The 55,477-nt window shown below is 73.7% G+C and carries 58 protein-coding genes (2 of these 58 cut by a window edge); 35 read left to right on the top strand and 23 right to left on the bottom strand.

Features of this window, described 5'->3' with window-relative positions:
* On the top strand, positions 1–1,178 hold the 3' portion of the coding sequence (locus BUE41_RS12710) for an acetoacetate--CoA ligase (protein ID WP_200803877.1). The gene continues 817 nt to the left of window position 1, outside the view; the window shows 1,178 of its 1,995 coding nt (coding positions 818–1,995); its start codon lies beyond the left edge, outside the window; it ends in the stop codon at positions 1,176–1,178.
* On the top strand, positions 1,175–2,650 hold the full coding sequence (locus BUE41_RS12705; protein WP_073457266.1) for an aldehyde dehydrogenase family protein: 1,476 nt from the start codon (positions 1,175–1,177) through the stop codon (positions 2,648–2,650). The genes BUE41_RS12710 and BUE41_RS12705 overlap by 4 nt, the downstream gene beginning before the upstream one ends.
* 41 nt (positions 2,651–2,691) lie before the next feature.
* On the opposite strand, the gene BUE41_RS12700 is transcribed toward BUE41_RS12705, so the two are convergent.
* The 7 genes from BUE41_RS12700 to BUE41_RS12670 all read right to left on the bottom strand — a co-directional run bounded on the left by BUE41_RS12700 (position 2,692) and on the right by BUE41_RS12670 (position 9,283).
* Positions 2,692–4,464 carry an acetyl/propionyl/methylcrotonyl-CoA carboxylase subunit alpha gene (locus BUE41_RS12700; protein WP_143172116.1) on the bottom strand — a complete coding sequence of 591 codons (1,773 nt, stop codon included), beginning with the start codon at positions 4,462–4,464 and terminating at the stop codon, positions 2,692–2,694.
* A gap of 69 nt (positions 4,465–4,533) precedes the next feature.
* A complete protein-coding gene (locus tag BUE41_RS12695) occupies positions 4,534–4,977 on the bottom strand; it encodes an SCO6045 C-terminal-like domain-containing protein (RefSeq protein WP_073457264.1) in 444 nt (147 codons plus the stop codon).
* Positions 4,974–5,828 carry an MbnB/TglH/ChrH family RiPP precursor modification enzyme gene (locus BUE41_RS12690; protein ID WP_084754883.1) on the bottom strand — a complete coding sequence of 285 codons (855 nt, stop codon included), beginning with the start codon at positions 5,826–5,828 and terminating at the stop codon, positions 4,974–4,976. Before BUE41_RS12690 ends, BUE41_RS12695 begins: the two co-directional genes overlap by 4 nt.
* Complete coding sequence (locus BUE41_RS12685; RefSeq protein ID WP_073457263.1) at positions 5,825–6,706, bottom strand: TIGR04222 domain-containing membrane protein; 882 nt, start codon at positions 6,704–6,706, stop codon at positions 5,825–5,827. The genes BUE41_RS12690 and BUE41_RS12685 overlap by 4 nt, the downstream gene beginning before the upstream one ends.
* 91 nt (positions 6,707–6,797) lie before the next feature.
* Positions 6,798–7,250 carry a SufE family protein gene (locus tag BUE41_RS12680; protein WP_073457262.1) on the bottom strand — a complete coding sequence of 151 codons (453 nt, stop codon included), beginning with the start codon at positions 7,248–7,250 and terminating at the stop codon, positions 6,798–6,800.
* Positions 7,247–8,122, bottom strand: a complete 876-nt coding sequence (locus BUE41_RS12675) for a sulfurtransferase (RefSeq protein WP_073457261.1) — start codon at positions 8,120–8,122, stop codon at positions 7,247–7,249. Before BUE41_RS12675 ends, BUE41_RS12680 begins: the two co-directional genes overlap by 4 nt.
* 9 nt (positions 8,123–8,131) lie before the next feature.
* The gene (locus BUE41_RS12670; RefSeq protein WP_073457325.1) at positions 8,132–9,283 is read right to left on the bottom strand and encodes an acyl-CoA dehydrogenase family protein; all 1,152 of its coding nucleotides are present in this window, start codon (positions 9,281–9,283) and stop codon (positions 8,132–8,134) included.
* Positions 9,284–9,355: 72 nt separating this feature from the next.
* Here BUE41_RS12670 and BUE41_RS12665 point away from each other — a divergent pair, with 72 nt between their 5' ends.
* The gene (locus BUE41_RS12665; RefSeq protein WP_073457260.1) at positions 9,356–10,039 is read left to right on the top strand and encodes a winged helix-turn-helix transcriptional regulator; all 684 of its coding nucleotides are present in this window, start codon (positions 9,356–9,358) and stop codon (positions 10,037–10,039) included.
* Here BUE41_RS12665 and BUE41_RS12660 read toward each other — a convergent pair.
* The 3 genes from BUE41_RS12660 to BUE41_RS12650 form a co-directional block, all read right to left on the bottom strand.
* A complete protein-coding gene (locus BUE41_RS12660) occupies positions 10,002–10,637 on the bottom strand; it encodes a Maf family protein (RefSeq protein ID WP_073457259.1) in 636 nt (211 codons plus the stop codon). The genes BUE41_RS12665 and BUE41_RS12660 overlap by 38 nt on opposite strands.
* Positions 10,638–10,747: 110 nt before the next feature.
* A complete protein-coding gene (locus BUE41_RS12655) occupies positions 10,748–10,981 on the bottom strand; it encodes an acyl-CoA carboxylase subunit epsilon (protein WP_073457258.1) in 234 nt (77 codons plus the stop codon).
* Entirely contained in the window at positions 10,978–12,621 is a 1,644-nt protein-coding gene (locus BUE41_RS12650) for an acyl-CoA carboxylase subunit beta (protein WP_073457324.1), read from the bottom strand. Before BUE41_RS12650 ends, BUE41_RS12655 begins: the two co-directional genes overlap by 4 nt.
* A gap of 128 nt (positions 12,622–12,749) precedes the next feature.
* Between BUE41_RS12650 and BUE41_RS12645 the strand changes: the two genes are divergently transcribed.
* The 4 genes from BUE41_RS12645 to BUE41_RS30750 all read left to right on the top strand — a co-directional run bounded on the left by BUE41_RS12645 (position 12,750) and on the right by BUE41_RS30750 (position 17,127).
* Positions 12,750–14,564 (top strand): glycogen debranching N-terminal domain-containing protein, encoded by a 1,815-nt coding sequence (locus tag BUE41_RS12645; RefSeq protein WP_073457257.1) that lies wholly within the window; start codon positions 12,750–12,752, stop codon positions 14,562–14,564.
* 135 nt (positions 14,565–14,699) lie between these two features.
* The gene (locus BUE41_RS12640; RefSeq protein WP_073457256.1) at positions 14,700–15,494 is read left to right on the top strand and encodes a biotin--[acetyl-CoA-carboxylase] ligase; all 795 of its coding nucleotides are present in this window, start codon (positions 14,700–14,702) and stop codon (positions 15,492–15,494) included.
* 64 nt (positions 15,495–15,558) lie between these two features.
* Positions 15,559–16,503 carry a hydroxymethylglutaryl-CoA lyase gene (locus BUE41_RS12635; protein WP_073457255.1) on the top strand — a complete coding sequence of 315 codons (945 nt, stop codon included), beginning with the start codon at positions 15,559–15,561 and terminating at the stop codon, positions 16,501–16,503.
* Between the two features lie 468 nt (positions 16,504–16,971).
* Entirely contained in the window at positions 16,972–17,127 is a 156-nt protein-coding gene (locus BUE41_RS30750; protein ID WP_159444901.1) for a hypothetical protein, read from the top strand.
* Here the strand turns inward: BUE41_RS30750 and hisN are convergent.
* Positions 17,096–17,902 (bottom strand): histidinol-phosphatase, encoded by an 807-nt coding sequence (hisN, locus tag BUE41_RS12625; RefSeq protein ID WP_073457253.1) that lies wholly within the window; start codon positions 17,900–17,902, stop codon positions 17,096–17,098. The genes BUE41_RS30750 and hisN overlap by 32 nt on opposite strands.
* A 24-nt stretch (positions 17,903–17,926) precedes the next feature.
* On the opposite strand from hisN, the gene BUE41_RS12620 reads away from it, so the two are divergent.
* Together BUE41_RS12620 and BUE41_RS12615 are read left to right on the top strand one after the other, a co-directional pair.
* On the top strand, positions 17,927–18,583 hold the full coding sequence (locus BUE41_RS12620; protein WP_073457252.1) for a response regulator transcription factor: 657 nt from the start codon (positions 17,927–17,929) through the stop codon (positions 18,581–18,583).
* 9 nt (positions 18,584–18,592) lie between these two features.
* The gene (locus tag BUE41_RS12615) at positions 18,593–19,864 is read left to right on the top strand and encodes an ATP-binding protein (RefSeq protein WP_073457251.1); all 1,272 of its coding nucleotides are present in this window, start codon (positions 18,593–18,595) and stop codon (positions 19,862–19,864) included.
* A gap of 237 nt (positions 19,865–20,101) precedes the next feature.
* On the opposite strand, the gene BUE41_RS12610 is transcribed toward BUE41_RS12615, so the two are convergent.
* Positions 20,102–20,620 carry a GtrA family protein gene (locus BUE41_RS12610; protein ID WP_073457323.1) on the bottom strand — a complete coding sequence of 173 codons (519 nt, stop codon included), beginning with the start codon at positions 20,618–20,620 and terminating at the stop codon, positions 20,102–20,104.
* A 76-nt stretch (positions 20,621–20,696) separates the two neighbouring features.
* Between BUE41_RS12610 and BUE41_RS12605 the strand changes: the two genes are divergently transcribed.
* Entirely contained in the window at positions 20,697–21,929 is a 1,233-nt protein-coding gene (locus BUE41_RS12605; protein WP_268794474.1) for a 5-(carboxyamino)imidazole ribonucleotide synthase, read from the top strand.
* Entirely contained in the window at positions 21,919–22,428 is a 510-nt protein-coding gene (gene purE / locus BUE41_RS12600; protein WP_073457250.1) for a 5-(carboxyamino)imidazole ribonucleotide mutase, read from the top strand. Before BUE41_RS12605 ends, purE begins: the two co-directional genes overlap by 11 nt.
* A 282-nt stretch (positions 22,429–22,710) precedes the next feature.
* On the opposite strand, the gene BUE41_RS12595 is transcribed toward purE, so the two are convergent.
* Both BUE41_RS12595 and BUE41_RS12590 read right to left on the bottom strand, forming a co-directional pair.
* Positions 22,711–23,451: an ankyrin repeat domain-containing protein gene (locus BUE41_RS12595; RefSeq protein ID WP_073457249.1), complete on the bottom strand. Its 741-nt coding sequence runs from the start codon at positions 23,449–23,451 to the stop codon at positions 22,711–22,713.
* Positions 23,448–24,077, bottom strand: a complete 630-nt coding sequence (locus BUE41_RS12590) for a TetR/AcrR family transcriptional regulator (RefSeq protein ID WP_073457248.1) — start codon at positions 24,075–24,077, stop codon at positions 23,448–23,450. Before BUE41_RS12590 ends, BUE41_RS12595 begins: the two co-directional genes overlap by 4 nt.
* A 53-nt stretch (positions 24,078–24,130) precedes the next feature.
* On the opposite strand from BUE41_RS12590, the gene BUE41_RS12585 reads away from it, so the two are divergent.
* Positions 24,131–24,832, top strand: coding sequence for an SDR family NAD(P)-dependent oxidoreductase (locus BUE41_RS12585; RefSeq protein WP_073457247.1), 702 nt, complete (start codon positions 24,131–24,133; stop codon positions 24,830–24,832).
* Here the strand turns inward: BUE41_RS12585 and BUE41_RS12580 are convergent, their stop codons facing one another.
* On the bottom strand, positions 24,833–25,507 hold the full coding sequence (locus tag BUE41_RS12580) for a TetR family transcriptional regulator (RefSeq protein ID WP_073457246.1): 675 nt from the start codon (positions 25,505–25,507) through the stop codon (positions 24,833–24,835).
* Between the two features lie 59 nt (positions 25,508–25,566).
* Between BUE41_RS12580 and BUE41_RS12575 the strand changes: the two genes are divergently transcribed.
* On the top strand, positions 25,567–26,721 hold the full coding sequence (locus tag BUE41_RS12575; RefSeq protein WP_073457245.1) for an acyl-CoA dehydrogenase: 1,155 nt from the start codon (positions 25,567–25,569) through the stop codon (positions 26,719–26,721).
* Between the two features lie 62 nt (positions 26,722–26,783).
* Here BUE41_RS12575 and BUE41_RS12570 read toward each other — a convergent pair whose 3' ends face one another.
* Both BUE41_RS12570 and BUE41_RS12565 read right to left on the bottom strand, forming a co-directional pair.
* Positions 26,784–27,503 carry a TIGR03089 family protein gene (locus BUE41_RS12570; RefSeq protein WP_073457244.1) on the bottom strand — a complete coding sequence of 240 codons (720 nt, stop codon included), beginning with the start codon at positions 27,501–27,503 and terminating at the stop codon, positions 26,784–26,786.
* A 48-nt stretch (positions 27,504–27,551) separates the two neighbouring features.
* The gene (locus BUE41_RS12565; RefSeq protein ID WP_084754851.1) at positions 27,552–29,072 is read right to left on the bottom strand and encodes an LCP family protein; all 1,521 of its coding nucleotides are present in this window, start codon (positions 29,070–29,072) and stop codon (positions 27,552–27,554) included.
* 89 nt (positions 29,073–29,161) lie between these two features.
* Between BUE41_RS12565 and BUE41_RS12560 the strand changes: the two genes are divergently transcribed.
* The 5 genes from BUE41_RS12560 to BUE41_RS12540 all read left to right on the top strand — a co-directional run bounded on the left by BUE41_RS12560 (position 29,162) and on the right by BUE41_RS12540 (position 34,131).
* The gene (locus tag BUE41_RS12560) at positions 29,162–29,986 is read left to right on the top strand and encodes a glycosyltransferase (protein WP_234997209.1); all 825 of its coding nucleotides are present in this window, start codon (positions 29,162–29,164) and stop codon (positions 29,984–29,986) included.
* A gap of 2 nt (positions 29,987–29,988) precedes the next feature.
* Positions 29,989–30,813, top strand: coding sequence for a tetratricopeptide repeat protein (locus tag BUE41_RS12555; RefSeq protein WP_073457243.1), 825 nt, complete (start codon positions 29,989–29,991; stop codon positions 30,811–30,813).
* A 166-nt stretch (positions 30,814–30,979) separates the two neighbouring features.
* Positions 30,980–32,089 (top strand): tryptophan 2,3-dioxygenase family protein, encoded by a 1,110-nt coding sequence (locus tag BUE41_RS12550; protein WP_143172114.1) that lies wholly within the window; start codon positions 30,980–30,982, stop codon positions 32,087–32,089.
* Between the two features lie 38 nt (positions 32,090–32,127).
* Positions 32,128–33,198 carry a mannose-1-phosphate guanylyltransferase gene (gene manB / locus BUE41_RS12545; RefSeq protein ID WP_084754877.1) on the top strand — a complete coding sequence of 357 codons (1,071 nt, stop codon included), beginning with the start codon at positions 32,128–32,130 and terminating at the stop codon, positions 33,196–33,198.
* Between the two features lie 12 nt (positions 33,199–33,210).
* On the top strand, positions 33,211–34,131 hold the full coding sequence (locus BUE41_RS12540) for a DNA-3-methyladenine glycosylase family protein (protein ID WP_234997207.1): 921 nt from the start codon (positions 33,211–33,213) through the stop codon (positions 34,129–34,131).
* A gap of 7 nt (positions 34,132–34,138) precedes the next feature.
* On the opposite strand, the gene BUE41_RS32670 is transcribed toward BUE41_RS12540, so the two are convergent.
* A complete protein-coding gene (locus BUE41_RS32670) occupies positions 34,139–34,720 on the bottom strand; it encodes a TetR/AcrR family transcriptional regulator (RefSeq protein ID WP_281689004.1) in 582 nt (193 codons plus the stop codon).
* A gap of 72 nt (positions 34,721–34,792) precedes the next feature.
* On the opposite strand from BUE41_RS32670, the gene BUE41_RS12530 reads away from it, so the two are divergent.
* The 4 genes from BUE41_RS12530 to BUE41_RS12515 are packed head-to-tail and all read left to right on the top strand — an operon-like array spanning position 34,793 to position 38,422.
* Positions 34,793–35,533, top strand: coding sequence for an SDR family NAD(P)-dependent oxidoreductase (locus BUE41_RS12530; protein ID WP_073457240.1), 741 nt, complete (start codon positions 34,793–34,795; stop codon positions 35,531–35,533).
* Between the two features lie 41 nt (positions 35,534–35,574).
* On the top strand, positions 35,575–36,540 hold the full coding sequence (gene cofD / locus BUE41_RS12525) for a 2-phospho-L-lactate transferase (protein WP_073457239.1): 966 nt from the start codon (positions 35,575–35,577) through the stop codon (positions 36,538–36,540).
* Positions 36,537–37,871 carry a coenzyme F420-0:L-glutamate ligase gene (locus BUE41_RS12520; protein ID WP_073457238.1) on the top strand — a complete coding sequence of 445 codons (1,335 nt, stop codon included), beginning with the start codon at positions 36,537–36,539 and terminating at the stop codon, positions 37,869–37,871. The genes cofD and BUE41_RS12520 overlap by 4 nt, the downstream gene beginning before the upstream one ends.
* On the top strand, positions 37,865–38,422 hold the full coding sequence (locus tag BUE41_RS12515) for an NUDIX hydrolase (RefSeq protein ID WP_073457237.1): 558 nt from the start codon (positions 37,865–37,867) through the stop codon (positions 38,420–38,422). The genes BUE41_RS12520 and BUE41_RS12515 overlap by 7 nt, the downstream gene beginning before the upstream one ends.
* On the opposite strand, the gene BUE41_RS12510 is transcribed toward BUE41_RS12515, so the two are convergent.
* A complete protein-coding gene (locus tag BUE41_RS12510) occupies positions 38,383–39,153 on the bottom strand; it encodes a site-2 protease family protein (protein WP_073457236.1) in 771 nt (256 codons plus the stop codon). The two genes, BUE41_RS12515 and BUE41_RS12510, sit on opposite strands and share 40 nt — an antisense overlap.
* A gap of 261 nt (positions 39,154–39,414) precedes the next feature.
* On the opposite strand from BUE41_RS12510, the gene BUE41_RS12505 reads away from it, so the two are divergent.
* Entirely contained in the window at positions 39,415–39,672 is a 258-nt protein-coding gene (locus BUE41_RS12505; RefSeq protein ID WP_143172125.1) for a WhiB family transcriptional regulator, read from the top strand.
* A gap of 130 nt (positions 39,673–39,802) precedes the next feature.
* Here the strand turns inward: BUE41_RS12505 and BUE41_RS12500 are convergent, their stop codons facing one another.
* Positions 39,803–40,279 (bottom strand): metallopeptidase family protein, encoded by a 477-nt coding sequence (locus BUE41_RS12500; RefSeq protein WP_073457235.1) that lies wholly within the window; start codon positions 40,277–40,279, stop codon positions 39,803–39,805.
* An 86-nt stretch (positions 40,280–40,365) separates the two neighbouring features.
* On the opposite strand from BUE41_RS12500, the gene BUE41_RS12495 reads away from it, so the two are divergent.
* From BUE41_RS12495 to BUE41_RS12455, 9 genes are all read left to right on the top strand, one after another.
* A complete protein-coding gene (locus BUE41_RS12495) occupies positions 40,366–40,740 on the top strand; it encodes a DUF3499 domain-containing protein (RefSeq protein WP_073457234.1) in 375 nt (124 codons plus the stop codon).
* Positions 40,741–40,808: 68 nt separating this feature from the next.
* The gene (locus tag BUE41_RS12490; protein ID WP_073457233.1) at positions 40,809–42,167 is read left to right on the top strand and encodes a phosphomannomutase/phosphoglucomutase; all 1,359 of its coding nucleotides are present in this window, start codon (positions 40,809–40,811) and stop codon (positions 42,165–42,167) included.
* Between the two features lie 87 nt (positions 42,168–42,254).
* Entirely contained in the window at positions 42,255–42,467 is a 213-nt protein-coding gene (locus tag BUE41_RS12485) for a Trm112 family protein (protein ID WP_073457232.1), read from the top strand.
* Between the two features lie 11 nt (positions 42,468–42,478).
* Positions 42,479–43,567 (top strand): SIS domain-containing protein, encoded by a 1,089-nt coding sequence (locus tag BUE41_RS12480; protein ID WP_073457231.1) that lies wholly within the window; start codon positions 42,479–42,481, stop codon positions 43,565–43,567.
* A gap of 35 nt (positions 43,568–43,602) precedes the next feature.
* Positions 43,603–44,805, top strand: coding sequence for a mannose-6-phosphate isomerase, class I (gene manA, locus BUE41_RS12475; protein ID WP_073457230.1), 1,203 nt, complete (start codon positions 43,603–43,605; stop codon positions 44,803–44,805).
* 49 nt (positions 44,806–44,854) lie between these two features.
* Positions 44,855–45,775 carry a cation diffusion facilitator family transporter gene (locus BUE41_RS12470; RefSeq protein ID WP_073457229.1) on the top strand — a complete coding sequence of 307 codons (921 nt, stop codon included), beginning with the start codon at positions 44,855–44,857 and terminating at the stop codon, positions 45,773–45,775.
* A gap of 68 nt (positions 45,776–45,843) precedes the next feature.
* Entirely contained in the window at positions 45,844–47,349 is a 1,506-nt protein-coding gene (locus BUE41_RS12465; protein WP_073457228.1) for an amino acid permease, read from the top strand.
* A 43-nt stretch (positions 47,350–47,392) separates the two neighbouring features.
* Positions 47,393–47,713 carry an ArsR/SmtB family transcription factor gene (locus BUE41_RS12460; RefSeq protein WP_073457227.1) on the top strand — a complete coding sequence of 107 codons (321 nt, stop codon included), beginning with the start codon at positions 47,393–47,395 and terminating at the stop codon, positions 47,711–47,713.
* On the top strand, positions 47,700–48,404 hold the full coding sequence (locus BUE41_RS12455; RefSeq protein ID WP_073457226.1) for an SRPBCC family protein: 705 nt from the start codon (positions 47,700–47,702) through the stop codon (positions 48,402–48,404). The genes BUE41_RS12460 and BUE41_RS12455 overlap by 14 nt, the downstream gene beginning before the upstream one ends.
* A gap of 12 nt (positions 48,405–48,416) precedes the next feature.
* Here BUE41_RS12455 and BUE41_RS12450 read toward each other — a convergent pair whose 3' ends face one another.
* Together BUE41_RS12450 and BUE41_RS12445 are read right to left on the bottom strand one after the other, a co-directional pair.
* Positions 48,417–49,022 carry a uridine kinase family protein gene (locus tag BUE41_RS12450; RefSeq protein ID WP_143172112.1) on the bottom strand — a complete coding sequence of 202 codons (606 nt, stop codon included), beginning with the start codon at positions 49,020–49,022 and terminating at the stop codon, positions 48,417–48,419.
* A gap of 118 nt (positions 49,023–49,140) precedes the next feature.
* Positions 49,141–50,259, bottom strand: a complete 1,119-nt coding sequence (locus BUE41_RS12445; protein WP_073457224.1) for a class I SAM-dependent methyltransferase — start codon at positions 50,257–50,259, stop codon at positions 49,141–49,143.
* Positions 50,260–50,483: 224 nt separating this feature from the next.
* Between BUE41_RS12445 and BUE41_RS32425 the strand changes: the two genes are divergently transcribed.
* Entirely contained in the window at positions 50,484–52,712 is a 2,229-nt protein-coding gene (locus BUE41_RS32425; protein WP_073457223.1) for an AfsR/SARP family transcriptional regulator, read from the top strand.
* On the top strand, positions 52,633–53,409 hold the full coding sequence (locus BUE41_RS12435; RefSeq protein ID WP_073457222.1) for a hypothetical protein: 777 nt from the start codon (positions 52,633–52,635) through the stop codon (positions 53,407–53,409). Before BUE41_RS32425 ends, BUE41_RS12435 begins: the two co-directional genes overlap by 80 nt.
* Before the next feature lie 61 nt (positions 53,410–53,470).
* On the opposite strand, the gene BUE41_RS12430 is transcribed toward BUE41_RS12435, so the two are convergent.
* Positions 53,471–55,108: a long-chain fatty acid--CoA ligase gene (locus BUE41_RS12430; RefSeq protein ID WP_073457221.1), complete on the bottom strand. Its 1,638-nt coding sequence runs from the start codon at positions 55,106–55,108 to the stop codon at positions 53,471–53,473.
* A gap of 134 nt (positions 55,109–55,242) precedes the next feature.
* Here BUE41_RS12430 and BUE41_RS12425 point away from each other — a divergent pair, with 134 nt between their 5' ends.
* Positions 55,243–55,477, top strand: the 5' portion of a protein-coding gene (locus tag BUE41_RS12425) for a glutamate mutase L (protein WP_073457220.1). 1,055 nt of this gene lie beyond the right edge of the window; 235 of the gene's 1,290 nt are visible here — the first part of the coding sequence; the start codon lies at positions 55,243–55,245; its stop codon lies off the right edge, out of view.

Here is a 55,477-nt window from a genome sequence, read left to right as displayed (position 1 = left end):
ACTCCTCCGGCACGACCGGGCTGCCCAAGCCGATCGTGCACTCCCACGTCGGGATGCTCGTCGACCAGCTGAAGGCCTCGGCGTTCCACCTCGACGCCCATCGCGGCGACCGGATGTTCTGGTTCACCACCACGGGCTGGGTGATGTGGAACGTGATGGTCGGGGTGCTGCTCACCGAGGCGTCGATCATCATCTACGACGGCAGTCCCGGCCACCCGGACCTCGGCGTCCTGTGGGACCTCGCCGAGGACACCGGCATGACGATGTTCGGCACCAGCGCGAGCTACATCCAGTCGTGCATGAAGGCCGGCATCCGCCCGCGGGAGGGCCGGGAGCTGGCGGCCCTCACCGCGCTCGGCTCGACCGGATCGGCGCTCTCACCGGAAGGGTTCGACTGGGTCTACGGCGAGCTGGGACCGGACATCTGGCTCGGTTCGATCAGCGGCGGCACCGACGTCGCCGGGCCGTTCCTCGGGCCGGTGCCGTGGCTGCCGGTGTACCGCTCGGAGCTGCAGGCCCCGATCCTCGGCGTCGCGGTCGAGGCGTGGGACCCGCAGGGCCGCCCGCTGGTCGGCGAGACCGGCGAGCTGGTGATCACCGAGCCGATGCCGTCGATGCCGGTGTCGTTCTGGGGTGATCCCGACCGCAGCCGCTACCGCGAGGCGTACTTCACGACGTACCCGGGCGTGTGGCGGCACGGCGACTGGCTGGAGATCACCGAGCACGGCGGCGGCGTGCTCTACGGCCGCAGCGACGCGACGATCAACCGCGGCGGGGTGCGGATCGGCTCGGCCGAGCTGTACCGCGCGGTGCTGACCCTGCCCGAGGTGACCGAGGCGCTGGTGGTCGACCTGCCCGAGGAGAACGGGCCGGGGCAGGTGCCGATGTTCGTCACGCTCGCTGACGGCGTCGAGCTGGACGACGAGCTGGTCGCGCGGATCAAGGACGTGGTCCGGCGCGAGTGCTCGCCGCGGCACGTCCCCGACCGGGTGTTCGCCGTGGCCGAGCTGCCGCGCACGCTCACCGGCAAGATCCTGGAGGTCCCGGTGAAGCGGTTGCTCATGGGCGCCGACCCGGACACCGTCGCGAGCCGCGACAGCCTGGCGAACCCGGCGGCGCTGGACGCGTTCCAGCAGGCCCGCACGAAGATCCTCGACGCCCTCGGGCTGCGGGCGTGAGGCTGCCGGCGCTCAGCGGTCCCTGGTCGGGTGGCCCGGAGCACGCGTTCGCCGTGCACGACCCGGCGACCGGGGCGGAGATCGCGGTGGTGCGCGGCGGCGGCGCGGCGCAGGTCGACGCCGCCGTCCGGCGTGCCCGGGCCGCCTACGACGAGCTGTGGCGGCACGTCGGTGCCCGGGAGCGCGGCGCGCTGCTGGCCGAGTGCTCGCGGGTGATCGCTGCGCACGCCGACGAGCTGGCCGAGCTGGAGACCCGGGAGATGGGCAAGCCACTGCACATCTCCCGGGACTTCGACGTGGCGTTCGCGGTGTCGTCGTTCGCGTTCTTCGGCGGGCTCGCCGACAAGGTGCACGGGGACGCGATCGACCTCGGCCCGGTCACCGCGCACACGGTGCGCGAGCCGTACGGGGTGGTCGCCGGGATCATCCCGTTCAACTGGCCGCCGATCCACACCGCCGGCAAGGCCGCGCCCGCGCTCGCCGCCGGCAACTGCGTGCTGCTCAAGCCGCCGGAGCAGGACCCGCTCACGATCCTGCGGATGGTCGAGCTGCTGCAGACCGTGCTGCCGGACGGCGTGCTGCAGGTCGTGCCCGGGCCGGGCCCCGAGACCGGTGCGGCGCTGGCCGGGCACCCGCTCGTCGAGCACCTGTCGTTCACCGGCTCCACGGCGACCGGGCGCGCGGTGCTCAAGCTCGCCGCCGACGCGCTGACCCCCGCGGTGCTGGAGCTGGGCGGCAAGAACCCGCTGATCGTGTTCGACGACGCCGATCTCGGCGCGGCCGTGCGCGGCGCCGTCGAAGGGGCGTTCTTCAACGGCGGCGAGGCCTGCACGGCCGCGTCGCGGCTGCTGGTGCACGAGCGGGTGCACGACGCGTTCGTCGAACAGGTGGCCGGGGCGGTGCGGCGGCTGCGCGTCGGACCCGGGATGGCCGCGGGCACGCACGTGGGACCGATGGTCACCGCCGCGCACCGCGACCGGGTGCAGGCCCACGTGGACGCGGCGGTCGCCGCCGGGGCGAACGTGGCGGCGACCGCGTCGGTGCCCGAGGATCCCGCGCTCGCCGGCGGCTACTGGGTGGCGCCGACGCTGCTCACCGACGTCACCCCGGACATGGCGATCGCCCGCGACGAGGTGTTCGGACCGGTCACCGCCGTGCTTGCGTTCGCGGACGAGGACGAGGCTGTCGCGCTGGCCAACGACACCCCGTACGGCCTGCTCGCCGCCGTCTACACCGCTGACCATCCGCGCGCCCGCCGCGTCGCCCGGCGGATCGAGGCCGGCGTCGTGCTGATCAACAACTTCAACCGGGCCCTGCTCGGCACGCCCTTCGGCGGGTTCAAGGACTCCGGCTACGGGCGCGAGCACGCGGTGGAGAGCCTGCTGGAGTTCACGCGGACGAAGAACGTGCGGGAGCCGTCGGGGATGGGCCGGATCCCGGAGTGGGGTGTGCTCGACGAGGTCCTGGCCTGATCTGCGCCCGACTCCGCCGTCGCGGAGCCGGGCGCGGTCGATCAGTCCTTGATCTCGCAGAACACCGTGCCCTGCGACACGGATGCGCCCTGCTCCACCGACAGCCCGGTGACGGTGCCCGCCTTGTGCGCGGTGACCGGGTTCTCCATCTTCATCGCCTCGAGCACGACGATGAGCTGGCCCGGCTCGACCACGTCGCCGTCGGAGACGGCGACCTTGATGACGGTGCCCTGCATGGGCGCGGTGACCGCGTCACCCGAGACGGCGGCCGCGGCCCGGCCGCCGGAGCGCTTGCGCGGCTTCTTCGCGGCGAGCGCTGCACCGCCGCCGGTGCCGATGGCGAAGTCGCCCGGCAGCGACACCTCCAGGCGCCGTCCGCCCACCTCGACGACGACGTTCTGCCGGGGCGCCTGCTCGTCCTCGGCCTCCGCGCCGCCGGTGAACGGCTCGACCGTGTTGTTCCACTCGGTCTCGATCCAGCGGGTGTGCACGGCGAACGACTCGGCGCTGGTCGCGGTGAACGCCGGGTCGTCCACGATCAGCCGGTGGAACGGCAGCACGGTGGCCATGCCCTCCACCTGGAACTCGGCCAGCGCACGGCGGGCGCGCTCCAGCGCCTGCGTGCGGTCCGAGCCGGTGACGATCAGCTTGGCCAGCAGCGAGTCGAACTGCCCGCCGATCACCGAGCCGGTCTCCACACCGGAGTCGACGCGCACACCGGGGCCGGACGGGAGCGTGAGCGAGGTGACCGTGCCGGGGGCGGGCAGGAAGCCGCGACCGGCGTCCTCGCCGTTGATGCGGAACTCGATCGAGTGCCCGCGCGGCTGCGGGTCCTCCAGGATCGACAGCGGCTCGCCCTGGGCGATGCGGAACATCTCGCGCACCAGGTCGATGCCGCTGGTCTCCTCCGAGACCGGGTGCTCGACCTGCAGGCGGGTGTTCACCTCGAGGAACGTGATGAGCCCGTCCTGGCCGATGAGGAACTCGACGGTGCCGGCGCCGTAGTAGCCGGCCTCCTTCACGATCGCCTTGGAGGCCTCGTAGAGGGTGGTGCGCTGCTCCTCGGTCAGGAACGGTGCGGGTGCCTCCTCGACGAGCTTCTGGAACCGCCGCTGCAGCGAGCAGTCGCGCGTGCCGACGACGATCACGTTGCCGTGCTGGTCGGCGAGCACCTGGGTCTCGACGTGGCGCGGCTTGTCGAGGTAGCGCTCCACGAAGCACTCGCCGCGGCCGAAGGCCGCGGTGGCCTCGCGCACCGCCGACTCGTAGAGCTCGACGATCTCCTTCTCCTCGCGCGCGACCTTCATGCCGCGCCCGCCGCCGCCGAACGCCGCCTTGATCGCGACCGGCAGGCCGTGCTCCTCGGCGAAGGCGACCACCTCGTCGGCGCCCGAGACGGGGTCGGCGGTGCCGGGCACCAGCGGGGCGCCGGCGCGCATGGCGATGTGCCGGGCGGTGACCTTGTCACCGAGGTCACGGATCGACTGCGGCGACGGGCCGATCCAGGTGATGCCGGCGTCGATCACGGCCTGGGCGAAGTCGGCGTTCTCCGACAGGAAGCCGTAGCCGGGGTGGATGCCGTCGGCGCCCGCCTTCTCCGCCGCGTCGATCACCTTCGCGATGTCGAGGTACGACTCGGCGGCGGTGGTCCCGCCGAGGGCGAAGGCCTCGTCGGCGAGCCGGACGAACGGCGCGTCCCGGTCGGGGTCAGCGTAGACCGCGACGCTGGCCAACCCCGCGTCCCGGCAGGCCCGGATGACCCGGACGGCGATCTCTCCCCGGTTCGCCACCAGGACCTTGGTCAAGCGCCCCACAGCTGTCGGCCTCCCGTGATCAGCCAGCCGGCCGGGGCCCGATGCCCCGGCGCACAGTCCCCGCGGAGTTTATGCACGACGGAGGCCGAAGAACCGGCGGCGTAACCGACGCCACCGCCGCGGGGTGGGGGCGGAGGTGCCGTCGTAGTGCAGCGCGGCCTCCCGCTCGGCCAGCTCTGTGACGGCCGCCTCTGGCAGCCGGCCGCCCGCGCGCAGGGCGCGGGCGACGTCCCAGCCGTCGCGCAGCGGCCCCGCGGGCGGGCGTCCGGCGCAGTGCTCGGCGAACACCGCGGGCCACGCCGCACCGTGTGCGGCGGCGAGCAGGGGCCACGCCTTCGCCGCCTCCCCGGCCCGCTTGCGCAGCAGAGCCCGGCGGGTGGCGGCGAGCCGGGCCGGGTCGAACCCCGCCGGGCTGGCGCCGCCCGCGACGAGCGCGGCCACCAGCTCGGCCTGGCGGATGGCCAGTTCCTCGACGTCGGCGCGGCCGTCGTGGTCGGAGCGAGGACCGGTCATCGGGCGGGCGTGGCCAGCCCGGCCGTCTCGGCGATGCGGTCGAGCTCGGCGGACAGCACCTCCGCGGGCGGGTAGCGCCCGTCGCGCTCCAGCATCACCGGCGGCGCTCCGCCGATCCGGTCCACCAGCTCGCCGAGCAGTGCGAACACCGGCTCGGGCACGGGATCGGCGTGCGTGTCGTGGTAGATGCCGGGATCGTCGGGATGCTCGGCGCCGCCGGCGATGTGCACGTAGGCGATGCGGGAGAGCGGCATCCGGTCCAGCGCCGTGCGCGGGTCGCGGCCGCGGTTGACGGCGTTGGCGTAGACGTTGGCGACGTCGAGCAGCAGCAGCGCGCCCGTCCGCTCCAGCAGCTCGGTGAGGAAGTCGGCCTCGGTGAACTCGTCCTCCGGCCAGTCGAGGAACGACGCGATCGGCTCCAGCGCGACCGGCACGTCCAGCTCGGCCTGCAAGCGGCGCACGTTGGCGGCCAGCACGTCCAGCGCCGCCCGGGTGCGGGGCAGCGGGAGGAGGTGCCCCGCCGTGAGCCCCCCAGCACCGCAGAACGCGACGTGCTCACTCACGACGGGGCTACCCAGCGCGGCCGCGCAGGCCGCGAGATGGGTGACCTTCCCGGGATCGAGCGGATCGGTGCCGCCCAGGGACAGCCGGATCCCGTGCGGCACCACCTCGACCCCCCGCTCCCGCAGTTCCACCACCCCTCGAGGTGGAACCGCGGGAGCGATCGATTCGGCGATCACCTCGCCGAACCGCAACCCGGGCCGGTCGGCGACCCACCCGGAGATCTCGGGGCGCCAGCCGACGCCCACCCCGGCCAGCTCGGGGACGGCGCCGGCGCTCGGGACGGTCACCCGCCGCACCCGCTGCTGCTCCCGCACCCGCTGTCGCCGCCGGACCACGACGAGTCGCCCGAGCCGGATGACCCGCTGCCCGACAGCCGCTGCAGCGCGAGCGCGTCCGCCATCGCGGGATCGGACGCCCACAGCGCCTGCGCGCCGAACAGGCCCACGCCGAGCGCGGCGGCCTGGGCGCCGTAGAGCGCCCAGTCGGGCCGGTTGTGCGGTGCGTAGCGGTCGAGCTGCTCGCGCATCGTGGCCAGCACCCGGTCGCCGGTCCGGGTGCGCCGCGGGGCCTGCAGGAGCTGGACCGCCGCGACGACGGCGACGATGAGCAGCGCCACGACGAGGAACCCGACCGGCCGCGCGTCGGCGATGCCGGCGAGCAGCCGCAGCAGGCCGAAGCCGGCCACCGCGGTCATCCACAGCCCGACGAGGCGGATGCGGTGGCGCTGCTCGGGCGAGAGCAGCAGACCCTCGGCGACGAGCCGGCGGTCGATGCCGTCGAGGGCCGTCCGCACCGGGCGCAGCCACGTCAGCCGCGCCCGCGGGGTCGGGGAGGCGGTGGCGAACGCGATCGCGCGCTCCAGCTCGTCGCTGTCGGGGCCCGGCCGCCCGGTCGCGGTGATCGTGCCCTTGTGGGCCGCGACCAGGCCTTGCACCCGCATCCTGGCCAGCGCGGAGCAGACCGCGAGATCGGCGCCGCCGTTGAGGTACGCGACGTCGTTGTGCCGCCCGGTGAGGTCGGGCACGACGTGCTTCTGGCCGGGATCGGCCAGCGCCCGCCGGGCGCGCACGGAGGCGATGAACACCCCGACCGCCAGGACGCCGTACCCCAACAGGAAGGTCGTCCCGTCGATGCCCCAGGTGTCGCCGGCCGCCGCGAGCGCCATGCCATCCACCTCCCGTACCCCGATGAGGTGGTTCACAGTGTTCGCGCCGGCGGGTCCGGACGGAACGTTCTTCACACAGACTTGAGGTTCGCTACGCCGGGCTCTGCTGGCCTGCGACGGCCCTGCGGACCTGGTTCTTGATCCGCGCGAGCATGGCCGCCATGCCGCGCAGCCGCAGCGGACTCACGGCCTGGCCCAGGCCGAGGGCGGTGTAGAAGGCGTCCGGCACCTCCAGCACGGTCTGGGCAGGCTGGCCGTCCAGCCCGATGTGCATGATCGCGGCGAACCCGCGGGTCGTGGGCGCCTCCGGCGGCGCGGAGAAGAACAGGTGCACCAGCTGGTCGCCGGCCGGCTCCACCTCGACGGCGAGGAAGAGCGGCGACTGGCACTCGTGCACCTGCTCCATCGTCTCCGCGGCGTCGGCGTAGCGCTCCGGCAGCTCGGGCAGCTCCTGGGACAGCTCCAGCAGCAGCTGCAGCCGGTCCTTCGGGCCGACACCGGAGAAGTCGTCCACCAGCTCCTGCAGGGCTTCGGGCAGGCTCATGAGACCGAGCCCCGTTCGGGGCCCTGCACGATCGGCACCCGCACCGAGTTGCCCCACTCCGTCCAGCTTCCGTCGTAGTTGCGGACCTTCGGGAAGCCGAGCAGGTGAGTGAGCACGAACCAGGTGTGGCTGGAGCGTTCCCCGATCCGGCAGTAGGCGATCACCTCGTCGTCCGGCTCGAGGCCCTGCTCCTCGAGGTAGATGGCCTCCAGCTCGGCCCGCGGCTTGAACGTGCCGTCCTCGGCGGCCGCGCGGGCCCACGGCACGCTCGCCGCGCCCGGGATGTGGCCGCCGCGGACGGCGCCCTCCTGCGGGTAGTCAGGCATGTGCAGCAGCTCGCCGGAGTACTCGCCGGGCGATCGCACGTCGACCAACGGCTTGCCCAGGTGGGCGAGCACGTCGTCCTTGAACGCACGGATCGTGGAGTCGTCGCGCTCGACCACCGGGTACTCCACCGGCGCGGGCTCGGGCACCTCGGTGGTGAGCTCGCGGCCCTCGGCGATCCACTTGGCGCGGCCGCCGTCGAGGATCCGCACGTCCGGGTGCCCGAAGAGGCTGAACACCCACAGCGCGTAGCAGGCCCACCAGTTGTTCTTGTCGCCGTAGAAGACCACGGTGGTGTCCCGGGCGATGCCGCGCTCGCCGCAGATCTGCGCGAACCGCTCCCCGTCGACGTAGTCGCGGGTGACCGGGTCGTTCAGGTCGGTGTGCCAGTCGACCTTGACCGCACCCGGGATGTGCCCGGTGTCGTAGAGGAGCACGTCCTCGTCCGACTCGACCACGACCAGGTTCGCGTCGCCCAGGTGCTCGGCGAGCCAGTCCGTGTCGACCAGTGCCTCGGGATGGGCGTACTCGGCGAACTTCGGATCCATACGCCCAGACTAGGCCTGCGCGCCTTCCGTCAGCAGTGCGAACGCGCGGCGGCCGACCAGTTCCAGCGTGGCCTCCGGGGTGAGCGGGTGGAACGGCCCGCCGCGCACGTCGCGGTAGGCGCGCTCGAGCGGCGACGAGCGGTGGAACGCCGGCCCGCCGGCCAGTTCCAGCGCCAGGTCGGTCACGGCCCGGGCTTCCGTGACGGCGTGCCGCTTGGCCGTCATCACGGTCTCCAGCGCGGCCTCGTCGGCCGCGGGATCATCGCCCACCTCGGCGAGGGCCGCCTGCAGCGCCCAGCGCGCCACCCGCAGCCGCGCGAACATCTCGCCGGCCTGCCGGACGGCGCCGTAGCGGCCGCGGCGGTTCGCGATCCGGACCGCCTCCTCGGCCGCGCCGCGGGCCACCCCGAGGTAGGCAGCACCCGCGATCGGCGCGAAGTGGATGGCGGCCACCAGCAGTGGCCCGGCCAGCTCGCCGTACGGGCGGGTGCCCATGATCTTCTCGGCGGGCACGAACACGCCGTCGAACACGACGTCGTGACTGGCGGTGCCGCGCATGCCGAGCGTGTCCCAGGTCTCCTCGATGCGCACACCGGGGGCGGAGAGCGGGACGCCGGCGTGCAGGACGACCGCGTCGGGACCGGGCGCGCCGAGGACTGCGGAGGTGGAGATGACCGAGGCGACCGGCGCCTGGCTGCAGAACGACTTGCGGCCGTCGAAGAGGTAGCCCCCGTCCACCGGGGTGGCGATCGTCGTGGGACAGACCCAGTCCGAGCCGCCGCTCGTGGCCATGATCAGGCCGTCCTCGGCGACGCGGCGCAGCACCCCCTCGGCGTCCGGGGCGCCGCGGCGGCGCCGCCAGACCTGCACCAGCGTCAGGTAGTGGTGCATCGTCGTGGCCAGCGCGGCCGCGCCGGACCAGGAGCCCAGCTCCTCCTGCGCGATCAGCAGCTGGCGGGGTGTCGCGCCGAGGCCGCCGAGGTCGGCGGGTACCGCGAGGCGCAGGTAGCCGCGCTCGGTCATCGCCGTGTACGCCTCGGACACGAACGTCGCGTCCCGGTCGTGCTCGGCCTCGTAGGGGGCGGCCACCCGGCCCATGTCCGCGGCCAGTGCGCGGACGTCCTCGTCGGTGAGCGGCTCGGTGATCTGCATCGTCGTCATGCCGACGACGGTGACGGATCGGGCGAGCGTTGAGTAGTTCACAAAATGCACCGCCGCGACGAGCATTCGGGCATGTCGCGCTACGGCCAGTACTGCCCGATCACCCGCTCCCTCGAACTGCTCGGTGACCGGTGGACATTGCTGGTGATCCGGGACGTGCTGAACGGCGCGAACCGGTTCAACGAGCTGGCGCGCGGGCTGCCGGGAATGTCCCGCGGACTGCTGTCGAAGCGGCTGGACCAGCTCGAACGCAACGGGCTGATCGTCCACGAGGACGAGCAGTACCTGCCCACGGACGCCGGGGAGGCGCTGCGGCCGATCATCTTCGGGCTCGCCGAGTGGGGCGCTCGGTACGCGTTCGGCGAGCCGCGCCCCGACGAGCTGGACCCGACCGTGCTCATGTGGTGGATCCGCGGCGGCATCGACCCGGGGCCGTTCCGGCGCAGACGGACCGTGCTGCACGTGCGGTTGCCGGACGCGCGCAAGTCCCGGTTCTGGTTCGTGGTGCAGCCGGACGACGTGTCGCTGTGCTTCACCGACCCCGGCTACGAGGTCGACCTGACGATCGAGTCGTCGCTGTCGGTGCTCTACCAGGTGTGGGAGGGCGTGATCGACCTGGCCGCCGCCGTCCGCGACGGCTTGGTCGTGCTGTACGGACAGCGCGACGTGCTGCTGCGGCTGCCGGAGGCGCTGAAGTTCTCGCCGGTGGCGCCGTACGTCAGGCGGGCGCGCGCCGGGCTGCCCACAGGTCGGTGACCGTCACCCCGACGCGGGCCAGCAGCTTGCGGGTGAGCGGGAGCGACAGGCCCACCACGTTCGACGGATCGCCGTCGAGGCCCTCGACGAACCACCCGCCGAGCCCGTCGATCGTGAACGCACCAGCGACGGCGAGCGGCTCGCCGGAGGCCAGGTAGGCGTCGAGCTCGGCCGGGGTGGGCTCGGCGAAGCGCACCTCGGTGACGGCGTGCCCGTCGGCCCGGCAGGCCACCGCGCCGTCGATCAGCCGCAGCACGGCGTGGCCGGTGAACAGCTCGCCGGTGCGGCCGGCCATCGCTGCCCAGCGCTCCCGCGCCACCTCGGCCGTGCGCGGCTTGCCCACGAGCCGGCCGTCGAGCATGAGCATCGAGTCGCAGCCGATCACGACCGCGTGCGGGTGGCGGGCGGCGACCCGCTCGGTGACCGCGGCCGCCTTGGCCGCCGCCAGCGCGGTCACCTTCTCCGCGGGCCCGGCGCCCGGCATGCCGGCCAGCAGCGCGTCCTCGTCGAGGTCGGCGACCTCGACCACGGGGTCGATGCCGGCGGCGCGCAGCACACCGAGGCGGGCGGGGGAGGCGGAGGCGAGCACGACGAGCACCCGTCGACCCTACGGAAGGGCTCGGCGGCGAGGCGGTGCCCCCGTCGAGAACGAAGCTGTGGTGATCGATCCGGCTCTTCGATCACCACGACTTCGTTCTCGACGCGCGCTCACCGGGGCCAGAACGCGGTTCGCCAGGCGTCCGGGCCGACCTGGATCGGGCGGCGGAACTGCGCCGTGGGGTCGGACCACCGGTCGCGCACCGGCTGCTCCTTAGCGCCCCCGGCGGATGCCGCGGCCGCGAGCACCACGGTCAGCGCCGCCAGCTCCTCGTCGGTCGGCTCGCCCCGCACCACCCGGAAGAGCGCGCGGCGCTCCTGCGGGGTCAGCTCCTCGACGCTCACAGCGGGATGTTCCCGTGCTTGCGCGGCGGCGCCGACTCGCGCTTGGTCTGCAGCAGACGCAGCGCGCGGCCCACGTAGCCGCGGGTGTGCGAGGGTGGGATGACCGCGTCGATGTAACCGCGGTCGGCCGCGATGTACGGGTTGCAGAGCGTGTCCTCGTACTCCTGCTGGAGCTGGGCGCGCCGGGCGGCGAGCTCGTCGCCCTCCAGGCCCCTGAGCTCCTTGCGGTAGAGGATGTTCACCGCGCCCGCGGCACCTGTGACGGCGATCTGCGCCGTCGGCCACGCCACGTTGATGTCGGCGCCGAGGTGCTTCGACCCCATCACGTCGTACGCGCCGCCGTAGGCCTTGCGGGTGATCACCGTGACCTTCGGGACGGTCGCCTCGGCGTAGGCGTAGATCAGTTTGGCGCCGCGGCGGATGATGCCGTTCCACTCCTGCTCCGTGCCGGGCAGGAAACCGGGCACGTCGACGAACGTCAGGATCGGGATGTTGAAGGCGTCGCAGGTGCGCACGAACCGCGCCGCCTTCTCCGACGCGTCGATGTCGAGGCAGCCGGCGAACTGGGTCGGCTGGTTGGCCACGACCCCGACCGAGCGGCCCTCCACCCGCGCGTAGCCCACGACGATGTTCGGCGCGAACAGCTCGTGGACCTCGAGGAACTCGCCGTCGTCGACGACCCGGGTGATCACCTCGCGGATGTCGTACGGCGTGTTGGGCGAGTCCGGGATGATCGTGTCGAGCTCCAGGTCGGACTCGGTGAGGTCGTCGACGATGCTGCCCTCGGTCGGCTGCGGTGCCGGGAAGACCGGCGGCTCCGACATGTTGTTCGACGGCAGGTAGCTCAGCAGCTCCTTGACGTAGGCGAACGCGTCGGCCTCGTCGGAGGCGAGGTAGTGCGCCACGCCGGACTTGGTGTTGTGCGTCCGGCCGCCGCCGAGGTCCTCGAAGTCCACGTCCTCGCCGGTGACCGTCTTGATGATGTCCGGCCCGGTGATGAACATGTTGCTGGTCTGGTCGACCATCACCGTGAAGTCGGTGATCGCGGGCGAGTACACCGCGCCGCCCGCGCACGCACCCATGATCAGCGAGATCTGCGGGATCACGCCGGAGCTGCGCACGTTGCGCATGAAGATCTCGCCGTAGAGGCCGAGCGCGACGACACCCTCCTGGATGCGCGCGCCGCCGCCGTCGTTGATGCCGATGACGGGGCAGCCGATCTTCATGGCGAGGTCCATGACCTTGACGATCTTCTCGCCGTAGACCTCGCCGAGCGCGCCGCCGAACACCGTGGCGTCCTGGCTGAACACCGCGACCGGGCGGCCGTCGATGGTGCCGGTGCCGGTCACGACACCGTCGCCGAACGGGCGCTTGGCGTCCATGCCGAAGTTCGTGGACCGGTGCCGGGTCAGCGCGTCGAGCTCCACGAACGAGCCCGGGTCCAGCAGCTGGTCGATCCGCTCGCGGGCGGTCTGGCGGCCCTTGGCGTGCTGGCGCTCGATGGCCTCGGGGCTGCTGACGTGGATCGCGCCGTCGAGGCGCCGGTACAGGTCGGCGAGCTTGCCCGCCGTGGTGTGGACGTCGGGTTCGGCAGCGGCGGCACCGGACACGTCGGCGGCCGGCTCCAAGGCGGAACTCATGCGCCGGACCATAACCCGACGGTTCCGCTGCTGCGGCGCGGTCTGCGTCACGTCTGGCCCTGGTCGCGGCGTGGCCGGCGACACCGACCCGCGGTGGCGACGACCGGGGGCCCGTAGCGTCGGGCGGCATGGCCACCCCGCACCTGCAGGATCTCGCCGTCGCCGTCGCTGCCCCGACCGTCTGCCTCACCGGTCCGGACGGGCAGCTGCGCGGTACCGGTGCGCAGGGTGTGATCTGCGGCGACGTGCGCGTCCTCACGCGCGCGGTCGTCACCCTGGACGGAGCGGAGCCGGTGCCGGCGGGGCCGGAGGCCGGGTTCGTGCGCGGGGCCCGCCGCGACCCGGACGTGCTGGTGCACCGCAGCCGGGACGTCCGACCGGACGGGCTCGCGGAGACGTTGACGGTGCACAACGCCTCGGCGGCGGAGGTGGCCGTGGTCGTCGGGCTGGCCGTCGGCAGCGATCTCGCCCCGGTGGCGGACGTGCGTGCCGGTCGGGAGCGCGACCTCGTGGTGCCGGCCGTCGACGACGGCGCGCTGGTGTGGCGGGCCGGCGCCGTGGAGGCCCGGCTGGCTGCGCCCGGCGCGCAGATCACCGTGGCCCGGGACGGTGCGGAGCTGGCGTGGCCGGTCACCGTGGCGGCGGGGCAGCGGGCGGCGGTGCGGTGGACGCTCGCCGTCACCGACCCGGACGCGGTCGTGGTCGGGGCCCCGACCCGGGTGCGCCGCGGTGGCCGGCCGCGCGATCGGGCCGTCGCCGCCCTCCTCGACCGGTCCTACGCGGACCTCGACGGGCTGATCGCGACCGAGCCGCGATCCGCGGACCTGTTCGCCACCGCGGGTGCGCCGTGGTACCTGACCCTGTTCGGGCGCGACGCGCTGTGGGCGGCGACGATGCTGCTGCCGGTCGATCCGCGGATCGCGTCCGGCACCCTGCGCGTGCTGGCCCGGTTGCAGGGCACGAGGCACGATCCCGGCTCCGGTGAGCAGCCCGGCAAGATCCTGCACGAACGCCGCCGCGGCACCGCCGAGCACGGCAGCGGGCTGGTGCTGCCGCCCGTCTACTACGGCACGATCGACGCCACCCCGCTGTGGATCACGCTGCTGCGCGACGCGTGGCGGCACGGCATGCCGGACGCGGACGTGGCCGCGCTGCGGCCGAACCTCGACGCGGCGCTCGGCTGGCTGCGCGACCACGCCGACCGCGACGGCGACGGCTTCGCGGAGTACCTCGACGAGAGCGGCCACGGCCTGGTCAACCAGGGGTGGAAGGACTCCGCCGCCTCGGTGCAGTTCCCGGACGGGCGGATCGCCGAGGGCCCCGTCGCACTGTGTGAGGTGCAGGGCTACGCGCACGAGGCCGCGCTCGCCGGGGCCGAGCTGCTCGACGCGCTCGGCGGGGACGGGACGGCGTGGCGGGAGTGGGCGGCAGCGCTGGCGCGGCGGTTCCGGGAGGCGTTCTGGGTGACCGACGAGCGCGGCCGGTTCCCCGCGCTCGCGCTCGACGGTGCCAAGCGCCCGGTCGACACCGCGACCAGCAACATCGGCCACCTCCTCGGCACCGGCCTGCTCGACGACGCCGAGACCGCCGCCGTCGCCGACCGGCTCGTGCAGCCGGACCTGGCGAGCGGCTACGGGTTGCGCACCATGTCCGCGGCCGCCCGCGGGTACGCGCCGCTGTCGTACCACTGCGGATCGGTGTGGCCGCACGACACCGCGATCGCGATCCGCGGCCTGCTGCGCACCGGGCACCGCGACCACGCCGCGCTGCTGGCCGGGCAACTGCTGGACGCGGCCGCGGCACTGGGGTGGCGGCTGCCGGAGCTGTTCGGCGGGTTCGGGTCGGACGAGGTCACCGCGCCCGTGCCGTACCCGACCTCGTGCCGCCCGCAGGCGTGGTCCGCAGCAGCAGCCGTGGTGGTGGCGGAGGCGCTCGCCGGCTGACCGCGCGCGACGGGCGTGGCGGTGCGATCGCCGAACGGCACGAGCGTGCAGCCCGGCGCGGATCGTCGGCCGCCCGGCGGAGATGCACCGTCCGCGGGTCGGCGATCCGCTCCCCGCGCAGGTAGCGTCCGCGGCATGAACCGGACAGCCGCGCACCTCGACGCGGACGCGGTTCGTTCGACGCTCGCGGGAGCCTGGTCGCACATCGAGATCGTCGAGCGGACCGGGTCGACCAACGCTGATCTGCTCGCCGCCGCCGAGCGCGGCGCACCGGACCGCAGCGTCCTGATCGCTGAGCACCAGGAGGCCGGCCGGGGCCGGCTGGCCCGCACGTGGCTCTCGCCGCCCGGCACCGGGCTCACCGTGAGCGTGCTGCTGCGGCCGACCACCGTATCGCCGTCCCGCTACGGCTGGCTGCCGCTGCTGGCCGGCCTGGCCCTGCTCGACACGATCCGCGAACTCGACGACGACGTGCCCGCCGGCCTGAAGTGGCCCAACGACCTGCTGATGGGCACCGAGCCGCGCAAGGCCGCCGGCATCCTCGCCGAGGTGACCGGCGACGCGGTCGTCGTCGGGATCGGTCTGAACGTCGGCGCCGTACCCGAGGGGCAGCCCAACGCGACCTCGCTCGCTGCGGAGGGGATCGACGCCGACCGCAGCACGGTCCTGATCGCCCTGCTGCGCAACCTCGCCGAGCGGGAGCAGGTCTGGCGGGAGCGGCGCGGTGATCCCGAGGTGCTGCGCGGCGACTACCGAGCGGGCTGTCTGAGCCTCGGCTCCGCCGTGCGGGTGGAGCTCCCCGGCGGCGCCGTGCTCACCGGCATCGCGGAGGACGTCGACGTCGACGGCCGTCTGCTGCTGCTCGACGAATCCGGCACGCGCCGCGCCGTCGCGGCAGGTGACGTGGTGCACCTGCGGCCGCGGGCCTGATCTCGCCGATTCCTGGTTAAGGTCCGTTCGTTGCCCCTGCTCTACCAGGAAGTGGCGGACGAGGATGACCAGCGAGACGACCAGGGCGCTGCCCATGCGGGTGCCGACGGACGGCCTGCCGGAGCGCGTCACCATCTACGAGGTCGGCCCGCGCGACGGACTGCAGAACGAGAAGACGATCGTTCCGGTCTCGGTGAAGGCGGAGTTCCTGAGCCGGCTCGCCGACGCCGGGCTCACCACGCTGGAAGCCACCAGCTTCGTGCACCCGAAGTGGGTGCCCCAGCTCGCCGACGCCGAGGAGCTGATCTCCGTGCTGGAACGGCGCGACGGCGTCGACTACCCGGTGCTCGTGCCGAACGAGCGCGGGCTGGACCGGGCCGTCGCCGCCGGGCTCACGCACGTCGCGGTGTTCGCCAGCGCCACCGAGACGTTCGCCGAGCGCAACCTCAACCGGACACTCGACACCCAGTTCGAGATGTTCGCGCCGGTGCTGGAGCGGGCCCGTGAGGCCGGGCTGACCGTGCGCGGTTACGTGTCGATGTGCTGGGGCGATCCCTGGGAGGGCGCGGTCGCGCCCGCCCAGGTCGCCTCGGTGGCCGCCCGGCTCCTCGAGGGCGGGTGCGCGCAGATCTCCCTCGGCGACACGATCGGCACCGGCACCCCCGGCCACGTCGACGCCGTGCTGGACGCGTGCATCGCCGCCGGGATCGGCGTCGACAAGCTCGCCGTGCACTTCCACGACACCTACGGCCAGGCGCTGGCCAACACCCTCGCCGCGCTGCGCCGCGGGGTCACCACCGTCGACGCGTCGGCCGGTGGGCTGGGCGGCTGCCCGTACGCCGAGTCGGCCACCGGCAACCTCGCCACCGAGGACCTCGTCTGGATGCTCGACGGTCTGGGCATCCAGCACGGCGTCGATCTCGACCGGCTCGTGGCGACCAGCACGTGGATGGCCGAGCAGCTGGGCAGGCCGTCGCCGTCGCGGGTGGTGCGCGCGCTGGCCGGCTGACATCGGCGGTTCGGCCCCGCGCCGGACGGCGGGTGCGGCGCACTGCCCGCATGGCCACGCCGCTGCACCGCGATCTGATGACGACCGAGGAGTACGACGCGCTGCCCGAAGACGAATCGGCGCGCTACGAGCTGCAGGAGGGGTGCTCGTCGGGTCCCCGCGGCCGGCGCGGAAGCGCTCACGCTCGATGGGCGAGTCGTGCGCCCGGATCGCGCCCCAGGTCCCCTCGGGGCGGGAGCGCCTGCTCGAGTTCGAGGTCGTCCAGGCACAGCATCCGGCCACGGTCCGTGCACCGGAGCTGGTGATCGTCTCGGTGGCCGGCCCGGAGAAGGGGTCGCGGGGCCGACGCCCTCCTCGCCGTCGAGATCATCTCGCCCGGTACCCGCAGGCGTCGACCTGCACCTGAAGGCGTTCGAGGACGCCGATGCGAGGATCCCGCACTACTGGGTCGTCGATCTCGATCCGCCGGTGCCGACGATCACCGTGTTCGGGCTCGGTGCCCCGGGCGACAGCTACCGCGAGAGCCGGACGGCGACCCACGAGCTGGTCGTGACCGAGCTGCTCCCGCTGCGGATCGACATCGACGCGCTGGTCACCGGCGGTCGCGCAACCCCGAGGGGGTGAGGGTGCGCACCACCGCGTCGTGCAGCGCGCCGTTGGTGGCCAGGCCGTTGCCGCCGGTGAACCCGTCGACGCCGGCGAGGTCGGACAAGCGCCCGCCCGCCTCCGTCACGATCGGGACGAGCGCGGCGAGGTCCCACGGGTTGGCCAGCGCGTCGACGGCGATGTCCACGGCGCCCTCGGCGAGCAGGCAGTACATCCAGAAGTCGCCGAACGCGCGGGTCTCCCACACGGCCGCGGTGAGCGCCTGCCACCGATCCGCCCTGCCGATCTCGGTGAACGACCGGGCGTCGGTGGTGGTCAGGTAGGCGTCGGCGAGATCGGTCACACCGGAGACGCCGATCCGGCGCGGCGCCCCGTCCGGGCCGGCGGTCCAGGCGCCTTCGCCGCGGGCAGCCCACCAGCGCCTGCCCAGCGCGGGAGCGCTCGCCACGCCGACGACGGGTTCGCCGTCGACGGTCAGCCCGATCAGCGTCGCCCACACCGGCAGCCCGCGGGAGAAGTTCTTCGTCCCGTCGATCGGGTCGATCACCCAGCCCCGCCCCTGCGCGGCGACCGCACCGCCCTCCTCCTCGCCGAGGATCACATCACCCGGCCGCTCCGCGGCCAGCAGCTCCCGCAGCCGGGACTCCACCGCGGTGTCGGCGTCGGTGACCGGGGTGCGGTCGGGCTTACTGGTGACCCGCAGGTCGCTCGACCGGAAGCGGGCGAGCGTCACGTCGTCGGCGGCGTCGGCCAGCCGAAGGGCGAGGTCGAGATCGGGGCTCACGCCGATCATCATCCTCGGGCCTACAGTGAGGACGTGACCACGGTGCTGCTCGCGGAGGACGACGCGGCGATCGCCGAACCTCTGTCGCGAGCGCTGCAGAGGGAGGGCTACGCAGTCGACGTCGCAGAGGACGGGATCACCGCGCTGAAGCGGGTGCGGGCCGGCTGCGTCGATCTGCTGCTGCTCGATCTCGGCCTGCCGGGCATGGACGGGCTGGAGGTCTGCCGGCGGGTCCGGCTCGACTTCCCCGACATGCCCGTGCTGATGCTGACCGCGCGGACCGACGAGGTCGACTTCGTCGTCGGGCTCGACGCCGGCGCCGACGACTACGTCGGCAAGCCGTTCCGGCTCGCCGAGCTGCTCGCCCGGGTGCGGGCGCTGCTGCGCCGGTTCACTCCCGAGACGATCGAGGTCGGTGGCGTGCGGATGGAGCTGTCGGGGCGGCGGGTGCTCGTCGACGGCGTCGAGGTGAACCTCGCCAACAAGGAGTTCGAGCTCCTGCGTGTGCTGATGCAGCGCGCCGGGCAGGTCGTCACCCGGGAGGAGATCCTCCGCGAGGTCTGGCACGACCCCGACATGAAGTCGTCCAAGACGCTCGACATGCACATGTCGTGGCTGCGCCGCAAGATCGGCGGCGAGCGCCGCATCGCCACCGTGCGCGGGGTCGGGTTCCGGTTCAACCACGACTAGGCGCGGGCGGTGCGGCGGCGGATCCTCCAGTCGACCCTGATCGTCGTCACGATCATGGGGCTGATCCTCGGCGTGCCGCTCGCCTTCACCACGTGGGTGCTGGTCGAGGACGTCAACCGGGCCGAGCTGACCGGCACGCTCGAGCAGATCGCCAGCCGGGTCGACGAGCCCGACGAGCTCGCCGCCCTGGACGCCTCCCAGCTGGAGCTGGCGCTGCCGGCCGGGGGGCGGCTCGTGATCGAGCAGGACGGCGAGCAGCTGCTCGCCGTCGGGCCGGAGCTGGACCCGAGCAGGTCGGTCGTCGAGACCCTGCCGTTCGCGCCCGGCGGGACGCTCACGATCGCTGAGCCGGACACGACGCTGCGCACCCAGCAGCTGCAGGTGACGTTCGTCGTGGTGCTGCTCGTGGTGCTGTCCCTCGCGGCCGGCACCGGCATCGCGATCTGGACGGCGCGCAGGCTCGCCGGGCCGCTCTCCGACGTCGCAGACCGCGCCGCCCGGCTCGGTGCCGGGGACTTCCGGGCAGCACCGCAGCGGTACGGCATCCCGGAGCTGGACCGCGTCTCCGACGTCCTCGACACCTCCGCGAGCGCACTGGCCGCGTTGCTGCAGCGCGAACGCGATCTCGTCGGCGACGTCTCCCACCAGCTGCGCAGCCGCATCACGGCGCTGCAGCTGCGGCTGGACGAGCTCGCCACGCACCCCGACGAGAGCGCGCGGCGGGAGGCGCTCGCCGCGCTCGAGCAGACCGAGAAGCTCACCGAGGTGCTCGATGAGCTGCTGGAGGCCGCGCGGGCGGCCCGGTCGGCGGGGGCCGAGGTGCAGGACCTGCGCCCGACGCTGACGGCCGTCGCCGACGAGTGGAAGCCGGCCCTGCGCGCCGCCGGCCGCTCGCTCAAGCTGCGGGTGCCCGACGGCCTGCTGGCCAGGGTCACCCCGGCGCGGCTGCGCGAGGCCGTCGGGGCGCTGGTCGACAACGCCATCCAGCACGGCGACGGCACCGTCGTCCTCGCCGCTCGGGCGGCGGAGAACTCGATCCTCATCGAGGTCTCCGACAGCGGGCCCGGGATCCCGGAGGAGCTGGTGCCGCACGTGTTCGACCGCGGGGTCTCCGTCGGTTCGTCGACCGGGCTGGGGCTGGCGCTGGCGCGAGCGCTCGTGGAGGCGGACGGGGGTCGGCTGGAGCTGTCCCGGGCTCGCCCGCCGGTGTTCACGGTGTTCCTCCCCGCGGCCCGGGCCGACGACCTCGTCGGGGCGCCGCGAGCGACCAGCCCCCGGTAGCCGGGCCGCGAGTTGCCCTGCCGGGGTGGGCGAGTTGCCCTGCCGGGGTGGGCGAGTTGCCCTGCCGGGGAGGCCGAGTTGCCCTGTCCGGCGGGGGTGGTTGCGCTTGCCGTGCCGGCGAGTCGTGGGCTTCCCGACAGTGCGATGCGGATCCCGTGGCGCACGACGTGCGGAACTCGCCGTGCCCGACGTGGGACTCGCGCGCCCGAACGCGGGACTCGCCGCGCGCCGAGGAGCTCAGGCCTGCGGGACCTTCGGCACCTGCCGCCGGACGTTCTCGTCCGGGAACACGAACCGCCGGAAGCCCCACCACCGGAACGCCATGCCCAGCAGCACGCCGAGGATCTGACCGCTGATGAAGTCGGCGATCTCCTGCGTGAACAGCGTGACCTCGGGCACCCGCAGGTCGAAGATGTACCTCGACACCGCCAGCGGTGCGGTGTAGACGGCCACCCCGAGCCCGCTGATCAGGAAGAACAGCGCCGCCTCGTGGTGGCGCTCCCGGCCGCCGCGGGTGCGGAACGACCACTCGCGGTTCAGGATGTACGAGACGATCGTGGCCACCAGCACCGCGAACACCTTCGCGGTGATCGGCTTCTCGACCAGGAACGTGTTCTTCAGCAGCACGAACACGGCCGTGTCGATGACCCACGTGGTGCCGCCGACCAGAGCGAACTTGATCAGTTCGCGGTACTGGATCGCCACATCCCGGTACGGCTGCGGGATGCGGATCAGCACCGCTTCGACCATCGACATCCAGGCCATTGTGCCCAAGGGCCGAGATCGCGCCGAGGCCGGGGCCGTCCCGTAAGGTTCCCGTTCCGTGGACGCACTGCCCGACCCGCACCCGCCCGCTCCCCGCGACTCGTCCGTTCCGCACGGGGGGCTGCCGGTGGTGGGCATGATCGGAGCCGGTCAACTGGCCCGCATGACGCACCAGGCCGCGATCGCGCTCGGGCAGTCCTTGCGCGTGCTGGCGGCGTCGCCCACCGACCCGGCGGCGCAGGTCTGCCGCGACGTCCACATCGGCACCGACCTCGCCGCGATGCGCGCGTTCGCCGCGGGCACCGCCGCCGTCACGTTCGACCACGAGGGGGTGCCCCAGGCCGATCTGCGGACCCTCGCCGCGGCCGGGGTCACCCTGCACCCGGGCCCGGACGCGCTGCTGCACGCGCAGGACAAGCTGGTGATGCGCCGCCGCCTCGCCGAGCTGGGCATCGCGGTGCCGGCGTTCGCCGAGATCACGAGCCCGGACGACTTCGCGGCGTTCAGCGCGGAGCACGGCGGGGCGGTGCTGAAGGCCGTCCGCGGTGGCTACGACGGGCGCGGCGTGTGGCTCGACGCGACCCCCGAGCTGGTGGCCGAGCTGCTCGCCGCCGGCACCCCGCTCATGGCGGAGCAGCGGGTGGCGATGCGCCGCGAGCTGGCCGCCCTGGTCGCCCGCTCCCCGTACGGGCAGGCCGCTGCGTGGCCGGTCGTCGAGACCGTCCAGGAGGACGGCCAGTGCGTCCAGGTGCTCGCCCCGGCCCCCGGGCTCGATGAGGAGGTCGCCGTGGCCACGCAGGCGACGGCGCTGCGGATCGCCACCGAGCTGGGCGTCACCGGCCTGCTGGCGGTCGAGCTGTTCGAGACGGACACCGGCGCGATGGTCGTCAACGAGCTGGCGATGCGCCCGCACAACTCGGGCCACTGGACGATCGAGGGTGCGCGCACCTCGCAGTTCGAGCAGCACCTGCGCGCGGTGCTGGACTACCCGCTCGGCTCCACCGCGATGACCGCGCCCGCGGTGGTGATGGCGAACGTGCTCGGTGCCCGGACCGAGCCGGAGACGAGCCTCGACGAGCGTTGCCACCACCTGTTCGCGCGGTTCCCGGATGTCAAGGTCCACCTGTACGGCAAGGCGCCCCGCCCGGCCCGCAAGATCGGCCACGTCACCGCGCTCGGTGACGACCCCGTGGCCGTGCGGGAACGTGCGGTGCTCGCCGCGACGTGGCTGTCCACGGCGGAGTGGGCGGACGGGTGGTCGATCCACGGTGCTCGGAAGGAGACCGCGCATGTCGTCTGATCCGGTGGTCGGCGTGATCATGGGCAGCGACTCGGACTGGCCGGTGATGGAGGCCGCTGCCGAGGCCCTCGACGAGTTCGAGGTGCCCTACGAGGTGGGTGTCTACTCCGCGCACCGCACACCCCAGCGCATGCTCGACTACGCCGCCTCGGCGGCCGACCGCGGCCTGCGCGTGATCATCGCGGGCGCCGGCGGAGCCGCGCACCTGCCCGGCATGGTCGCTTCCGCGACCACCCTGCCGGTGATCGGCGTCCCCGTGCCGCTGCGGACGCTCGACGGCCTGGACTCGCTGCTGTCGATCGCGCAGATGCCGGCCGGGGTCCCCGTGGGGACGATGGCGATCGGCGGGGCGCGCAACGCCGGCCTGTACGCGGTGCGGATCCTCGCCGCCACCGACCCGGAGTTGCGGGCGAAGGTCGTGAGCTTCCAGTCCGAACTGGCTTCCTCCGTGCTCGCCAAGGACGCCGCACTGCGCGAGCAGCTCGCCGACGACGACTGACCGTCGCTCCGTGTTCACCGCGGGGACGATCGGGACGAAACCCGTGGCGCGATCACTCCTGTCCCCGTAGCCTGGCGGCACACAGGAGAGGAGGTGGTCCAGCGTTGAATAGCTGCAGGACTTGTGAGGTGGCTGTCCGCTAGCACCACGGGACAAGTCTCCGACGGTCGTGGAAGCCGGATGTGGTGCCGGCGAATTCCAGGCAGTCACCCGTGATCCCCGGGTCCGAGCCCGTCCAGCTCGGTGTGCGCACCCCCGAGTGCGGCCCGGGGATCACGTATTTCAGGGGCTTCCCCAGGTGGTGAGGTCCAGCCACGCGACGACGTCGGCCGCTCCGCCGCGCCGTGCGGTGTCAGCGATCGACGAGCCGTCCCAGGGGGCCACCCAGCGCGGGTCGGCCCCGCGCTCGACCAGCAGTTTCGCCACCGCCAGCCGGCCACCGCCCGCCGCGCACCACAGCGCGACGTCGAGCTCGCGCGGCGGATCGGCGGGATCGCCCCACGGGTGCGCCGCCGGCAGCAGGGCCGTGCCGGCGAGGTGCGCCGCCACCCGGTCGAGCATCCCGAGGCCTGCGGCGTGCCAGAGCGCGGTGCGCGCTCCCAGCTCGGCGAGCCGGGCGGCGGCGCGCCACTGACCGAACGCGACCGCGTCGTCCATCGGGGTCCCGCCCGCGATCACCGCGCCGTCGCTCTCCGGATCGGCACCCGCGGCGACGAGCGCGTCCACCGCTTCGACGTCGTCGCAGCTGGCGGCCCAGTGCAGCGGGGTCTCGGAGTGGGCGCCGCAGAACCGGGCATCGACGTCGGCGCCCGCCTCCACGAGCAGCGCGATCGTCGTCGCCACGCGCGGCAGGTGCCCCGGCCAGTCGGTGGCGACGTGCAGCAGCGACCGGCTCTCGGTGCGGCCCTCGGGCGTCTTCGCGATCCGGGCACCGGCCAGCCCCGGGACGTCCCGCAGCAGCCCGGCGAGCGTGCCGACGTCGCCGGACCGGATGGCTGCGACGGCCTGGTCGAGGGCCGTCACGGGAACGTCATCGCTGCGCGGACGGTGGCCGGGTCGAGCGCTCCGCCCGGCAGGGGAGTGGCGCGATCGGCCCGCAGCCCGTCGAGCAGCACGCCCAGGTGGCGCCGCCACGCGTCGGGGGCCAGCGCGCGCACGCCTTCGGTCGCGCGCACGGCGGCCCACACCAGCAGTCCGACGTCGGCCGGGCTCACGTCCGGGCGAAGTGCGCCGGCGGCCTGGGCACGGGCGATCAGCTCCGCGTAGCACGCGTGCCCGCGGGCCTTCGCCCGTTCCGTCGCGGAGTCCGCGGGAAGCGTGCGCACGCAGACCTCGGTGAAGCCGCGGTCGGCGGTCTGCCACTCAGCGAGCAGGGTCAGGTGCTCGACCAGGCCCTCCCACGGATCGGGGTGCGCGAGTGCCTCTTCGACGCGCTCCACCCACGCCTCGACGCGCGGGGCGATCGCGGCGTCGACCAGCGCGGTCCGGTTGCCGAAGTGGTGGTAGAGCGTGCCGACGCGGACCCCGGCGCGACGGGCGATCTCCTCCAGCGAGGCGTCGAGCCCGGCCTCGGCGAACACCTCGCGGGCCGCGTCCAGCAGCCGCGCGCGGTTGCGGCGGGCGTCGGCGCGCAGCGGGGTCGAGGGCACGCGGCCGAGCGTACTACTTGAGGTAGCCCTCAAGTTCCGCTAGAAGTTGAGGAATGGCTCAACTCAAGCGGTTCGTCGTGTTCGGCGCGGGTCCGGCGCTCGGCCTGGCCGCTGCCCGTCGGTTCGGCCGGGAGGGTCACGCCGTCACCCTCGTCGGGCGCACCGCCGCCACCGTCGACGCGCTGGTGGACACGCTGCGGGCGGAGGGCGTGCCGGCCGAGCGGTTGCTCGCCGACCTGCACGATCCCGCCGCGGCGCGGGCCGCCGCCGAACGGGTTGGGCTCCCCGACGCGGTGCTCTACTCGCCCGGCGGCACCGAGCGGCTGCCCGTCGCGGCGACCGCGCTCGACGCGGCCACGCTCACCACCTGGCTGCCGATCACACTGCTCTCGCCACTGGAGATCGCCCGCACGCTGGTGCCGGGCATGGTGGTCCGCGGCTCGGGCGCGTTCCTCGTCGCGCAGGGGATCGCCGTGCGCGAGGTGCTGCCGGAACTGGCGAGCGTCGCCGTCGGGCAGAGCGGGCTGCTCACCTACCTGCGGGGCCTCGCACGGAGCGTCGAACCGCACGGGGTGCGCGTCGCGAGCCTGCAGATCGGTCGGCTGATCAAGGGCAGCGCGGCGGAGGCGCTCGTCGAGCAGGGGCGCTACGACGGCGTCCAGCAGGGCCCGATGCCGCGCGTCGATCCCGTGGAGCTGGCCGATCGGCTCTGGGAGCTGGCGCAGCCCGCGGCGCCGGTCGAGCTGGTCGCCTGATCACGCGGGCGGGCGCTGCTCCAGCCGGTCCACCGCGGCCTCCAGCCGCTCGGTCACCGCGGCCAGCGACGGCTGCTCGACGGGCAGCATGTCGGCGACCCTGCGGTACTTCGCGATCATCGCGTCGATGCCGTCCGCGGGGGCGCCCGCGGCAAGCCAGGTGCGCAGAGCGAGGTTGTGGGCGGCCACGACGGCGGCGCCGACGACGGCAGCGCGCAGGTCGCCGTCGGGATCGTCGGCGAGGCGCTTGCGCAGGTGACGGGTGAGCAGCCGGCGGTAGTGGTCGACGCTCGCCGACTCGCGGTCGCGCAGCGCCGGTACCTGATGGGTGAGTCGGTAGCGGGCCACGGACAGCGCCGGGTCCTCGGTGTAGAGGTCGAAGACGGTCTCCCCGGCGCGCAGGGCGACCAGCGCGGGCGGTTCGGACGGGTGGGCGGTCTCGAACACGTCCGCAACGCGGGCAAGCCCGGCGGTGTGGTCGGGGGAGATCGCCTCCTCCTTGGAGCGGAAGTAGCGGAAGAACGTGCGCCGGCCGACGCCGGCCGCGGCGGCGATCGCGTCGACGGTGGTCTCGTCGTAGCCGTGCTCGGTGAACTGGGCGACCGCGGCGGCCACGAGCTCGCGGCGCACCTCGGCCCGGCCTGCCTCGGAACGGCCGCGCCGCGGCTGTGTCATGGCACTCAGGGTAGCAACTCGCCTTGCTAACGGCACTCCGTGCCGTTAGGCTCGGCGGCATGGATCCTGCTTTCGACGCGTACCAGCTCAGCGAGGAGCACCAGACGCTGCGGGAGGCCGTTCGCGACCTGGCCGAGAAGGAGATCGCCCCGCACGCCGCCGATGTCGACGAGCAGGGTCGCTTCCCGTCCGAGGCGCGCGATGCGCTGACCAAGGCCGGCTTCCACGCGGTGATCATTCCCGAGGAGTACGGCGGCCAGGGCGCTGACGAGCTCGCCGGCTGCATCGTCATCGAGGAGGTCGCGCGGGTCTGCGCGTCGTCGTCGCTGATCCCGGCCGTCAACGGCCTGGGCATGACCCCGATCCTGCTATCGGCCTCCGACGAGCTGAAGCGCAAGGTGCTGCCGTCCATCGCCAGCGGCGAAGCGATGATCAGCTACGCGCTGTCCGAGCGCGAGGCCGGCTCGGACGCCGCGTCGATGAAGACCCGCGCCCACCGCGAGGGCGACGAGTGGGTGCTCAACGGTACCAAGTGCTGGATCACCAACGCCGGCGAGTCGACCTGGTACACGGTCATGGCCGTCACCGACCCGGAGAAGCGGGCAAACGGCATCTCCGCGTTCGTCGTGCACAAGGACGACCCGGGCTTCGTGGTGGGGACGAAGGAGCGCAAGCTCGGCATCACCGGCTCGCCCACCCGCGAGATCCACTTCGAGAACTGCCGCATCCCGGCCGACCGGATCATCGGCGCCGAGGGCACCGGCTTCAAGACCGCGCTGGCCACGCTCGACCACACCCGCCCCACGATCGGTGCGCAGGCCGTGGGCATCGCGCAGGGCGCGCTCGACATCGCGACCGCCTACGTCAAGGAGCGCAAGCAGTTCGGCCGCCCGCTGGCCGACTTCCAGGCGCTGCAGTTCATGCTTGCCGACATGGCGATGCGCGTGGAGGCTGCCCGCCAGCTCGTCTACGTCGCGGCGTCGCGGGCCGAGCGGGGGGAGAAGAACCTCGGCTTCATCTCCTCGGCCGCGAAGTGCTTCGCCTCCGACACAGCGATGTCGGTCACCACCGACGCCGTGCAGCTGCTCGGCGGTGCCGGGTACACCAAGGACTTCCCCGTCGAGCGCATGATGCGCGACGCGAAGATCACCCAGATCTACGAGGGCACCAACCAGATCCAGCGCCTGGTCATGGCCCGGGCGCTGCTGCGGTGACCCGGTAGGTGCAGGCCACCCGGCGGCGCGGTGCGGTGCGGCGCCGTTCCCGCAACGCGGGATCAGCCCAGCCGGATCGTGACCTTCTCCGTCTCCGCCGTGCGGTCGAGCCGGGCCGGGTCGGCGTTGCGCACCTGCACCAGCGACGCCCTGGCCGCGAGCGGTGCCAGCAGACCGTCGACCAGGCCGTCCTCCGTCGTCCAGTCCAGGGTGGACAGCACCCGGTCGCCGGCTCCGATGCCGAGCGCCTCGGCGCGGATGCGCGCCTGGTCGAGCACCCGGTCGGCCGTCTCGCCGTCGAGCGCGACCGCCGTGTCGGGCACCGGTTCCCAGGGTACGAACTCGTCGCCGTGCAGCCGGACCTCGGTCGCGAAGTCGATCACCCCGGCGGGCAGCCCGGTCAGGCCCTTGCCGAACGCGTCCAGCGACAGTGCCACCACCGCGGCGGCGTCGGCCGCCAGCGCGAGGTCGAGCCGCTCGGAGTCGCACGCGACGACGTCGGCCCCGGCCGGCTCGTCCACCACGACGCCGCCGCACGACCACGCGCCGAGCAGCACGGCCGCGGTCTGCCAGTGCGCCGGCAGCAGCACGGCCACCCGCCCGCCGGGTTCGAGATCGCACTCGTCCCGCAGCAGGTTGGCGGTCTTGGCCACCCAGTTGGCGGTGGTCACACCGGACAGCTCGATCCGCTCGCCGGTCGCGTGGTCGTAGAAGGTGATGAGCGGCCGGGCGGATCCGGGGCCGCGCAAGATCGGTCCCAGCAGGGCGTCGGTCAGGCTCACCGGGAAACCTTAGGTCGGCGGTGATCGCGCCGCCGATCCGGTCCTGCGTCAGTCGATGCAGGGCACGCCGTCGGCGGTGATCGGGGCGTTCGGGGCCGGGGTCGTCGTGTCCGGCGCGGCATCCGCGGGCTGCGGGATCACCGATCTGTCGAAGTCGGCGCCGATCACCACCAGCAGGTGCCCGGCCACGGTGCGGTCGCTGGCCTCCACCGCGATGTACCCCAGCTGCTCGGCGACCTCCTCGGCCGCCTTCCGGTCGGCGCCGGTGTAGAGCACCACCGATTTCTCCGTGGGCTCGGTGTTGCCGGTGGTCCCCCGGATGAACCCGAGGTCGCGCATCCGGTTGACCACCGATGTGGCCAGCCCCGGCATCGACGAGCCGTTGCGCACGTCGACCACGTACCGGCTCGGGATGATCGTCAGCGGCCCGGGTGGCGGCGGAGGCGGGGTCGCCTTCACCGCCTCCTCCGCCTTGCGCTCCTGGTCCTCGACGAGCCGGTCGACGAACTCGCGCACCTTCGAGCGGTCCACCTTCACCACGCTGCCCACCTCGATGGTCTCGGTGCCCTCGGTGGGGATCGTGGTGAACTCCAGCCGCCCGCCCGCGAGGTTCGCCGCTTGCTGGGCGAAGGCGAGCAGGTCCCAGCCGGAGTCGATCACCAGCGACTCCTGGGCGACGCCGATCAGCGCGGACAGCCTCGCCGGATCGGTCAGCGTGCCGGCCGAGAGGATCTTGTTCGCCACGGCGGCGAGGAACACCTGCTGGCGACGCACCCGCGACAGGTCGCCCTGCGGCAGCCCGTGGCGCTGGCGGACGAACGCCAGCGCGTCCACCCCGCTGATGGTCTGCCGGCCCGCGGCGAAGTTCGCCCCGGACAGCGGGTCGGACGTCGGCGCGCGCAAGCACACCTCGACCCCGCCGATCGCCTGGGTGAGGTTGGCGAAGCCGAGCAGGTTGATCTCGGCGTAGTGGTCGATCGAGAGCCCGGTCAGCTGCTCCACGGCCTTGACCAGCGCCTGCCGCCCGGCCTGTCGGGACAGCGCGTCGATCTCCTGGCGTGAGCGCCCGCCCTCCTTGACGAGCTGCTGGGCGGTCAGCGCCGTCACCGCCGGGTACGCGGCGTTGATCTTGTCGGTGCGGTAGCCGGGGATGTCGACGTAGGTGTCGCGGGGGATCGAGAACGCCGCTGCCGCGCCACCGCCGTCCGGCATGTGCAGCACGATGATCGTGTCGGAGTTGAGCACCCCGGTGTCGGGGCCGGCGTGCAGCTGCCGCAGCACCTCGTCGGGCAGTGGGTTGCCCCTCGTGTCCGTACGGCTGTCGACGCCCACGAGCAGGATGTTCTGGGCGCCGTCGGAGGCGTCGCCGCGCACCACGTCCGTCGTGACGATCCCCGCGGTGACGTCCCGGTAGAGCCCCCACGCGGTGCCCGTCGACGCCAGGACGAGCACCGACGCCGTCACTGCCGCGATCCGGATCCGCTGCCGCCACGTCCGCTTCCGCCGCGGCGGCGGGATCGCTCCGGGTGTGCGGGGGCGCTGCACCGCTGCCGGGCCCCGAGCGTTCATCGGTCTAGGGTGCAATGTCCCGCGGAGGAAGCCCGTCTGCTCACTCCGCGTGTCGTCGAAGTGTGATGCAGAGGAGTGTCGTGCTAGCCGTGCTGCTGCCCGTCTGGGCCGGGGACGACGCCGATCACCTCGCCACCGCGTTCCGCTCCGTGACCGACGAGCAGACGCGGCGTCCCGATCAGGTGGTGATCGTGCGCGACGGGCCGGTCGGGGCCAGGTTGCAGACCCGGATCGACGAGCTGGTCGCCGGGTCGTGCGTACCGGTCGACGTCGTGGCGCTGGAGACCAACCGCGGGCTCGGCCCCGCACTCGACGCCGGCCTGGCTGCGTGCGAGCACGAGCTGGTGGCGCGCATGGACGCCGATGACATCTCCCTTCCGCACCGCTTCGCCACTCAGGTACCGATCATCGAGTCCGGGGTGGACGTGCTCGGCTCCGGGCTGCTGGAGTTCGGCACCGATCTCGACGACGTCGTGGGTAGCCGCACCCCACCAGTCACGGCCGCCGACATCACCCGCCGGGCCCGGTTCGCCTCCCCGTTCAACCACCCGACGGTGGTCTACCGGCGCGAGGTCGTTCAGTCGGTCGGCGGGTACGGCGATTTCCCGCTCATGGAGGACTACCTGCTCTGGGCCAAGCTGATCATGGCCGGGGCGCGGGTGGCGAACGTCGCCGAGCCGCTCGTGGCCTACCGGGTCGGGGCGGGCGCCTACGCCCGCCGCGGCGGCTGGGCCCAACTGCGCGCGGAGCTGGCCCTGCAGCGGCGATTCCTCGGGCTGGGGTTCACCACGCCCGCCCAGTTCGCGCGCAACGTCGTCGTCCGCGGCGGTTACCGGCTGGTGCCCGAGCGGCTGCGGCGCAGCGCGTACCGCCGGGTTGTCGCGCACTACCCGGCGGGTAACCCACAGGGATGACGATGAGCACTTCGCCCAGCGACGAGGGGATCGCGCTGCTGCGCGCCGGACGGGCCGCCGAGGCCGTGGAGCCGCTGCGGCGGGCCGTCGCGGCCGGCGCCCCCGGTGCCGCGGACCTGCTGGCCAGGGCCTATCTGGACAGCGGCAGCTGGCACGCGGCCGCGGACTGGCTGCGGCCCCTCGTCGACTCGGGGAGAACGGAGTTCGCCGGGCGGCTCGGCGTCGCGCTCGCCGGCGCGGGCGAGCGCGCGGCCGCCGAGGCCGCGTTCCGGCTCGCGGTGTCCACCGGGGACCTCGCCGCGGCCAACGACCTGGCCATCCTGCTGCGCGACCACGGCCGGCCCGGCGAGGCGCAGCAGGTGCTGGAGCAGGCGGTCGCCGCAGGCGACTCGATCGCGCCCGCCAACCTCGTCGCGCTCCACCTGGAGGCGGGCCGGCTGGACCAGGCACTGGAGACCGCGGAACGGCACGTCGACGAGACCCGTCCGGACACCCTCGTCGCGCTCGGCGACGTACGGGTCGCGCAGGGCCGCGGTACCGAGGCTGAACACCTCTACGTGCAGGCGATCCGCCTCGGCGCCGGTCGCGCGCACACCGCGTACGCCTACTACCTGGCCGGCAACGGCGACCTCGCCGGTGCCGAACGCGAGTTCCGCGCGGCCGTCGAGGAGGGCGAGCCGCGGTGGGCGGTCACGCTGGCCCGGTTCCTCCTCGACGCCGGTCGCCTCGACGAGGCCCGCGGCTACCTGCAGGTCGCGATCGACGCGGGCGACGTCGAGGCCGCGGAGCTGCTCGCCGAGCTCGAGGGTGACCCCGCCGACGATTGACGCCGACGATCGCCACCCGCGATCAACACCGACGACTGACCCTGCCCGTCCGGTGAGGAAAGCCTGACCCACCCGCGGGCTGATCCGCTCCGCGCCGGGGATCCCGGCGCACCCCTGCCCGGCGCATCGTGTGATCACGAGGTCCGAGGCGCAGCAGGAGGCGGTCATGGAGCAGCAGGACCCCGGTCTGGCACTCGCCCGGCAGGTCTACGCGCGGATCGACGCCACCGGCACGGCGGTCTTCCCCGGCGAGCTGCTCGAGGAGCTGGCCGCGCACCGGGCCGGCAGCGCCGACCCGTACCTGCGGGCCTTCCTCGACAGCGTGCTGGCCCGCCGAGACGACCGCTTCGTCAACCGCCACTACCTGGCGCTCCCGCTCGTCGAGCTGGTGCTCTCCGACCCGGAGTCCGGCCTCGACCCGGACCGGCTCGCCGCGCTGCTCATGGCCGACGTCATCCGGCACGAGGTGCGCACCGCGGGCCGCCCCGACGCCCCCGCCCCGGCCGTGCTCGCGAAGCGGCTCAAGCACGCCCGCCGGTTCGTCGCCCACGCCCTCGGCGAGCCGGACACCGACGGTTGCCCGGTCACCGGCCTGCCCGAGCCGCCCGCCACCCGCGCCGGGGCTTGGCTCGCGCTGTCCGTGCCGCGCGTGTCCGCCCGGCACGACGAGTACTTCTTCCTGCGCGCGCTGCAGTGCCACGAGCTGACGTTCACCACGCTCGTCGCCGACGTGCGCGGCGCGACCACCGCTCTGCGGGCGGGCGATTCCCGGCGGGCCGCTGATCTGCTGGAGCACGCCGTCACCGTCTTCGGGCGGGCGGCGCTGCTGTTCCGGCTGGTCGCGACGATGAGTCCCGAGGCGTTCGGTGACTTCCGCCAGCACACCGAGGGTGCGAGCGCCGTGCAGTCCGATCAGTACAAGCGGTTCGAGGTGTCGTGCGGGCGCCCCACCGCCGAGCGGCTCGCGTCGCTGGCGTTCGACGGGGTGCCGACGGTGCGGGCCGAGGTGTTCGCCGGCCACGACGATCTCTCCCGGGCCTACCTCGATGCCTACGCCGACCGGCCGCCGCACCCGCGGCTGGCCGCGGCGATGGCCCGGCTGGAGGACGTCCACCAGCGCTGGAAGACCACCCACCACTCGCTGGCCTCCCGCATGCTGGGCGACCTGCCCGGTTCCGGCTACAGCTCGGGGGTGCCCTACCTGAGCGGATGCCTGCGCAACCGGCTGTTCTGGCGGGTCGGTGCTGCGGAGTGCCCGATGCCCGCTGCGTCGTAGGGGAGGGCCTCGGGAGAGGGTCCTAGACTGCCCGGGTGCTGGAGGACGTCGAGGCCGTGATCCTCGTGGGCGGCAAGGGCACGCGTCTGCGCCCGCTCACCCTCTCCGCCGCCAAGCCGATGTTGCCGACGGCTGGGGTGCCGTTCCTCGCCCACCTGCTCTCCCGGATCCGCGCCGCGGGGGTGCGCCGGGCCGTGCTCGGCACCAGCTACCTCGCCGAGACGTTCGAGCAGGGCTTCGGCGACGGTTCGGCGCTCGGCCTGGAGCTGACCTACGTCACCGAGGAGGAGCCGCTGGGCACCGGCGGCGGCATCCGCAACGTCGCCGACCGCCTCACCGCCGAGACCGTGCTGGTGTTCAACGGCGACGTGCTCTGCGGCACCGACCTGTCCGCGGTCGTCGAGACGCACCGCCGCCGCGAGGCCGACGTCACCCTGCACCTCGTGCGGGTGCCGAACCCGCGGGCGTTCGGCTGCGTGCCCACCGACGCCGAGGGCCGGGTGCTGGCGTTCCTGGAGAAGACCGAGGATCCGCCGACCGACCAGATCAACGCCGGCTGCTACGTCTTCCAGCGGAAGGTGATCGACGAGATCCCGGCCGGCCGGCCGGTGTCGGTGGAGCGGGAGACGTTCCCCGCCCTGCTCGCCGCCGGGGCGCGGGTGTGGGGGCACGTCGACAACGCTTACTGGCGCGACCTGGGCACCCCCGCCGACCTGGTGCACGGCTCGGCCGACCTGGTGCGCGGCATCGCGCCGTCCGCGGCGCTGCCCGGGCCGCCCGGTGAGCGGCTCGTCCTCGAGGGCGCCGAGCTGGCCCGTGACGCGCTCGTGTTCGGCGGTACCGCGGTCGGGCGCGACGTGCGGATCGGCGCCGGCGCCCGGGTGGAGGGTTCGATGCTCTTCGACGGGGCGGTGGTCGGGCCGGGCGCCCTGGTCCGGCACTCGGTGATCGGGTACGGCGCCCAGGTGCACGACGGCGCCGTCGTGATCGACGCGGTGGTGGGGGACCGCGCGATCATCGGTGCGCACTGCGAGCTGCGCCACGGCGCGCGGGTCTGGCCCGACGTGGCACTGCCGCCGCACGGGGTGCGGTTCTCCCCCGACGTCTGATGCTCGGGACCCGTGGCTGAGCGCGGCCTGGTCCGCGAGTGGCGCCCGGACCACCCGCTGGACCTCGCCGGTGTGCTGGCCCCGCTGCGCCGCGGCCGGGGTGATCCGGCCTTCGTGACGGCTGGGCACGGCGCGCCGATCTGGCGGGCCTCGACCAGCCCGGACGGCCCGGTCACCACCCGGCTGCATCGCCGCGTCGACGGCGCGGTCGTCGCCACCGCCTGGGGTCCCGGCGCGGAGTGGGCGCTCGACGGGCTGCCCGCGCTCTTGGGCGCCGACGACCGGCCCGAGGACTTCGTCGCCCACCACCCGCTGGTCGCCGACGCGGCGCGGCGCCGCCCCGGGCTGCGGTTCGGCGCGACCCGGCGGGTGTGGGACGTGCTGGTCCCGGCGGTGCTCGAGCAGAAGGTGACCGGCATCGAGGCGCGCCGGTCGTGGCGCGAGCTGTGCCGCCGCTACGGCGACCCGGCGCCCGGTCCCGCCCCGGCCGGCCTGCGCGTGCCGCCCACCCCGGAGCAGCTGCGCGCGGTGCCCGACTGGGAGTGGCACCGCGCCGGTGTCGACCTGGCCCGGCGGCGCACGATCCTGGCCTGCGCCGCGGTGGCGTCGCGGCTGGAGCGGGCCGTCGAGCTGGGCGGCGCCGAGGGCCGGGCGCTGCTGCGCACCGTGCCCGGGGTCGGGGTGTGGACCGCCGCCGAGGTGGCGCAGCGGGCCTGGGGCGATGCCGACGCCGTCAGCTTCGGCGACTTCCACATCCCCGCGTTGGTCGGCTGGGCGCTGCTCGGCAGGCCGATCGACGACTCCGAGATGGCCGAGGTGCTGGCCCCGTACGCGCCGCAGCGGCAGCGGGCGGTTCGGCTGGTCGAGGTCTCGGGGTTCCGCAGGCCCCGGTTCGGCCCCCGGTACTCGCCGCGGAACTTCCGGGCGATCTGAGCACCGCTCAGCCGCCTCGCCGGAACCGCGGCCACACGCTCAGCGCGGCGTCGATCACCGCGTCCAGGTCGGCCTGCTCGGCGCCGTCGCGGGCCTCGATCGCCAGGCCGTGCAGGACCGTGCCGTAGAACCGGACGGCAGCCGGGACGTCGAGGTCCTCCTCGGCCGTCGCGCGCAGGGCCGCCGCCAGCGCGGCGAGCGCGTCGCGCCGCTTCGCCGCCAGGAACTCGCGCACGGCCCGGTTGCGGTCCGTGCAGGTCAGCGCGGCCAGCACGACCAGGCAGCCGCGCGGCCTGCCCGCCACGACGTACTCGCGGGCGGTGTCGCGCAGCCAGTGCTCGACGATCTCCCGCGCGGTGCCGCCGTGCGCCGGTGGGTGCCCGAACAGCTGCCCGTAGCGCTCCACCGCCTCCCGGAAAAGCGCCTCCTTGTTGCCGAAGGCCGCGTAGAAGCTCGGCGCGTTGATGCCCATGGCGGCGGTGAGGTCGGCGAGCGACGTGCCCTCGTAGCCGCGTTCCCAGAACAGGTGCACGGCCGTGTCGAGGGCGGCGTCCCGGTCGAAGGCCCGCGGGCGGCCACGTGGCGGCACGGCCAACATTCTATAGCGATCGGTACAGAAGTGCGCTATATGTGTATCAACCGATACATAAATGGGGGAGGCATGGGCACACTGGACGGCAAGGCCGCGCTCGTGACCGGGGGTAGTCGGGGGATCGGAGCGGCGATCGCGCACCGGCTCGCCGCGGAGGGCGCCGACGTCGCGATCACCTACGAGCGCTCGGCGGAGCGGGCGAAGACGGTGGTCGACGCGATCACCGGGCTGGGTCGCACGGCGCTCGCCCTGCGCGCCGACGCCGCGGACGCCGCCGCGGTCGCCGCGGCCGTCGACCGGGCGGCCGCGGCGCTCGGCGGGCTGGACGTGCTGGTCAACAACGCCGGGGTCTTCCCGGTCGGTCCGGTCGCCGACCTGCCGTTGGTGGAGTTCGACCGGGCGTTCGCGGTGAACGTGCGCGCGGTGTTCGTCGCGACGCAGGCGGCCCTGCGCCACCTGCGGCCCGGCGGGCGCGTGGTGCACATCGGCAGCAACCTCGGCGAGCGCGTCCCCCGACCTGCGCTGAGCGCGTACGCGGCGACGAAGGCGGCGGTGGCGGGGCTCAGCCGGGGGTTCGCGCGCGACCTCGGGCCGCGCGGCATCGCGTCGGTGGTGGTGGCGCCCGGTCCGACGGACACCGACATGAACCCGGCCGACGGCCCCCGCGCCGCGGACGTGCTGGCGCTCTCCGCGGTGGGCCGGCACGCCGATCCCGCCGACGTGGCCGCGACCGTGGCCCACGTCGCCGGCCCGGCCGGGGCGTTCCTCACCGGCTCGGTGGTCACCGTCGACGGCGGGGTCAACGCATAGCCGCGATCGGGTCCGGCGACCAGCGCCGTAGGCTCGTCGGTGTGAAGGTGACGGTGCTGGTGGGGGGCGTCGGCGGGGCCCGGTTCCTGCTCGGCGTCAAGGAGCTGCTCGGGCCGGGCGCCGACATCACCGCGGTGGTGAACGTCGGCGACGACGTCTGGCTGCACGGCCTGCGGATCTGCCCCGACCTCGACACGTGCATGTACACCTTGGGCGGCGGGATCGATCCCGAGCGCGGCTGGGGCCGCGAGGGCGAGACCTGGGTGGTGCGCGACGAGCTCGCCGCCTACGGCGCCGATCCCACGTGGTTCGGGCTCGGCGACAAGGACATGGCCACGCACCTGATCCGCACGCGGATGCTGCGCGCCGGCTACCCGCTCTCCGACGTCACCGCGGCGCTGTGCCACCGCTGGCAGCCCGGCGTCGCACTGCTGCCGGCGTCGGACGACCGGGTGGAGACCCACGTCGTCGTCGACGACCCGGCGAACGGGCCGAAGGCGCGCAAGGCCATCCACTTCCAGGAGTGGTGGGTCCGGCACAAGGGGGAGCTGCCCGCCCACCGGTTCGCCGCGATCGGCGCCGACGAGGCCACGTTCCTGCCCGCCGCCCGCGAGGCGATCACGAACGCCGACGTGGTGCTGCTCGCGCCGTCGAACCCGGTGGTGAGCATCGGCGCGATCCTGGAGATCCCGGGTGCCCGCGACGCCCTGCGCGAGACGCAGGCCAAGGTCGTCGGGGTGTCCCCGATCGTCGCGAACCGGCCACTGCGCGGCATGGCCGACCGCTGCCTGCAGGCCATCGGGGTGGAGACGACCGCGGAGGCCGTTGGTCGGCACTACGGGGCTCGTCCGGACGGAGGGCTGCTCGACGGCTGGCTCGTGCACACCGGAGACACCGCCGACGTGCCCGGTGTGGCGACCCGCGCGGTCCCGCTGCTCATGACCGACCCGAAGGCGACGGCGCAGATGGTGCGCGAGGCGCTCGACCTCGTGGGCCTCGCCCCGTGACCGATCACGCCGCGCCCGGCGAGGTCCGGATCCTGCCGGTCCCCGGACTGCCCGAGTTCCGCCCCGGCGACGACGTCGCCGCCGCGATCGCCCAGGCCGCCCCCTGGCTCGCCGACGGCGACGTCGTGGTCGTCACCTCCAAGATCTTCTCCAAGGCCGAGGGCAGGCTCGTGCCCGCACCGACGGATCCGCAGGAGCGGGACGCGCTGCGCCGCGAGCTGGTCGAGGAGGAGACCGAGCGGGTCGTCGCCCGGCGCGGCAAGACCGTGATCGTGGCCGGCAAGCTCGGCATCGTGCAGGCCGCCGCCGGCGTCGACGGATCCAACGTGCGCGCCGACGAGCTGGCGCTGCTGCCCGCCGATCCCGACGCCAGCGCCGCCCGGCTGCGCGCCGACCTCGCCCGACTGACCGGCACGGACGTCGCCGTCGTCGTCACCGACACGATGGGCCGGGCCTGGCGGGTCGGCCAGATCGACCTCGCCATCGGCGCGGCCGGGATCTCCGTCGTCCACGGCTACGCGGGTCAGCGCGACGCGGAGGGCAACGAGCTGGTCGTCACCGAGATCGCGATCGCCGACGAGATCGCCGCGGCCGCCGACCTGGTCAAGGGCAAGCTGGGCGGCACCCCGGTGGCGGTGGTGCGCGGGCTCACCCCGGTCGACGACGGGTCCACCGCTCGCGACCTGGTCCGTCCGATCGAGGCCGACATGTTCCGGCTCGGCACCGACGAGGCGATCGCGCAGGGCCGCCGGGAGGCGGTCCTGCTGCGGCGCAGCGTCCGCGAGTTCAGCGACGAGCCGGTCGACGTCGAGGCGGTGCGCCGGGCCGTCGCGGTGGCGCTCACCGCGCCCGCGCCCCACCACAGCACACCGATCCGGTTCGGGCTGGTCCGCGAGAAGCGCACCGCCCTGCTCGACGCGATGGCCGCCCGCTGGCGCGAGCACCTGGAGGGCGACGGCCGCCCGCCCGAGGAGGTGGCCCGCCGGATGCGCCGCGGCGACCTGCTGCGCCGCGCACCGGAGCTGGTGCTGGCCTTCCGCACCGGCGACGGCATGCACCCCTACCCGGACGAGGCCCGCCGCCTGGGCGAACGCACGATGTTCACCGTCGCCGGCGGCGCCGCGGTCCAGTCGCTCCTGATCGCGCTCGCCGCGGAGGGGCTGGCCTCGTGCTGGGTGGGATCGACGATCTTCGCTCCCGACGTCGTCCGCGACGTGCTGGGCCTGCCCGGCGACTGGCAGCCGCTCGGCGCGATCGCCGTCGGGCATCCAGTGGAGCCGTTGGTGCCGCGGGCACCGCGTGACCCGGAAGGGGCGTTCTTCGAGTGGTAGCACCCGCCGTCGCAGCCCAGGAGCTGCGTGCCTGGCAGCCCGAGGACCCGAACCAGCAGTCGCTGCGCGAGGCGCTGCTGGCCTACCTCGCCGCCCGCCCGGACGACGCGTGCGACCGCTCCTGCGTGCCCGGACACCTCACCGCGTCGGCGCTGGTCGTGGACGCGGCGGGGGAGCACGCGCTGCTCACGCTGCACCGCAGGCTGGGGCAGTGGCTGCAGCTGGGCGGGCACTGCGAGCCGGGGGACGAGACGCTGCGCGCGGCGGCGCTGCGCGAAGCGACCGAGGAGTCCGGCATCGAGGGGCTGACGATCTCCGAGACGCCCTGGCACGTGGCTGTGCACCCGCTGACGTGCTCGCTCGGGGTGCCGACGCGGCACCTGGACGTCCGCTACCTCGTGCGCGCCCCGGAGGGGGCGGTGCCGCGGATCAGCGACGAGTCGGTCGATCTGCGCTGGTGGCCGCTCGACGACCTGCCGCCGGATCCGGGGGTGCGCGAGATGGCCGCCGCCTACCAGCGGGCCCAGTCCCAGAACCGCATCTCGCTGTAGCCGGCGCCGAACAGGCGCAGATCCCCGCCGGCGAGCTGGTAGATCCACGCCGCGCCGGACGACAGCGCGGACAGCAGCGGCGGGAACGTGATCAGCAGCACGAAGAACACCAGCGGTGCCCAGCTGCGGACCAGCGGGTTGATCCCGCGCGGGGCGACGTACGGCTCGAGCACGCCCCAGCCGTCCAGGCCGGGGACGGGCAGGATGTTCAGCAGGAACGCCAGCATCTGGAAGAAGGCCAGTGTGGACAGTCCGGCGGCGAGCCCGAGCGGCACGGGGACGAGCGCGGTCACGGCCAGCAGCGCGATGCCCAGGACGAGGTTGGTGACCGGGCCGGCGAGGGAGACGAGGCTGCGCGCAGCGCGGGAGCGGAGCAGCCCGTGGTTGATCCACACGGCCCCGCCCGGCAGGGCGATCCCGCCGAGCAGGAGGAAGATCACAGGGAGCACGATGCTCAGCCCGATGTCGGTGTAGCGGCGGATGTCGAGCGTGAGATAGCCCTTCTCCCGCACCGACCAGTCGCCGCCGCGCAGTGCGACGAACGCGTGCGCCCATTCGTGCAAGCACAGCGACACCGCCCAGCCGCCGACCACGAGGAGCAACAGCCCGGCCGACAGCAGGAACGAGTGGTCGCTCGTGGCGAGGGCGGCGGTGCCGGGGACGGTGAGGGCTCCGCCCGTGACCGTCACCGCGATGAGCAGCAGGAACCAGGGGCTGAGTCGACCCTTCACGGCTCCGACTTAACCATTGAGCCGGACGAGGGACCGACCGGGTGTACCTCATCACCCGGTTGGCAGGTTCAACTTGCGGATTTCCGACGACATCGGTGTACTTACATTGCTGTCATTCGGGGACGGCAGCCATTCGCCGGGTGCGGGGAGGTAGGGCGGGTGAACGTCATCACGGATTCGTTGTCGCTGGTCGAGACGACCGGAGGCCTACCGGTGCGTGCGGGGGGCGCGCTCGACGAGGCGTCGTACGAGGAATCACCGTTGCGTAACCTGGTCCTGCTCGAAGGTGGGGGCGAGGAGCAGCCCGATTGGCAGGAGCGAGCCCTCTGCGCCCAGACCGACCCTGAGGCGTTCTTCCCGGAGAAGGGCGGCTCCACGCGTGAGGCCAAGCGCATCTGCGCCGGTTGCGAGGTCCGCGCCGAGTGCCTGGAGTACGCGCTGGCGAACGACGAGCGGTTCGGTATCTGGGGCGGGCTCTCGGAGCGGGAGCGTCGCCGGTTGCGGCGCGCCGTCATCTGAGGAGTTCCTCCGTCGAAGCTCGCCTCCCAAAACGGAACGCGAAAGCCACTTTCCCGATCGAACTCGGGAAAGTGGCTTTTCTGTTCTCGTCCCCGGACGATCCGGTAAACCGGACGATCATTCTGTGATGTCAGGGCCCACCGTCGACGGCGTCGGGTTCGATGTTCAGGTAGTCCGCCACCTGCTCGACGAGCACTTCGTGCAACAGATCGGCGAGCTCGGCCGAACCCTTCGCCCGGGCCTCGATCGGCCGGCGGTACAGCACGATCCGGGCTCGCGACGGCATGCCCTGCGGATCGACACCGGCCGGGACGAGCTGGGCGAGCGGGACCCCGGTGTCGGCGAGCACGCCCGTGTCCCACACGACGCGGTCCGGCGAGGTCTCGTGCACCTCGGGGACCTCGTCGACGGCCAGGTCGAGCTCGGCCAGCTCGGCACCCCACCGCAGCTCGATCGGCTCCAGCGCCTCCAGCACCAGAGCGTCGAACCGCTCCGCACGGGTGCGCGATGCCGGGGTCGAGGGAGGGTAGAGCAGACCACGCAGACCGCGCCCGCGCCGATCACGCCGGCGGGGCACGCGCCGGAGCGTACGTCGCGCTGTCGTCACCGTCTCGATAGTAGTCGCGCGAGCCTCCGGCGAGACACTGCGCGTCGTGACGGTGCGTCGGGCTGAACAAGCGCTATCGTCGGGGCGTGCTGAGCGTGCGGAGGTGTTCGCGTACCGGGTGCACCGAGCTCGCGGTGGCCACGCTCACCTACGTGTATGCGGACTCCACCGCGGTCGTCGGTCCACTGGCGACGCAGGCAGAGCCCCACTCGTACGACCTGTGCACCACCCACGCGCACAAGCTCACGGCCCCGCGCGGATGGGAGCTGGTCCGCTTCGAGGGCGAGTTCGCCCCACCCCAGCCCACGACCGACGACCTGACCGCGCTGGCCGAGGCGGTGCGCGAGGCGGGCCGGGCCGACCGCCCGATCGAGGCGACCCTGCCGGCGCCCGGGGTGGTGCAGCGCGGCCGGCGTGCGCACCTGCGGGTGCTGCCCGGCGCCGCCGACGAGGAGCAGTGAGCGTCACCTGACCCCTCGGCTCGGGGCGGACGGGCCGGAGGACGCCGGTCGCACTAGGCTCGGCTGACGTGGACCTCTCGGCGATCGTGAAGGCCTACGACATCCGCGGTGTCGTCGGCGACGGGCTCGACGAGCCGGTGGTCCGTGACCTCGGGGCGGCGCTGGCGCTGCTGCTGCGCAGCGAGGACCCCGGCGCCCGCGCCGTCGTCGTCGGCCACGACATGCGGGAGAGCTCGCCCGCGCTGGCTGCCGCGTTCGCCGACGGCGTGACCGACCAGGGCCTCGACGTGGTCTCGATCGGCCTGGCCAGCACCGACATGCTCTACTACGCCTCGGGTGTGCTCGACCTGCCCGGCGCGATGTTCACGGCCAGCCACAACCCGGCCCGCTACAACGGCATCAAGCTGTGCCGCGCCGGGGCCACCCCGATCGGCGAGGACACCGGGCTGCGCACCATCCGCGAGACCGTCGAGGCCGGCGTGCCGGCCGGGCCGGGCGGGGGCCGGCGCACCACGCAGGACCTCCTGTCCGGCTACGCCGCGCACCTGCGCGGGCTGGTGGACCTGTCCGGTGCCCGCCCGCTGCGGGTCGTCGTCGACGCCGGCAACGGCATGGGCGGCCACACCGTCCCCGCGGTGTTCGCCGGGCTGCCGTTCGAGGTCGTGCCGCTGTACTTCGAGCTCGACGGCACCTTCCCCAACCACGAGGCCAACCCGCTCGACCCGGCCAACCTCGTCGATCTGCAGAAGCGGGTGCTCGCCGAGTCCGCCGACATCGGGCTGGCCTTCGACGGGGACGCCGATCGCTGCTTCGTCGTCGACGAGCGCGGCGAGCCGGTCAGCCCGAGCGCCATCACCGCGCTCGTGGCGGTGCGCGAACTGGCGAAGTCGCCCGGCGCCGTGATCATCCACAACCTGATCACGTCGCGGGCGGTCCCGGAGATCGTCGCCGAGCACGGCGGACGCGCGGTCCGCACCCGCGTCGGGCACTCGTTCATCAAGCAGACGATGGCCGAGTCCGGTGCCGTCTTCGGCGGGGAGCACTCCGCCCACTACTACTTCCGCGACTTCTGGCGGGCCGACTCCGGCATGCTCGCCGCCCTGCACGTGCTCGCGGCCCTGGCCGAGTCGCCGGGCCCGCTGTCGGCGCTCATGCGGCAGTACGCGCGCTACCCGTCGTCGGGGGAGATCAACTCCACCGTCGACGACGTGCCGGGCCGGATCGCGGCCGTGCGCGCGGCGTACGCTGACCGGCCGGGGGTGACCATCGACCTGCTCGACGGGCTCACGGTCGACCTGCCCGACGGCTCCTGGTTCAACCTGCGTCCCTCCAACACCGAGCCGCTCCTCCGGCTGAACGTGGAGGCGCGCGACGAGGCGACCCTGGCCGCACTGCGCGACGACGTACTGGCGATCGTCCGCGGCTGAGCCCGCGAAGAACGCCCGGGAGAGTGACGCCGGGCACTAGCATCGATCCGATACCGCCCCGGGAAACCAGCGCGAGGAGATTTCGGCGTGGCCGTTCAGCTCGACGATCAGCTCATGGACATCCTGGCCTGCCCGGCCGACCACGCGCCGCTGCGCGTCGGCACGGCGGCCGACCCGGCTGCTGATGTGCTCACGTGCACCGCGTGCGGGTTGCGCTACCCGGTCGTCGACGGCATCCCGGTCCTGCTCGCCGACGAGGCGCTCCCCGCCGAGGCCGCGGCGGACGGCGCCGGCGCCTGACGGGATCGACGGTGCTCGACGACACGGTGCTCGCCGATCCCGCCGCGCTGGCGACGCTGGACTCCGGCGGCGTGCTGCGCTCGGCGGCGACGGCCGGCGCCCAGGTGCGCTCCACCGCGTCCGCTGCGGAGGAGGCCGGGATCGCGCAGCTGGAGGGCACGCGGCCGCGCGCGCTGGTGCTGGTCGCCCGCCCGGGCACGTCCGCGTCGGCGGCGACGATCCTCGCGGCGCTGCTGGGCCCGGCCTGCCCGGTGCCCGTCGTGGTCAGCGAGCTGGTGCCGACGTGGATCGGCGCGCTCGACGTCGTGGTGGCGCACACCTGCGACGGCACCGACTACGAGCTGGCGGACTCGATCGACCGCGCCACCCGCCGCGGCGCCGAGGTGGTGCTGACCGCGCCCACCGAGGGCCCCGTCGCGTCGGCCGCGGCCGGGCGGGCTCGGCTGATCGAGCCGCGGGTCCCCGTGCCGCCCGGGCTGGACCTGCCGCGCGCGCTCGCCGCCGGCATCAGCGCGTTCGCCCACCTGGGCCTGCTCGGCGCCGACCCGGGGCTGGGCGATGAGCTGGGCCCGGTGGCGGACGCGCTCGACGCCGAGGCCGAGCGCAACCAGCCCGGACACGAGCCGTTCATGAACCCGGCCAAGTCCCTCGCGCTGCGCCTCGCCGACCGCACCCCGCTGCTGTGGGGCACCGACGCGCTCGCCGCCGGGGTCGCCGCGCACGGGGTGCGCGCCCTGGCCACGCACGCCGGGATCGTCGCGCACGGGGCCTCGGCCGCGGACGGGGTCACCGCCACCGGCCTGCTGCGCGCGCTGGCCGGCGCCGCCGACGTCTTCCACGATCCGTTCGCCGACGGTGCCGACGAGGCGTCCGCCCCGCCGCCACGAGTCGTGCTCATGGCCACGGGCGAGGATGATCCCGTTCGAGAGCTGCGGCGGACGGGTCGGGACCTGCCCAACCCGGACGTCATGCACCCGGTCGAGGAGGTCGCGCGGGGCACCCGCCACGCCGCGTTGCTGCGGGCGGCCCTGATGGCCTCCCGGCTCGACGTGGCCGCGGTGTACCTCGGGTTGGCCACCCGCACGATCACGCCGGCCTGACCGGGCCGGCCCGACAAGACTGGAGCGCTGCGGCCGTGGAGCTGCTGGACAACCCGATCCGTCCCTACGCCTGGGGTTCTCGGACGGTGCTCGCCGAGCTGCTCGGTCACGAGTCGCCGTCGCCGCACCCGGAGGCGGAGATGTGGCTCGGCGCGCACCCCGGCGACCCGTCCCGGCTGCGCAGCGGCGAGTCCCTCCTCGACGCGCTGTGCGCCGACCCCGAGGGATTGCTCGGGGCGGACCGCGCGCGCAAGTGGGACGGCAAGCTGCCGTTCCTGCTGAAGGTGCTCGCCGCCGACGAGCCGCTGTCACTGCAGGCCCACCCCAGCCTCGACCAGGCCCGGGTCGGGTTCGAGCGCGAGGAGCGGGCCGGGATCGCCCGCGACGCGCCCGAGCGCAACTACCGCGACCCCAACCACAAGCCCGAGCTGCTCTGCGCGCTCACCGAGTTCCACGCGCTGGTGGGGTTCCGTCCGCCGGAGAAGACCGTCGAGCTGTTGGCGGCCCTCGCCGTGCCCGAGCTGGACGCCTACTCCCAGCTGTTGACCGCCCAGCCGGACGCCAACGGCCTGCGGGCGCTGTTCACCACGTGGATCACGCTGCCGCAGTCGGTGCTGGACACGCTCGTGCCCGCGCTGCAGGCCGGTTGCGTGCGGCTCGCCGCCGCCGATGGGCCGTTCAAGGCCGAGGCCCGCACCGTGCTGGAGCTGTCCGAGCGCTACCCGGGCGACGCGGGCGTCCTGGCGGCCGTGCTGCTCAACCGGGTCACCCTGCAGCCCGGCGAGGCGGTCTACCTGCCGGCCGGGAACCTGCACGCCTACCTCGAGGGCGCGGGCATCGAGGTCATGGCCAGCTCCGACAACGTGCTGCGCGGCGGCCTGACGCCCAAGCACGTCGACGTCCCCGAGCTGCTGCGCGTGCTCGACTTCCACGCTGCCGTGCCCCCGGTGCTCACCGGCACCCCCGACGGGGCCTGGCTGCGCTACGACACCCCGTTCGAGGAGTTCCTGCTCCGCCGGCTGGAGGGTGACCCGGCCGCTGGTCTCGTCGCCGTGCCCGACGGCGGGCCGCGCATCGTGCTCTGCACCCGCGGTGCGGCCGTCCTGCGCGGGCGGGACGAGCAGCTGGACCTGCACCGAGGCGCCTCGGCGTGGCTGGGGGCCGACGACACCGGGCTCACGGTCGAGGCGGTGGAGCAGAACACCCAGCTGTTCCTGGCCGGGGACGGTCTGGACTGACCGGTACTCCCCGCTCCGCGCCCCCGAACTCGATCGTTAGGGTGCCCGCGTGGCTTCGCATGGTGGTACCCGGGCGATCATCGCCGCGCTCCTGGCCAACGCCGGCATCGCAGCGGCGAAGTTCATCGGTTACCTGATCACGGGGTCGTCGTCGATGCTGGCGGAGTCGGTGCACTCGCTGGCCGACACGTCCAACCAGGGTCTGCTGCTGCTGGGCGGGCAGCGGGCCAAGCGGGCGGCGACGCCGGAGCACCCCTTCGGGTACGGCCGCGACCGCTACTTCTACTCGTTCATCGTCGCGCTGCTGCTGTTCGCCCTCGGGTCGGTGTTCGCCCTGTACGAGGGCATCCACAAGCTCGAGGAGCCGGAGGAGCTGACGTCGCCGCTGGTGGCGGTGGCGATCCTGGTCGTGGCGATCGCGCTGGAGGGCTATTCGTTCCGCACCGCGATCGCGGAGTCGCGCTCGCTCAAGGGCGACGGGACGTGGTGGCAGTTCATCCGGCAGTCGAAGGTCCCGGAGCTGCCGGTCGTGCTGCTGGAGGACTTCGGCGCGCTCATCGGGCTGGTCCTGGCACTTCTGGGCGTGGGACTCACGGTGTTCACCGGCAACCCCGTGTTCGACGCGCTGGGCACGATCGCGATCGGACTGCTCCTCGGCGTCATCGCGATCATCCTGATCATCGAGATGAAGAGCCTGCTGGTCGGCGAGGGTGCAGCGCCCCCGGTGCTCAGGCAGATCGTCGAGGGGCTCGAGTCCGGGTCGGTCGAGCGGGTCATCCACATCCGCACTCAGTACATCGGGCCGGAGGAGCTGCTGGTCGCGGCGAAGATCGCGCTGGCGACCGGGCTGCCGCTCAAGGAGGTCGCGCAAGCCATCGACGACGCCGAAGCGCGGGTGCGGGCCGCGGTGCCGGTGGCCCGGATCATCTACCTGGAGCCGGACCTCGATCGGTCGACGAGCCAGGCCTGATCCGGTCCGCCGCGCCGAGTGCGCGTCGCTCGGGATGCGCAAGCGGACGAAGGCGTTACCTTCGTCACATGTCACCCTCAGCGACGCGGCAGGCGGGGATCCACCGGACGAAGTCCGTCGAGCAGTCGGTCCGCGAGACCGACGAGCCGGAGACCAGGCTGCGCAAGGACCTCGGCACCTGGGACCTGATCGTCTTCGGGGTCGCGGTCGTCATCGGCGCCGGGATCTTCACGCTCGCCGCGAGCACCGCGGGGGACATCGCCGGTCCGTCGGTGTCGCTGGCGTTCGTGCTCGCCGCGATCGCCTGCGGGCTGGCCGCGCTCTGCTACGCCGAGTTCGCTTCGACCGTGCCGGTGGCGGGCAGCGCCTACACGTTCTCCTACGCGACGTTCGGCGAGTTCGTCGCGTGGATCATCGGTTGGGACCTGGTGCTGGAGTTCGCGGTCGGCAGCGCTGTGGTGGCCAAGGGTTGGTCGGCGTACCTCGGCGAGGTGCTGGGCCTGGCAGGCGCCCAGGTCGACACGTCGGTGCCGCTGGGCTTCTTCTCGTTCGACTGGGGCGCGCTCCTGCTGGTCGCCGTGCTGACGACGCTGCTGTACCTGGGCACGAAGCTGTCCAGCCGGGTCAACCTGGTGATCACGACGATCAAGGTCGCGATCGTGCTGTTCGTCGTGGTGCTCGGGCTGTTCTACGTGAACGCGGCGAACTACGAGCCGTTCATCCCGCCGGCGGCGGAGGGCGGCGACTCGGCGACGGGGCTGGGCCAGTCGCTGCTGTCGCTGCTCGGTGGTGGCGCGAGCAGCACGTACGGCGTGTACGGCCTGCTGGCCGCGGCGTCGCTGGTGTTCTTCGCGTTCATCGGGTTCGACGTGGTCGCCACGACCGCGGAGGAGACGCGCAACCCGCAGAGGTCGGTGCCGCGCGGGATCATCGGCTCGCTGGTCATCGTGACCGTGCTGTACGTCGCGGTGGCGCTCGTGCTGACCGGGATGGTGCCCTACACCGAGCTCGCCACCGTCGGCGAGGACCGGGCCACGCTGGCCACGGCGTTCGCCGCGCGCGGGGTGGACTGGGCGGCCGCGATCATCTCGATCGGCGCGCTGGCCGGCCTCACCACCGTGGTGATGGTGCTGCTGCTCGGCCAGACCCGGGTGTTGTTCGCGATGTCGCGCGACGGGCTGCTGCCCTACGGGCTCTCGCGCACCGGCAAGTACGGCACCCCGGAGCGCGCCACCCTGCTCGTCGGCGGTGCGGTGGCGGTCGCGGCCACGTTCTTCCCGGCGGGTGCGTTGGAGGAGATGGTCAACATCGGCACGCTGTTCGCGTTCGTGCTGGTCTCGATCGGGGTGATGGTGCTGCGGCGCAGCCGGCCTGATCTGCCGCGCGCGTTCCGCACGCCGCTGGTCCCGGTGGTGCCGGTCCTGGCCGTGCTGGCCTGCGCGTGGCTGATGCTGAACCTGACCGTCGAGACGTGGCTGCGGTTCGTCATCTGGATGGCGATCGGCCTGGTGGTCTACTTCGCCTACGGGCGCAGGCACTCCCGGCTCGCTCAGGAGCTGCACGCCGGGCGGTGAACATGCCCTTGCGGTTATATTTCTGTGCGGTTATGTTCGGCGGGTGACGTTCGAGGTCCTCGCTGAGCCCGTGCGGCGACGCATCCTCGACCTGCTGCGGGAGCACCCGCGCACGGTCGGGGAGCTGACCGCCGAGCTCGGGCTCAGCCAGCCGGGCACGTCGAAGCACCTGCGCGTGCTGCGCGAGGCCGGGCTGGTGCGGGTGCGCTCCGAGGCGCAGCGCCGCTGGTACGAGCTGGATCCGGCCCCGCTCGTCGAGGTCGACGCCTGGCTCGCGCCCTACCGGTGGATGTGGGCGGACCGGCTCGACCGGTTGGAACGTCACCTCGAGGAGGAGGAGGAGGCCCGAGATGACCGGTCTTGACCAGGTGGACGGGCGGTCCGTGCTGCGCATGGAGCGCCGGATCGCGCACCCCGTGGAGCGCGTGTGGCGGGCGATCACCGAGCCCGCGGGCCTGGCCGCGTGGTTCCCCTCACCCGTGACGATCGAGCTGCGGCCCGGCGGCCGGGTCGACTACGGCGACGGCCCCGACGGCGCGGTGACCGCCCTCGACCCGCCGCGGCTGATCGCGTTCACCTGGGACACCGACCACCTGCGGTTCGAACTGGAACCCGACGGCGACGCGACGCTGCTGCGGCTGGTGCACACGTTCGACGACCACGGCGGCGCCGCGAGATTCGCTGCCGGCTGGCACGCCTGCCTCGACGGGCTCGGCGCCCTCCTCGACGGCGACGCCGTCGTCGATCCCGGCGCGTTCGACCACGCCGCCACGCACGAGCACTACTTCGCGGAGTTCGGGCTCGACGAACCGGTCGTGACCGACGGGCCGGACGGCTGGCAGGTGCAGGTGCAGCGCCAGCTGGTCCGCCCCGTCGAGGAGGTCGCCCCGAAGCTGCCGGCCGACGGCGACGGCGTGCGGTGGGAGCTGGGTGAGGGCACCGGCCACGGCGCCCGGCTCGTCGTCACGTGGTCGGGTGGCGATGCCGCGGCGTGCGAGGCGGCGCGCGCCGACCTGCTGCGCCGGGTGCGGGAGCTGGTCGCGGCGCTCGCCTGATCACTGCGCTGGTCAGGGCCAGTCGCTGGACTCCCGCGACCAGTCGCGCAGCCCGTCGACGACGTGCGTGCAGCGCTCCCGGGTGCCCTCGCGGGCGTAGTGCGCCTCCTCCTGCGCGGCCCAGCGGTCCCAGTGCAGGCGGTAGGCGTCACCGTCGCGCAGCACGGCGCGCCGGTAGCGCTCCTCGTCGGGCGCCTCGACCCAGAACGACATCGTCGCGAAGTGCTCGACGGCCCGCGCGCACGCCCCACAGCCCTCGACGAGCAGGACCTCGGGCACGCCCAGCTCGACCGGCTCGTCGCTCCACCGGCCCTGGTGCCAGTCCCACGTGCGGTACCGGACGGGCGTGGCGACCGACAACGGCAGCAGGACGTTCTGCAGCAGCACCTCGACGGAGGTCTCCAGCCCGTCCCACCCGGGGGTCAGGTCGTCCATGTGGACGACGGGTGCCCCGCCGAACGCCGTGGCGAGCAGGTTCGCGAAGTAGCTCTTCCCGGAGCCGGACCGGCCGTCGACGGACAGCACGCGGGTGGCGCCGCAGCGCGACAGCGGCTCGTCCATGACGCGCGCGGCGAGCGCCGCGAAGGGATCACCCCATGCAGGGTCGCGCCGTGCCACGGACGCCAGGATGCCTGACGGGACCGGCTCAGCGGCCCCGTCGTGCGCGTGTCGAACGTCCCACCACCCGGACGGCCCCGACGCGCCGGACGGGTCCGTCCGGCGCGCCGGGCGCGCCTCAGCGGGTGAGCCGGTAGAAGCGGAAGAAGTCGTTGTCGATGTCGAGGACTTCCACCCCGGAGAACCCGGCCTCCGTGGCGTAGCGGCGCAGCGCGTCCGGCCGCAGCACCGTGCCGGTGCCCGCGCTGGGCTGGTGCGACATGCCGTCCGGCAGGCAGCAGATGAGGCTGTAGCCGTACATCAGCCGCTCGACCTCGCCGCCGGGCGCGGTGAACGTTTCGGCGACGCGCTCGTCCATCACGATGACCGCTCCCGTGTCGCCGGCGAGGCGGCGGGCCGTGTTGAGCACGCCCACCGGGTCGGGCAGGTCGTGGATGCACTCGAACGCGAACACGGCGTCGTACGGCTGCGCCTCGGCCGGGCCGGTCGCGGCGTCGGTGTGGTGGAAGCGGACCCGGTCGGCCACCCCGTTCTCGGCGGCGTTGCGCCGGGCCGCCTCGATCGAGGGCAGGTCGACGTCGAACCCGTCGATCCTCGCTTCGGGGTAGGCCAGCGCGATGCCGATCGCGGACCAGCCGTAGCCGCAGCCGATGTCGGCGACCCGGCCGCCGGCGCGCAGGGCGGCGTCGACATCGGGGATCCGCGGCAGGTACTCGTTGCCGAGCACCCGCAGGAACAGCGGTCGGTTCGCGGCGGCCTGGGCCTCACGGGTGTCGTTGCCCAGCTGCGCCCAGCTCACCCCGCCACCGGTGCGGTAGGCCTCGACCAGCGCGTCCATGTGCTTGCCCGCGCCGATCAGGAACTTCGCCAGCGGGGCGAGGTAGTTCGTGGACAGCTCGTCGGTGAGCGGCTCGATGTGCTCGGCGGGCAGGGTGAAGCGGCGGCGGGCCGGATCGGGCTCGTCGTCGGCGTCGAGGAACCCGGTGACGGCCTGCTGCTCCAGCCACTCCCGCGCGTACCGTTCGTGGGTGCCGGTGCGGGCCGCCAGCTCGGCCGCGGTCGACCCGCCGCTGCCGGCCAGCGCGCGGTAGTAGCCGAGCCGGTCGCCCAGGTAGACCGACTGGATGTCGATCGTGCTCAGCAGGGCGTCGAACAGCCGCTCGACGAGCGCGTCCGTCGAGCGCGCCGGTGTCCCGGCGGCGTCGGCGGCGGGCCGGTTGATCTCGGTCGTGGTCATGATCGATCCCTCTGTCGATTCGGCGGTTGCTTCGGCGCTCCCATCAGCGCTGGTCGGGAAGCTAGGGACGCTCGATGTCAGGTCACGGGCACTCGGCTGTCACCTCGCCGGTCCGCCTGTCATCCGGCTGTCGGCGCGCTGTCACCCGGCTGTCCGGTGTGGTTCGTCCGGTGTGCGTGCAGAAGGTGGTTCCGTCGAGCGTTGCCTGCTGTGACGATGTGCGCGTGACCGTGGTCAACGTGCTGGGTCCGGTCATGCTCCGAGGACCGGACGGTCCGGTCCGGCTGGGGTCGGTGCGCGGGCGGCGGCTGTTGGCCGCGCTGGCTGCCCACTTGCGCACCGCGGTGAGCATCGACCTGCTCGCCGAACTGATCTGGGGCGTCGATCCACAGGATCTGCCGGCCGACCCGGCGGGGGCCGTGCACACGCACGTCGCGCGGCTGCGGCGGCTGCTGCCCGCCGAGGTGCGGATCATCACCGCGCCCGACGGCTACCTCCTCGCCGCCGACCGTGCGCTGGTCGACAGCACCGCGTTCGTCGACCGGGTGAGCGCCGCGAGCCAGCTGCGCGACCCGGCGGAACGCGCGGAACTGCTGGCTGCGGCGCTCGCGCTGTGGCGCGGCCGACCGTACCCCGAGCTCGACCACCCCAGCGTGCACCCCGAGATCGCGCGGCTGGTGGAGCTGCGGTCGTCCGCGATCGAGCAGCACGCGGAAGCGCTGCTCGCCGCGGGCCGAGCAGGGGAGGCAGCCGCGGCCATGGAGGCGCTGACGGTGGCCGAGCCGCTGCGGGAGAGCGCGGTGGCGCTGCTGATGCGCGCACTCGCGGCCACCGGCCGACCGGGCGACGCGCTGGCCGCCTACACCCGGCTGCGCACCCGGCTCGCCGAGGAGCTGGGCCTAGACCCCGGGCCGCAGCTGCAGGCACTGGAGCAGCGGGTGCTGCGCCACGAGCTGCCGGCCCACGTCGCCGCCCCGGTCGCGGCCACCGCCCCTGCCGCCGCGCCGCCCGTGCACCCGCCGCCGACCTCGTGGCAGCGCGCGCTGCCGATCAGCTCGTTCGTCGGGCGCGACGCCGACCTGCGGTGCACCGCAGAGCTGCTGGATCGATCGAGGATCGTGACGCTGTGCGGGCCCGGCGGCGTGGGCAAGACCCGGCTGGCCACCCACGTCGCCTTCGAGGTCGCGGACGGGTACCGCGACGGCGCGCTGTTGGTCGATCTCGGTGAGGGCGGGCCCGACGACGTCGGGTCCGCGGTGGCCAGCGCGCTGCGGCTGTCCGAGATCGGCGCGGGCGGGCTGGTGGGCCGCGTGGTGGAGGTGCTCGCGGTGCGGGAGCAGCTGATGCTGCTCGACAACTGCGAGCACGTCGCCGATGAGGTCGCGGCACTGGTGGAGGCGATCGTGGCCGGCGCCCCGAAGATCCGGATCCTCGCCACCAGCCGGGAGCCGCTGCGGGTGGACGGGGAGCACGTCGTCCGGCTCACCCCGCTCGATCTGGGGTTCGCCCGCGAGCTGCTCCTCGACCGCATCCGCGCCGCCGATCCGCTGGCCGAGCCGGACCCGGACCAGGACGAGCTGGTCACGGCGCTGTGCGAGCGGCTCGACGGGCTGCCGCTGGCGCTGGAGCTGGCCGCCGGGCGGGCGGTGCAGCTCGGGCTGCGCGGGCTGCTCGCCGCCCTGGACCGGCCGCTGGAGGTGCTGCGCGGCGGGCGGCGCACGGCGGCGGCCAGGCACCGGTCGCTGCGCGACGTCGTGGAGTGGTCCTACGGCATGCTCGACGACGACCAACGGCGGCTCTTCGACCGGCTCTCGGTGTTCGCCGGCCCGGTCGAGGCCGCGGCGATCGAGGTGGTCTGCGGGGAGAGCGCCGCGCTCGGTGACCTGGTGGACCGGTCGCTGGTGGTGCGCCAGGCCGGCGACCCGGCGCGGTTCGGGATGCTCGAGACGCTGCGCGCGTTCGGCCGGTCCCGGCTGGCCGCCGATCCGGAGGGGACGCGGCTGCGGGAGCGGCACGCCGCCTGGGCGGTGCGGCTCGCCGACGAGATCGCCCGGGCGCGGTGCGGCCCCGGCGAACCCGCCGCAGTGCGCCGCTTCGACGCGCACCTGGCCGAGCTGCGCCGCGCCCACGCGTGGCTGATCGAGAACGGCCCGGTCGAGGACGTACTGCGGCTGGGCGCGCTGTTCGGCAAGCTCGCGTTCCTGCGCGGCCGGGTCGACCTGGTCCAGCTGCTGGAGGCGTCGCTGCGCAGGGCCGGCGCCCTGCAGGGCGGGGCGGCCGCGGCGGCGCATCCGCTGGTGGCGCACCTGCTCGGATTGCTGGCAGCGGGGCCGGCTGGCAGAGGCCGAGCAGCTGGTCGAGCAGGCCCTCGCCGTGGCGGAGGCGGCGCAGGCACCGACCGCTGCCTGCGAGGCCTACCAGGCGCTGGCGAACGTGCTCGCCTTCCGCGGTGATCTGGCCGAGGCCGCCGACGTCACCCGGCGCACGCTCGAGCTCGCCGAGCGTGCGGGCGACGTCGAAGCGCAGTTCATGGCCTTCGCCGACCTGACCCTCAACTCCGCCTACGCGGGACAGGACGACCTCGCCGGCGCCTACGAGGACCGCGCGGTGGCGCTCGCCGAGCGGATCGGCTCCCCGACGGCGCTCGGCTACCTCGCGTACGTGCGGGGCGAGCGCCGGGCCGAACGCGGCGACCCGGAGGCCGCGCACTACCTGCAGGCTGCGATCCACGCCGCCGAGCAGGCCGACTGCGGGTTCATCGCGGGCATCGCCCGGCACACCCTGCTCACCTCGACCGCCCGGTCGAGCACCGAGCCCGAGGCCGCGCTCGCCGTGTTCGCCCCGCTCATCGACCACTGGCACGGCTTCGGGGCATGGACGCAGCTGTGGATCGCCGTGCGGGCGCTCATCGAGACGCTGGCCCGGCTCGACCGGCACCGCGACGTCGCCGTGCTGCTCGGGGCGCTGTGGGCGAGTCCGAGCGCGAGCCCCGTGTTCGGGCCGGACGCCGAGCGGGTGCGCCGGGTGGAGACGGCCGCTCGGGAGGCGCTCGGCGAGGAGTTCGAGCAGCTGCGGGCCCGCGGCGCCGCGCTCGGGGACGCCGGAGCGGTGGCGCTCGTCCGCCGGCTGACCCGGGAGGGGCTCGACTGACCCCGCGACGAGGACGAGCCCGCGGCGCGCGCACCACGGGCTCGTCCACGACGGGTGCGGGTTACCGCTCCGCGGCGGCGGGCAGCTCGTAACCGCCGAACTTCTCCCGCAGCGTCTTCTTGGAGAACTTGCCGACGCTGGTCTTCGGGATCTCGTCGATGAACTCCACGGCGTCGGGCAGCCACCACTTCGCCACCCGCGGCCGCAGGAACTCGATGACCTCCTCGGCGGTCAGCGTCTCGCCGGGCTTGACCACCACGCACGCCAGCGGCCGCTCCACCCACTTCTCGTGCGGCACGCCGATGACCGCGGCCTCGGCGACCTTCGGGTGGGCCATGATCTCGTTCTCCAGCTCGACGGAGCTGATCCACTCACCGCCGGACTTGACGAGGTCCTTGGTGCGGTCGACGAGCCGGAACGAGCCGTACCTGTCCACCGTCGCGACGTCGCCGGTGCGCAGCCAGCCGTCCTCGGTGAACTGGGAGCCGCCACCCTCGCCGCGGTAGTAGTCCTTCGCGATCCACGGGCCTGCGGCCTGCACCTCACCGGTGGCCTCGTCGTCCCACGGCTGGGGCTCGCCGGTCTCCGGGTCGGCGATGCGCAGCTCGACCAGCGGGAGGGGGTAGCCCTGCCGGGCGCGAGCGTCGGCGCGCTCCTCCTCGGTGAGCCCCTCGTGGTGGGAGCGCATCGACGAGACCGAGGCGATCGGGCTGGTCTCGGTCATGCCCCACGCGTGCAGCAGCGGGATGCCGATGGCCTCGCGGTAGGCCTCCGACAGGGCCTTCGGCACCGCCGAGCCGCCGCAGAGGATCGCCCGCAGGTGCCTCAGGTCGTGGTCGCCGAGCAGCGGCTGCACACCCATCCAGATGGTGGGCACGCCGGCGGTGATGGTCACCTCGTGCCGCTCGAGCATCGACACGATCGCCTGCGGTGCCATGTTCGGGCCGGGCATGACCAGCGTCGACCCGGCCAGCAGCCCCCCGTACGGCAGGCCCCACGCGTTGGCGTGGAACATCGGGACGACGGGCATCAGCACGTCGCGCTCGGAGAGGGCGGGGCCGTCGGCGAACAGGGTCGCCACCGAGTGCAGCACCGTGGAGCGGTGGCTGTAGACCACGCCCTTCGGGTTGCCCGTGGTGCCGGACGTGTAGCACATCGCAGCCGCCGTGTTCTCGTCCTCGATGACGAAGTCGCCGCTGAACGGCTCGGCCGCGGCCAGCAGCTCCTCGTAGTCGCGCACCCGCGGGTCGTCGGGGATCGCGGTGTCGGCGCCGTCGTCGATGACGACGAACGCGCGGACGGTGGGCATCTTGTCCGCGAGCGGCCACAGCAGCGGCAGCAGCGACCGGTCGACGAAGATCACCTCGTCCTCGGCGTGCCCGACGATGTAGACCAGCTGCTCCGGGAACAACCGGATGTTGAGCGTGTGCAGCACGCGCCCGGTGCACGGGGCGGCCAGGTACAGCTCCAGGTGCCGGGCGGTGTTCCAGCAGAACGTCGCGACGCGCCCGTCGGCGCTGATGCCGAGGTCGTCCAGCGCGGTGGCGAGTCGACGTACCCGGGTGCACAGCTCCGCGATGGTCGTCGTGGTCTCGCCGTTGACCTCGGCGGTGACGACGGTCTTGTGCCCGAACAACTGCTCCGCGCGGTGGAAGATGTGCGGGAGAGCCAGCGGGCGGTCCTGCATCAGTCCGAGCATTCGATCGCTCCCAGTGTGTTACGGGTCACCGCAAGCTACATCTGCAGTGTGCCTCGCACCACGACCGTCAGGTCAGGTCCGCGTGCGCCGACCGGGGGCAGCCGAACGGGCCGAAGACGACTTAGAGTCGGGGCGTGGCGCCCCCGGCACGGATTGCAGCGGTCTGCCTCGACGTGGGCTCCACGTGGACGAAGGCGGCCCTGGTGCGGCACGACGGCGGCCTCGCCGGCTTCGCCGAGCACCCCACGACCACCGGCGACGTGCTGGAAGGCATGGACGCCGCGGTCCGCGCGGTCTCGGCCGCGGAGGGCACCGGCGAGACCGACCCCGAGCTGCTCGCCTGCTCCTCAGCGGGCGGCGGCCTGCGCC

The organism is Pseudonocardia thermophila, from assembly GCF_900142365.1.
In the GTDB taxonomy this organism is placed as follows: Bacteria; Actinomycetota; Actinomycetes; order Mycobacteriales; family Pseudonocardiaceae; genus Pseudonocardia; species Pseudonocardia thermophila.
Note: the sequence above shows the minus strand (reverse complement) of the source record. Positions and strands in the feature narration are given on the sequence as shown.

Bases quoted from the DNA above. Each gene is read 5' to 3' on its own strand.
- BUE41_RS12695 (WP_073457264.1), bottom strand. From the start codon at position 4,977: ATGACCGGTCCTCGCTCCGACCACGACGGCCGCGCCGACGTCGAGGAA.
- BUE41_RS12685 (WP_073457263.1), bottom strand. From the start codon at position 6,706: ATGGCGCTCGCGGCGGCCGGCGACACCTGGGGCATCGACGGGACGACC.
- BUE41_RS12680 (WP_073457262.1), bottom strand. From the start codon at position 7,250: ATGAGCCTGCCCGAAGCCCTGCAGGAGCTGGTGGACGACTTCTCCGGT.
- BUE41_RS12675 (WP_073457261.1), bottom strand. From the start codon at position 8,122: ATGGATCCGAAGTTCGCCGAGTACGCCCATCCCGAGGCACTGGTCGAC.
- BUE41_RS12670 (WP_073457325.1), bottom strand. From the start codon at position 9,283: ATGACGACGATGCAGATCACCGAGCCGCTCACCGACGAGGACGTCCGC.
- BUE41_RS12665 (WP_073457260.1), top strand. From the start codon at position 9,356: ATGTCGCGCTACGGCCAGTACTGCCCGATCACCCGCTCCCTCGAACTG.
- BUE41_RS12650 (WP_073457324.1), bottom strand. From the start codon at position 12,621: ATGAGTTCCGCCTTGGAGCCGGCCGCCGACGTGTCCGGTGCCGCCGCT.
- BUE41_RS12645 (WP_073457257.1), top strand. From the start codon at position 12,750: ATGGCCACCCCGCACCTGCAGGATCTCGCCGTCGCCGTCGCTGCCCCG.
- BUE41_RS12640 (WP_073457256.1), top strand. From the start codon at position 14,700: ATGAACCGGACAGCCGCGCACCTCGACGCGGACGCGGTTCGTTCGACG.
- BUE41_RS12635 (WP_073457255.1), top strand. From the start codon at position 15,559: ATGACCAGCGAGACGACCAGGGCGCTGCCCATGCGGGTGCCGACGGAC.
- hisN (WP_073457253.1), bottom strand. From the start codon at position 17,902: ATGATCGGCGTGAGCCCCGATCTCGACCTCGCCCTTCGGCTGGCCGAC.
- BUE41_RS12610 (WP_073457323.1), bottom strand. From the start codon at position 20,620: ATGTCGATGGTCGAAGCGGTGCTGATCCGCATCCCGCAGCCGTACCGG.
- purE (WP_073457250.1), top strand. From the start codon at position 21,919: ATGTCGTCTGATCCGGTGGTCGGCGTGATCATGGGCAGCGACTCGGAC.
- BUE41_RS12585 (WP_073457247.1), top strand. From the start codon at position 24,131: ATGGCTCAACTCAAGCGGTTCGTCGTGTTCGGCGCGGGTCCGGCGCTC.
- BUE41_RS12580 (WP_073457246.1), bottom strand. From the start codon at position 25,507: ATGACACAGCCGCGGCGCGGCCGTTCCGAGGCAGGCCGGGCCGAGGTG.
- BUE41_RS12575 (WP_073457245.1), top strand. From the start codon at position 25,567: ATGGATCCTGCTTTCGACGCGTACCAGCTCAGCGAGGAGCACCAGACG.
- BUE41_RS12565 (WP_084754851.1), bottom strand. From the start codon at position 29,072: ATGAACGCTCGGGGCCCGGCAGCGGTGCAGCGCCCCCGCACACCCGGA.
- BUE41_RS12555 (WP_073457243.1), top strand. From the start codon at position 29,989: ATGAGCACTTCGCCCAGCGACGAGGGGATCGCGCTGCTGCGCGCCGGA.
- BUE41_RS12550 (WP_143172114.1), top strand. From the start codon at position 30,980: ATGGAGCAGCAGGACCCCGGTCTGGCACTCGCCCGGCAGGTCTACGCG.
- BUE41_RS12530 (WP_073457240.1), top strand. From the start codon at position 34,793: ATGGGCACACTGGACGGCAAGGCCGCGCTCGTGACCGGGGGTAGTCGG.
- BUE41_RS12465 (WP_073457228.1), top strand. From the start codon at position 45,844: ATGTCACCCTCAGCGACGCGGCAGGCGGGGATCCACCGGACGAAGTCC.
- BUE41_RS12455 (WP_073457226.1), top strand. From the start codon at position 47,700: ATGACCGGTCTTGACCAGGTGGACGGGCGGTCCGTGCTGCGCATGGAG.
- BUE41_RS12445 (WP_073457224.1), bottom strand. From the start codon at position 50,259: ATGACCACGACCGAGATCAACCGGCCCGCCGCCGACGCCGCCGGGACA.
- BUE41_RS12430 (WP_073457221.1), bottom strand. From the start codon at position 55,108: ATGCTCGGACTGATGCAGGACCGCCCGCTGGCTCTCCCGCACATCTTC.